Consider the following 51304-nt stretch of genomic DNA (forward strand, 5'->3'; position numbering starts at 1 on the left):
CCCCACGCGGTGGGTTCACCCATCGTGTTGTGGGTTCCTGACCCGTCTGAACGGTGGGGAACCCACAACAGCGTGGGTGAACCCACCGTCGCGCGGACGTCCCGGCCCGCCTACGACCACGCCCCACCACGCCGACCACCACGCCGTACGACCAGCGCGTGCTGCAACGTTGCCGGCTCGCGGGCCGAGCTGACCTGAACCGTCGGCGTGGCGTACGCCCGGATATCCCTTCGTGTTGGGGTTACCCCACCGTGGCCGGCACGATCCACCGGGCCGTGGGGCCCAGGAGACCCCGTGCAACATGCGCACCGCCCCAGTTCGCCGGGGTCACCTCAAGCCCGCACTCCCCCGCGCTGCCCGCACTCCCCGCATTGCTGACCGCCGAACCGCTCCTAGATGATTGATGCGCGGCCCGAAGGTGTGCACGCTCGACAGTTAGTGTGGCGCGGGCGGGTGTGTTCGGCGCCTGAATCACGCTCAGCTGTGACCCTTGTCACGGGAGACGTCCTGTCGACCTGACACACGCCACACGCCACCCACGCCACACGCCCGAGCGTCCTCGGCCCATCACTACGACCACCGGATCCAGACCAGGCCGTGCACCAATCATCTAGGAGAGTTTTCCGCACGACAGTGGAGGGTCTTCCCGCCATATGCGGAAAAACCCTCCACAGATCCACGGCTGCAACACCGCCACCCGACCCGCGCATCGGTCAGCGGCCCGGTCGTCCGCCAGGGGTGACGCGGCAGTGCTCGGCGCGGGCCTACTGTCGCGCGGTGGCGAGCAGGGGGAGGGAGTGCAGATGACCGGCAACCGTACTGTCGCGTCGCCTCCGCAATCGGGCTGGGAGACGGGGGCTGTCGTCTTCGCCGGTGTGGTTCTGGTGATGATCGGCGCCTTCCATGTGATTACCGGCCTGGCCGCGATCATCGACGACGGCTACTTCGGGCAGGTCGAGGATTACGCCTACGACCTCGATCTCACGGCCTGGGGATGGATCTACCTGGTTTTCGGGGTGGCGGCGGTCATCACCGGGATCGGCTTGTTCAACCGGGCCGGCTGGGCCGAGTGGATCGCGCTGTTCCTGGTTGTGCTGAGTGCGCTGAACAACTTCTTCTTCATTCCGTTCCAGCCGTTCTGGGCGATCGTGCTGATCGCGCTCGACGTCTGGGTGATCTGGGCGCTGACCCGCTCCCGTACGGCGTAGCCGGCGGCAGTTCGGCGGTGCCGGCAGACCGGGGTGAACGATGACCGATCAGAGCGCCGCCAAGTGGTTGCTGCGGATCGAGGAGCGCGGCAATCCCGGCACCGACATCGACCAGGTGGGTGACGTGGACGGGTCCTGGGTCGAGGGAAACCTGGTCCGGCCGTTGATCCACGGTGCGACGTATTTCCGCCGGCTGTACGAGGAGTTGTGCGCACTGCGCGCCGGCGACCGGGTGTACTTCACCGACTGGCGAGGCGACGCCGACGAGCAACTGCTGCCGGACGGCCCGGCCATCGGTGCCGCGCTGATCGAGCTGGTACGGCGAGGCGTCGAGGTCCGGGCCCTGCTGTGGCGGTCGCACTCGGATCATCTGCGGTTCAGCGCGCGGGAGAACCGCAAGCTGGGGACCCGGCTCAACGCGGCCGGCGCCGAGGTACTGCTCGATCAACGCGTCCGGATGCTCGGTTCGCATCATCAGAAACTGTTCGTCATCCGGCACCATGGGCCCGAACGCGACCTCGCCTTCGTCGGCGGCATCGACCTTTGCCACCAGCGCCGCGACGATCACCAGCACCGGGGTGATCCGCAGCGGGCACCGATGGACCGGCGGTACGGCGATCGCACGCCTTGGCACGATGCGGTACTGGAGATTCACGGACCGGTCGTCGGCGATCTGCTCCGGACGTTCTGCGAACGCTGGGACGACGGGCATCCGCTCGATCGCCGGACGCCGTACCGGATGGTCGTGCAACGGCTCGCGCGGATGCCGCGGCATCCGGAGCCGCTGCCGGAATCCTTCCCGGATCCTCCACCGGCCGGACCGCACACCGTGCAGGTCCTGAGAACGTACGGCCACAAGCGACCCGGTTACCCGTTCGCGCCACTGGGTGAGCGCAGTGTCGCCAGGGCGTACGAGAAGGCGTTCCGCAACGCCCGGCGGCTGATCTACGTCGAGGACCAGTATCTGTGGTCCGAGCTGATCGCACAGGGGATCCACGACGCTCTCGCGCGGGCGCCCGACCTCCGGGTGATCGTCGTCGTGCCGCGGTACCCGGACAACGACGGCAGGTTGAGCGGACCACCGGCCCGTCTCGGCCAGTTGCACGCCGTCCGGCTGCTGCAGCGGTTCGCGCCCGGGCGGGTCGGTGTTTTCGACCTGGAGAACGGCGAAGGTACGCCGATCTACGTGCACGCGAAGATCTGCATCGTCGACGACGTGTGGTTCACGTGCGGTTCGGACAACTTCAACCGCCGGTCCTGGACCTGCGACAGCGAACTCACCTGCGCCGTCCTCGACACCGAAACGACCGGCGACGGCGAAACGCGACGGCTGGCGCGTGACCTCCGGCTGGAGGTGTGGTCGGAGCACCTCGGCCGATCGCGCGACCGTCTCGCCGGCCTCAGCCCCGCGGCGGGCTTCGACCTGTGGAAGCGGACCGCTGCGACCCTGGACGCCTGGCACGCCGGCGGTCGCCGCGGCACGCGCCCACCCGGACAGGTCCGCGCGCACCGGACCGAACCGGTGAGCAGGCTGCAGGCACTGTGGGCCGAACCGCTGTACCGCTTGATCTACGACCCGGACGGACGCCCGCATCACCTGCGCGGCTCGACGACGTTCTGATTCACAAGGACCAGGCCGTCAGTTCTCTGGTTGGGCGGGCAGCAGCCCGAGCTCCCAGGCCCGGCGGACGGCTTCGTTGCGGCGAGACGCGCCCAGCTTGCGCAGGATGCTGCGCACGTGGCTGCGCACTGTGTTCACCGACACGAACATGGTGTCCGCGATCTCCTCGGTGGTCAGCAGGTCGGCGAGGTACCCGAGGACCTCTTGTTCCTTGCCGGTCAGAGCGCTGGTGATGACCAGTTGGTCCCGGGACCTTCCGTGCCGCTCGGCAGCGCGACCCGGTTCGCGATCGGACGGCGTCCGCAGCCAGGCGTGGTGGCGGGCCGCCTCACCGGTCGGCTCGAGCAGTTGCCGCAGGACGGCCGGCGCCTCCGCGAAAGGCCGGCGCAGCTGCTCGGGAGCGGCCAGCCGGAGGGCGCGCTCCAGGTAGAGGTCGCCGCGCGCCTTGTTCCCCGCACGGACCGCCTCGGCTGCCTGGACCAACCAGCTGTTCACCTGGGTGTCGAGGGGATCATCGACAGCAGGTGGCTGACCGACCACGGGCTCGCCGGTGCGCAGGTTCGACTCCTCGTGGACCAATGCTTGGTCGAACCAACCACCGTGGCCACGGAGTTCGTCGCGCGCGGCCCGCAGTTCGTCGATCGCCGGCTGGACGTCGCCGCGCGCTCGCAGCTGCCTGGCCAGGACCAGTGCGCACGCCGCTCGCACGATCAGGCTGTCCGGCCTCGAATCGGCAGCATCCTCGACGCGGTGCAGCAGCTCTTCGGCCGCGGCCGGCTCGCCGCGATCCGTGTGCATCCAGGCCGCCGCGACGAGTGTCGACCGCGGCAGACCGGGTGGTGTCCCGGGTGCGGTCAGCGCCGTCGCCCGGGCGACGAGTTCACCGGTCCGTCGCAGCCGGCCGCGAATCGCCTCGGCCAGCGCCGCCAGGCCGAGGAACTCGGTCAGTACCTCGTCGGCACCGGTGTCCTCGGCCAGCGCGATCCCGTCCTCGAAGGCCGACGCCGCGGCCGGAAAGTCACCGCGCCGGAGCAGGATCCGGCCCTTGCAGCCGATGATCAGCAACCGCGCTTCCGGGTGGAAGGCCGGTGAGCCCGGGACGACCGTTCCGAGTCGGCCTTCCGTGGCCAGGACGCCGTCCAGGTCCGCAGCCGTCGCGGGCCTGAGCGTGGCGCAGACTGCCCGCAGCATGCCGATCACCAGCGCAGCGTCCTGCGCATCGGATCGGGCCACCGCAGCATCGGATCGGCGGAGTTCCGACGTACCCCTGGCGACGTCGAACTCGGCCAGCGCCAGGACGGCCCTGGCAATCGCCGGCTCGGGACCTTCGAACTCGTCGGGGAACCCCGCGAGCAACGCTGACGCCTGCCGTCGACGTCGCCCGATCAGCACCGCGACGGTGTCCGGATTCGCCACCAGGTACCGGGCCGCTTGCCGCCAGTCGCCGGCGGTGACCGCATGATGCATCGCCTCCAGCGGCTGACCGTTGCGAGCGAACCAGGCCGCCGCCGCGCTGTGCAGCGAGGGGACGAGCGCCGGCTCCTCATACAGCACCTCGGCCCGCAGGAACTCGCGGAACAGTGCGAGGTAGCTGTAGCCGTCGGTTGTCCCTGCCACCGGCTGAATGAACGAGTTGCCGCGCGCGAGGAACTGCAACGACCGAAGATCGCACCGGTGTGCCGTCAACACTTCGGCCAGCCCCGGCGTGACGACGTCGACCAGGCTGGTCCGGAGCAGGAACTTGCGCAGCTCGGGTGGTTGCGAGTCCAGTACCTCCGCCATCAGGTACGCCGCGACGTTGCCGGTGTCACCGCGGAACTCGCGGATCGCGCGACCCGGGTCGGACTTGCCGGCCAGGTTCATGGCCGCGAACACCAGACCGACCGGCCAGCCGCCGGTCCGGGCGTGCAGGTCGGCGAGCTGGTCCCCGGTCAGGTTCAGCCCGAATGCGCGGGTCAGCGCCGCGACCTCATCGGTGGTGAACGCCAGGTCTTCGGCCTGGATCTCGGCGATGGCGTCGGCCAGGCGGTATTGGTGCAACGGCAGCGGCGGGTCGTACCGCGTCAGCAGGATCACCCGGAACCGTCCGGCGTAGCCGCGCAGCAAGCGGTCGAGATCCCTCCCGAACTCCGCCGTGATCATCCGGTCACCGCAGTCCACGACCAGCACGAGGGTCTGCCGGTCGTCAGCGCGCAACACCTGGTGGACGGACTTCAGCAGGTCCGCGGGTTCACCATCGGTCGCCGGCGCGATCCGCCGTACCAGCGCCGGGCCCCGATAGGACTCGGCCCACGAGTCCACCAGCACCGACTTGCCGAAGCCCGCCGGTGCGCTGATCAGCGTCAACGGCCGCTGGATGCCGAGGTCCACCCGATCGACCAACCGCTGCCTCGACACCTCCCCCTGCTTCTGCACAGCGGTTCTGACCGCCCTGCTCGGACGATCGTCGAACGATGCGCCGGGCGACGTCCGACGACTGCCGCCCACCCTCACCGACCGCTCGCTCGCCATCAGCCCTCCCAAGACGCGAATGCCCAGCGCACGTGAGGGGACGTACCTACCCGACGAAACCACCAAGACGCCCGCAAAACCAGCCCCTGTGGCAGTTCACCCCACAGGGGTGACGCAGCCGGATCGGAGGTTTGCCAGCGTCGAGGCACACGGTGGCGGACACGGTGGCGGACAGGGTGGCGAACGGAGTGGTTGCGATGGTCGAGGCGGTGTACGAGGTCCGCGTGGCCGACGTGGTCCCCGAAGAAGATCTGCGCGACATGCGCGCGGTGACGATCGCCGTCGACCAGGTGAACACCGTCGTCTACAGCATTCCGAGCCAGGCGGCGCTGTACGGCCTGCTCGCGAGGCTGCGCGCATTGGGCATCGAGGTCATCGAGGTACGGCGCGTCCTGGACCCGGCGTCAGCACCGACGGAGTGGACCGATGTCGAGCAACGGAGCGGAGACGATGACACCACGTGAACACCGCGGCCCGTCGTACCAGGTCGTCCTCCAGGGCGATCTACGGCCGGCCACCCTCGCCTTCTGCGCCGGCCCCGCAGCCGAACACCGGACGGCCGGAGCCTTCCGGTTGCGGCTGCGCGACGGCCAGGACATCGCCGATCTGGTCGAGCGCCTGCAGGTCGCCGGCCTGACGATCCTGAGCATCCGGCAGCTGACACCGGCCGAAGCCGCGCTGGTCGAACCGCACCCGCAAGAGTTCGTGCCACCTGAGCTCATCCCACGGGGGTGATGCCACCGGCACCGGCCGGCGGGACGGTGATCGGACAGGACGCCGGGGGCGCACGCGCCCCGGGAGGGATGGACAGACATGGCGGATGTAGACGTTCACGGCCCCATCGACTACGTGCTCCTCGAGTTCACCGGCAACAAACTGACCGGACGAGCGGCCGAGGAGCTGGTGAATCTGATCGATCGCGGAATCATCCACGTGTACGACGTGATGCTGGTCGGCAAGGACGCCACCGGTACCCCGTACGGGATCGACCTGGCCGAGGCCACGGAGCAGGCCGGCGGGTTCGCGGAGCTGAGCGGTGCCCGGACGGGGCTGCTGGCCGACGACGACGTGGCAGCGGCGGCCGCGGCGATGGAACCGGGCACTCTGGCGGCGCTGGTCGTCTACGAGAACACGTGGGCGATCCCGTTCGTCGCGGCGGCGATGGAATCCGGCGGTCAGTTGATCGCCGGCGGCCGGATCCCGGCCCAGGACGTCATGGCAGCACTCGACGCCCTGGAAGCGGTGGAATCGCTGGAACCCATGAGTTGAGGAGCTTGAGATGCCAGGACTGCTGCGAGGAATTGTGCGGACGGCCGCCGTCGCAGGCACCGCGACCGCGGTCCACGGCCGCGTGCAGCGCCGTCAGGACGCGAAGTACGCCCGCCGCGACGCCGACACGGCGGCCGCGCGGGACACGGAATACGCCCAGCAAACAGCACCGCAAACAGCACCGCAGTACGCGCAACAAGCCCCACCGCAGGCGCCGCCGGCTCCGGCCCAGCCGGCCACCGAGGATCGGCTGGCGCAGCTGAAGAGTCTCGGCGAGCTGAAGCAGTCGGGGGTGCTGACCGACGCCGAGTTCGAGGCACAGAAGGCGAAGATCCTGGCCGGCTGACGCTCGGTCGGCGCACGCTCATGAGCGACAACTCCAGCGGTGTCCCGGCCGGGACGAAAGCCAATGCGCGGCTGAGCATCCTGCTCGCGATGGCGATGTTCGTCCTGGTCGTGGACACGTCGCTGATGAACGTCTCGATCGCCTCGGTGGTCGACGACCTGGACACCACGGTCAGCGGCGTGCAGTCGGCGATCGCCCTGGAGGCGCTGGTGTCGGCGGCGTTCATTCTGATCGGGAGCAAGGTCGGTGACCTGATCGGCCGCAAGCGGGCGTACGTGCTCGGGCTGTGCGGGTACGCGATCGGCGCCTCGGCGATGGCGGTGGCGCAGAGCCTGACCGCGATCATCGTGTTCTGGGCGCTGGTCGGCGGGCTCGGAGCGTCGCTGTTGCTGCCCGCCATGCAGGCATTGATTCACGGCAACTTCGAGGGGCCCGCGCAGACCAAGGCGTACGCGCTGGTCGGCGCCGCCGCCGGGCTGGCGGCCGCGGTCGGACCGCTGCTCGGCGGCTTCATCACCACGTACCTGTCGTGGCGGGTGGCGTTCCTGTTCGAGGTCGCGGTGATCGTGGTGGTGCTGATCGGTCAGGGGCTGGTCAAGGACGCGCCGTACACCGGCTCGCGGCAGGTCGACGTCGTCGGAGCCGCCCTGTCCGTGGTGGGCATGGGCGGCATCGTCGCGAGCATCCTGGTCTGGCAGGAAGGCGGCGAGTACGTCGGCCTGATCCTGGTCGTCGGCCTGATCGGGCTCGGCGGGCTGGTGTACTGGCTCCGGCGCCGCAAGCATCGCGGTGAGCCCACGCTGATCGACCCGGCGCTCTTCGCGTCGGACGGCTTCCGGCTGGGGATCTCCCAGCAGATGCTGCAGCAGATCGCGCTGGGCGGCACGATGATCGTGCTGCCGATCTACCTGCAGATGGTGCTCGAGTACAACGCGATGCAGGCCGGTCTGTCGCTGGCACCGTTGTCGCTGAGCATGTTCGGGATGGCGATCCTCGCCGAGAAGAAGGCCGGCGCACGGCGGCCGAGCGGCATCGTCCGCTGGGGGTTCGCGATCCTCACCACCGGCCTCGTGGTGCTGATCCCGATCGTGCCGCGCGCCGACTCCGGCTGGCTGCTCGCCGCACCGTTGGTGGTCGTCGGTACCGGTCTCGGCCTGCTCGTGTCCCAGCTGAACAACTACACGCTCGCGCCGATCTCGGAGGAGCGGGTCAGCGAGGCTGCCGGCGTCAACTCGGCGGCCGGATCGTTCGGGCTGTCGTTCGGGCTGGCGTTCGCCGGAGCGATCATGCTCGCGACGCTGTCCTTGAGCTTCACCAACCTGGCCGACTCCAGCACCGTGCTGTCACCGGCACAGCAGCAGCAAGTCGCCGACACCCTCGAACACGATGCCCAGGTGATGTCCAACACCGACCTCGAACTGCTGCTGGCCAAGCAGACGCCCGAGGTCCGCGCGGAGATTCTCGACATCAACACCACGGCGCGGCCGCTGGCCCTGCAGGTTGCCCTGGGCATTCCGATCCTGGCCGGGCTCGCCGGGCTGCTGAACTCCTTCCGGATGGCCCGGGTCCCGGATCCGCCGGCCAAGGATGTCGGTCTGACGGCCTGACGCCGGAGGTGTTCACTTGCGGCTGTCGAGGTTCTGGTTGGCCACCCCGAGCACAACCCGCGCGACCAGGCCGACCAGGATGACGTCGGCCACCATCTGGATCGTCGTGACGGTCCGCGCCGCGCCCGACACCGGGGCGATGTCACCGAATCCGACGGTCGCGAACACGGTCACCGTGAAATACGCTGCGTCGAGCCGGTTCAGCGGCTCGGAGAACGTCGACGGCTCGGTGTCGGCCATCAGGTAATAGGTGGTGGCGAACACCACGAGGAACAGCGGGAGCGACGTCGCCATCGCGCCGACCGCCCGGATCCGGGGGTACGACGCGCGGGAGATGGCGGCGATCTGCCATCCGAGCACCAGACCGACGACGAACAGCCCGAGGACCAGGCCGGCCACCGGTTCGGAACCGTCGAGACGCATCGGCAGCACGAAGTACCCGGCGACGATGACCGCGGACACCAGCAACGAGCGCAGCAGCGCCACCGTCACCAGCCGGCGACGGGTCCGCCGCGGGAGTTGCCGGTAGTCGACCGCCGCGTCCTTCACGCCTCAAGTCAAGCCGTCGGGCGGCGTGGAGGGTTCATCCGGCCGGGGTGATGCTGCTGCGCCGACCGCGGTGTTCGGTGGACCTACGGGATCAGCGCCGGATCACGCGCCCCGACGCCACCAAGGGGGTAACGCAGCATGAGTGTATCGACGCCGATGGTGCCGGCGCGGGCCGTCGTCAGCAGGACAGGTTCGACCCGATCCGCCGAGGGACCCGCCGTCCGGCGTCTGCCCCCGTCCGATCACGCCCGGATCGGACTCGCCGCGCGGAACGCGTTGCCGCCGCGCGAACAGGGTCAGCTGGTTCTGCCGGCGGAGCGCCGCGATCCCGTCGTGCTGCTCGAGGAACAGGCCAGGTCGCGGCTCCCGGAGCTCGTACCGGTCCGGCACGGTCGAATGACGATGTCACCGTACGCCTTCTTCTGCGGTAACGCCGTCGGCATGGCGACCGATCTCGCGGTGGCTCCGGTGTCCGGTCTCGGCGTCCAACTGTGCGGCGACGCCCACCTGTCGAACTTCGGCGTCTTCGCCGCACCGGAGCGCCGGCTGCTGTTCGACATCAACGACTTCGACGAGACGGTTTCCGGTCCGTGGGAGTGGGACATCAAACGCCTCGCCGCCAGCCTGGCGATCGCCGGCCGCTGCAACGGGTTCTCCCGCAAGGAGCGCCGCAAGTGCGTGCTGGGTACGGCGTACCGGTACCGCGATGCCATCGCCGAATTCGGGACGCTGCGCGCGCTCGACATCTGGTACGCCCGGGCGGACGTCGACGAGGTCTACCAGATGTTGCCAAAAGCAACCTCCAGCCGGCGCAAGAACGTCGACCAGAGCCTGCTGAAGGCCCGTGGCAGCGGAAACCTGAAACCACTGGCCAAACTCACCGAGCTGACCGACGACGGCGTCCGGATCAAGGCCGACCCGCCGTTGCTCGTGCCGGTCGCCGAACTGCTGCCCGAGGCCGAGCGCGAAGAGCTCGGCACCGGGATCAAGGAGCTGCTGACCCTGTACCGACGGTCACTGCCGATCGACCGGAGGGTGCTGTTCGACCAGTTCGAATTCGCCGACCTGGCCCGCAAGGCCGTCGGCGTGAGCGGTGTCGGGACGCGCTGCTGGATCGTGCTGCTCCGCGGGCGGGACGACGGTGATCCGCTGTTCCTCCAGGTCAAGGAGGCCGCACCGTCCGTGCTGAAGGGCAAGGTGCCGACCGCGCTCCGGCAACGACCCGCGCACCGCAACGACGGCGAACGGGTGGTGGTCGGGCAGCGGCTGATGCAGGCGGCCGACGACATCTTCCTCGGCTGGCGGCGGACCGACGGCATCGACGGCCAGGCCCGCGACTACTACGTCCGGCAGTTGCGCGACATGAAGGGCGCGGCCGTGGTCCAGAAGCTGGATCCGGCCGGAATGACGATGTTCGGCCAGCTGTGCGGCTGGACGCTGGCGCGAGCCCATGCGCGGTCGGGTGACCGGATCGCGCTGGCGACGTACCTGAACAGCGACGACGCCTTCCCGGAGGCGATGGCCGAGTACGCCGAGGCGTACGCCGACCAGAACGAACGGGATTACCACGTCTTCCTGAACGCAGTCGAGACGGGGCGCCTCGCGGCCGACACCTGATCCCGTATCTCAGCCCGCCGTGGACTTGTGCGGGACGTCTACCCGGTGGCCGCAGTGGCGGAGGATGTTCTTCAGGGCGAGGTGGAGTGCGTCCGCGCCGACCACGCGCTCGGCCGGGAACGGTACGTCGACCGGTACGGCGACGAACGCGCGGTCCTGCCAACCGCCTAACCCGCCGTGGCATCCGACCAGGCCCTCGAACGCTGCCACCTCCTCGGTGCCGGACTCGACCAGACTGTTGACGTAGATGTCCGGCGCCTCGGGTCGCAGCGCCGCTCGGAGGACGAACGCGGGCGCGTACGGCCCGAACGGAGCCAGCGGGTCGACGCCCTCGACCTGTCCGTCGGCGAGCCGGTGCCGGCCCTTGGCGCCCAGCGCGATCGGACCCTCGACCTCGTCCAGGACGACGACGAAACCGACGCCCGGGTGCGCGGCCAGTCCCGCCACCAAGGCCGGGTACCGCCGATCGAGCTGCCGCGCCGTGAGTCGCTCCTTGACGCCGCGGACGTAGACGAGCCCAAGATTGCCGGACCCGAAAACGTGAAACTCCTCGTCCCCTTCGGCCTTCCCCGATCTGCGCCGCTGGGTTGTCTCGTGGGTCGTCGCCTCAGCTGTGCCCGTCCCGCCCGTGATGAGCTCGGGGTGGTCGGCGTGGTCGGCGTGGTCGGCGTGGCCGGGGTGGGCCTCGACGAGGTCCGCTTCGTCGTGGCCGCGGCGCTCGATCGCCTGGGCGGCGTTGCGCATGGTCCGCCCCTGAACACCGCCGCCGGACGCCAGTTGGTCCACCAGGATCCGCGTGCGGCCCCATCCTTCGACCGGCGTGGACGACACGGCGACATCCGCCGCGGCCAGGCGCGATACGACGACCGCGAGCTCCTCGCCGTACCGATCCGCGAACGGTGTCCCCTGCGCCTGTCCGTGGTCCGACAGCAGCACGAAGCGGTACCGGCGCGGCGCGACCGACGCGATCAGCTCGAGCTGGTGGAGCACGCGATCGACCGACTCCAGTGCCTCGAGGCTCTCCGGACGCAGTACGCCGGCGTGGTGCGCGACCTCGTCGTAGTCCACGTAGTCGACGTAGATCGACCTCGTCCCGCGCAGCATGTGGTGGGCGACGAGTGCAGTGTTGACGTCCCGCAGTACCCCATTGGTAACGGCCCGCAAAGCCGCCGTCGACCAGGAGCGGTGACACCGCGGCTGCACGTCCCGCCGAACACCACGCCGAGCCTGGAAGCGATCACGCAGCAGCTCCGAGACCGAGCGGGACAGACCACGGGTCAATCCCGCCGGACTGGCCACGAACTGAGCGACAGCCCGCCTGGTGATCTCTCCGCCGTCGGCCCGCGCGCTCATCGTCAGCGCCGCTTCCGGTGCGTCGCCGGTGAACAGGTTGCTGATGCTCACACCTCCGTCGACGAGCAGCCCGTGACCGGTGGTCAGGTCGGCTTCGATCACGGCGGCGTCCGACGGCCGGTTCGCCACCAGAATGCGGTCGCCGGCGCGGTCGTACCAACGGAACGCGGGGATCCCGTCGATCACCCCGTGCAGGATGCCCATCTGGCTCGCGGGCGTCGTCGCCGGCAACTTCGGCGTCCACTCGTGCAGGCGGTGGCTGCCGGAACGCAGCCAGCGCGACAACGTCGGTACCGTCCCGGCCGTCACCGCCATCTGCAGGACCGGGAACGGTACGCCGTCCAACTGAACGAACACCACGCCGTCCACGTCCGCGTCATCCACCTCAGCCGTACGGCGCCGTCCCGCGGCCACAAGTCGCTCCACGAACCCCTCGTCGGTACCGGCGGTGCTCAGCCAGCCGACGACGGTACCGACCACGCCGACGATCCACGCGACAACGAGCGCGGACCAGAAGTTGTCGACCCGCACATCCGGCAGCACCCACGCGGTGACGAGAACGATCGACGCCTGGCCGACCACCGCCAGCAAAAGGACACCCACCCAGCCGAACCGCGCAGCCCCCGCCACCAGCAACGGTTGAAGGGTGAGGCCAACGATCCCGAGCACGACCGCGAACCCGAGCGGCCCGAACGGGAGGTTCGCATGGAAGCCGGACAGGAGCGCGTCAGCCAGCAGTATCGCCAGCGTGGTCGCCACCAGCCAAAGCGCCGCCGACGCCAGCCACGAATACCACCGCCGATGCCGCACCCCCCGGCCAAGCCGCCCCGCCAACTCCGCCCGCCGCCCGCCGGCCACCGGTGTTCTCTCGGACATACCCCCACCCCACTACCCACCCAGCCGGCCGTCGTCATCCCTACCGCATGACCACCCCACCTCCCGAGCAAACCCGCCGTACGCCGGGGACGTCGTACGCCAGGGACGTCGTACGGCGCGGTCTGTGGCGGGGACGTCGTACGGCGTGGTCTGTGGCGGCGTCGTGCGGCGTGGTCTGTGGCGGCGTCGTGCGGCGTGGTCTGTGGCGGCGTCGTGCGGCGTGGTCTGTGCCGGCGCCGTGCGGAAAGGGGGCACTTTGTGCATGAGATCCGTACGAAATCGGCCTCCGCGTACGGATCTGGTGCACAAAGTGGGGTGTTTCACCCGACGCAGTGGTTGCGACCACCGTTCGCATGCGCCGGTCCGTACGACAGCACCAAGCGCCTTGCTGTACGACGGCGCCGGCATCACGACGTACCAAAGAGCCTCCGCGGTCCACCGCGTGCTCGCCGGCCTCGCCGCGGTCGCGCTGCGCGCCCTCCGGCAACGGTGGCCTCGAACAAACGACCGCGCCTATGAACAGGAAACGGTGGCTGTGAACAGGCAATAGCATGTTCAAGCCCACCACGGCGTGGATCCGTCGACGCCGACGACCTGCTTGTGTACTGCGCGCCCCGCCGTACAGCACGAGCGCCTCCCGCACTCCGTCGTACGGCGTGGTACCTGGCGGTGTCGTACGGATTTAGGCGACTTTGTGCATGAGATCCGTACGAAATCGGCCTCCGCGTACGGATCTGGTGCACAAAGTGGGCGTTTCACCTGATGCAGCGGTCGTCGTCCGGACGCGCCCGCGCCGTCGTACGACAGCACCGAGCACCTTGCCGTACGACGGCGCGGGACGTCTCACCTGCATCACAGCGCCGGCGCCCGCGTTGTGGTGCGGGCGCCGGCGGTGCGATGTCGTGCAGGAGGCTGACAGGCGTTGGGCTGTCGCAGCTGTTACTGGGCGACCATCTCGCGCAGTTCGGCCTCTTGTTCGGCCGAGAGGTTGGACTCGATGAGTTCGGGGCGCAGGCCGCGTTCGGCGAAGGCTTCCCGGACCTTGTCCTGTACGGCCTGACCCGACATCAGGAACAGCGCCGAGGTCCCCGGCGTCACCTTGTCGCGCGCGGTCTTGATGAAGTCGTCGTCGATACCGACATCGCTCATCGAGCCCGCCAACGCTCCGGCCGCGGCGCCGATCGCGGCGCCGAACAGCGGGACGAAGAAGATCAGCCCGAAGAGCATGCCCCAGAACATGCCTCCCAGTGCCCCGGCCCCGGCCAGGTTGTGCAACTGCCGGGTCTTGGGCTTCTTCTTGCCCGGTTCCCAGGACACCGTCGCCGCGTCGTGCAGCTGGATCAGCTGTTGTTTGGACAGCATCTCCAGGGTCTGGACTGCTTCGTCGGCGCCTTGCGGGCTGTCGAACTTCCACACCGTCAGTGTCGCCATCGTGTACTCCTCGGGTCGGTCTCGCCGTCACCTGCAGACTCGACCGGCATCCGCTGCGTCGCCTCATCCCCACTGGGTGAACGGCTCACCGCTCACCCCGGCGGGACCGGAAAATCATCCGCACCGGACGGTGTGTACCAGTGCGCGGATCGCCAAGGTCTGAGGACCGACAGGAGACCGACGCATGACCATGCCACCATCGCGCCCCGCCGCCGGCCCGACACCACGGGTCAACGCCGGCCGGCTGTGGGCGGGCGGAGCGGCCACGGCGGCGGTCGCGGCCCTGGTCGCGATCGTCGGCATTCTGATCGCCCGTGGCGTCTTCGACCTCGAGGTACTCGCGCCGCAGGGCCAGGGCGTCTGGGGCGATGCGGACACCTGGACGTACGCCGCAGTATCGGCGGCCGCCGCACTGCTGGCCACCGGCCTGCTCCACCTTCTGATCTTGGCCACGCCCAGCCCGCTCCGGTTCTTCACCTGGCTGATCACGCTGGTCACCTTGGCCGCGATGGTTGCTCCGTTCGCCGCCGAACGCTCCTTGGAGAGCGTCGCCACCGCCGCGATCAACCTAGCGCTTGGTATCACCATCGGCTCGTTGCTGACCGGCACCGCCCGCAGCGCCATCGGCTTCGCACCGCCGGCCGGCCCGTACCCCTCGACGTCGTAGCAGCGCCTGGCGTTCCGGCGTCAGAGGGTGGTCCCGCGCGTGTCGGTGACGCACAATCGTTCGATGCGTCTTCCCGTGATTCCCGCACCCACGTCGACAACCATCAGCGGCGGCGACTGCACGATCGACAGCACGACCACCGTCGTCGTACAGGCGCCCGAACTCGCCCGCGCGGCGGCGTTGTTCGCCGACGACGTCCGCCTCGACACCGGTCTCGCGCTAAGAGCGCCGGCTCACCCGGCACCACCGGGCGCGTCCATCACCGTGCAGCTCGGCGACGAAGGCCTCGGCGACGTACCGCCAACAGCCGGCCTGCGCGCCGACGGCGAACCGGTCGACGAGCGCCACGGCGTCGAGATCACCACTGACGGTGTTCGGGTGTGGGGCCCGACGCCCGAGGCGGTGTACCGCGGTCTCACCTCATTGCGCCAACTCATCTCCGCGAACCTGCAGGGCGGTACGGCGATACTCCCGGCCGCCCGCGTCCTCGACGGGCCGCGGTTCGCGTGGCGCGGGCTGTCGCTCGACGTCGTACGGACGTTCCACCCGCCGGCGGAGGTACGGCGAGTGATCGACATGCTCACGCTGTACAAGTTGAACGTGCTGCACCTGCACCTCACCGACGACCAGGGCTGGCGCGTCGAGGTGCCGTCGCGGCCGGCGTTGACGGAGATCGGTGCGGCCGGTGCGATCGACGACCGTCCGGGCGGGTACTACAGCCAGGACGAACTGGCCGAACTCGTCGCCTACGCGGCCGACCGGTACGTGACCGTCGTACCCGAGATCGACATGCCCGGACATACATCGGCCGTCCTGAAGGCGTACCCCGAACTGGCGCCCGCCGAGCTGCGCACCATCGACTTCGGCAACGGCAACTCGATCCCGCTGAACGCGCTGCAGCCCGATCGTCCCGAGACGTGGGCGTTCGTCGAGGACGTGCTGGATGCGGTCGTCCCGCAGTTCCCGCAGAGCGCGTACGTCCACATCGGCGGCGACGAGGCATGGGGCATGCCGGACGAGGACCACGCCGTCTTTGTCGACAAAGCGGCGGCGCTGGTCCGGGCGCGTGGCAAGCGCGTCGTCGGCTGGCAGGAGATCGCCCGCGCGAACCTCGGCCCGGACGACGTGGCGCAGTACTGGATCAGCATCGACATCGACGCTGCCGATGCCGGCGACGGTCCGGAGCTGCCCAAGGACCTGTTGCCGGTTCTCGTCGAGCACTTCCGGAAGGCGAAGACCGACGCGCCTCAGGCCATAGCCGCCGGGGCGCGGTTGATCGCGTCGCCGACCACGTGGCTGTACTTCGACCGCCCGCACGGAGATGCGTCGTCGGACCCGGCGCAGGAGGAGTTGCGGAAACGGCTCGGCCTGGAGTTCTACGGCCCGGCCACGCTGCGCGAAGGCCTCGACTGGGACCCGGTCGAGAACACCCCCGGCGTCACGTCGGTCGACCAGTTGGCGGGCGTGGAGGCAGCCATCTGGTGCGAGACGATCACCAACGCCGAGGACCTGGAGTTCCTGCTCCTCCCGCGGATCCCAGGCGCCGCCGAGAAGTCGTGGTCCCAGGGGACACCCGACTGGCCCGAGTACGCCGCCCGCCTGGGAAAGCAGTCCGCCTCCTGGCGCGCCCGATCCTGGACCTGGCTCAAGTCCACCGAGGTCGACTGGAAGTAGCGCAAGCCGTGCCGTTGCGGAAACATTTCCGCACCAGGTGCTGGAGATGTTCCGCAACGGCCCCGGAGCGAAGGGTCAGCAGGTCGCGGTGGGTGTGGCCCAGTCGGCGCGGTCGTTGTAGCCGCCGTCGCCGGCGTCGCCGACGACCAGGTCAAGGACGCGCACACCGGTCAGGTGGACGTCGAACTGTTGCGGCGTGAACCGGTCGACCGTCCCGCTGTCGTACAGCACCTTGCCGTCGCCGACGATCTGGAACGTCGCCGTACCGCCATCCGGTCCGACGTTGCTCACCACGTCGTCGATCCCGGCGACACCGGTCAGCCGCGAGCACGACTTACCGAGGTAGTACCGCACGAGCGAAGGCGAGGCCACGCCGATCCCGGTCGCGTACGTCGTACCGGTGAGCTTGATCGGGTTGCCGCCACCGACACTCTCGTCGATCGTCGGCGACATCCAGCCACTGGTCGCAGTGATCCACTGGTGATGCGACAGCGGCACCGTCCCGCTCGGCGGCGCAGGCGCCACGACGACCGGTGACAGCACCGTCACCTGCTGCTGCGCGCCGTGCCCGATCGCCTCGTACGTCGTGGTAGCAGTCAGACTCGCACTACCTGGCGCAGCGCCGGCCGGCAGCGTGACGGTGAAGCTCAACGTTGTTCGCGCGCCGCCTTGCAGCACAGCAGGTGCCTTCGACAACGGTTTGACGGTCCACCCGGTGCCTCCGGCAACCGTCACCCTCGGCGAGAACACCGGCAGCACGCCATCGTTGCGCACAGCAACAGCAACCGTCAGAGTGTCGCCGCCGGCAACGACCGGCGCGGGGCCCTCAGGCTGAGCATCCGACCCGACAGCGGTCACCTGTGGAATCCCGGCGGTCACGTGCGGAACCCCAGGCACTCCACGAGCCGCCGACACCCGGAACAACGCCGTACCGTGCGCGGGCACCGCCGCGCTGATCACGCCACCGCTCTCGGTCACCTTGTCGGTCCACGCGTTCTTCAGCGTGAAGCGCCCACGGCCCAGACCAACCGCAGCCGACGTCGTCGTGACGGTCTGCGCGCTGTCACCACGGTTCAGCAGAACGACAGCGCGGCTGCCGTCGGCGAGCCGCTTCACCCAGGTCTCCGTCGTACCCGCGGCTCCGACTCGGATCGCCTGCACAGCGGCCTTGTCCTGGTTGATCGCGAGCACGTCAGGGTCGGTGAGCATCCCGATCGTGGTGTCGCTGAGCTTGCGGACATCGCTGCCGATCACCAGCGGCGCGGCAGCCACCGCCCACAGCGTCAGCTGCGAACGGAACTCCTCGTCGGTCATGCCGAGCTCCGGTGCCAGGTAGTCCGGGTCGCTGAACGCACCGGGCCGCACGACCTCCGGGTGCCGTGCGTTGGCGTCGTAGTTGCGCAGCACGTCCTTGAACTTGATGTCGCCCTGGAAGCCGACATCGGTGTACGTCCGCCACGACTGCGCGATGTCCGGCGCGTACGTCCACGAGTTGATCGACTGCTGGGACTCCGGGTAGTCGCCCCAGTCCGGCGACGTCACCGGGTTGCACAGGTTGAAGATCATCGGCCGCTTGCTGGCGTTGTTCCGCAAGGCCTGGGCGAACTCGGTGAAAACGGTTTTCGGATCGAGATCGGCCGCGATCCCGCACAGGTAGTCGACCTTCACCGCGTCGAAGCCCCAGGCCGCGAACTGGTCGGCGTCTCGTTGGTAGTACCCACCGCTGCCGAGCCCGCACTTCCCCGGAATGTACGGTCCCGCGTCGGTGTAGATGCCCGCCTTCAGGCCCTTGCTGTGGATGTAGTCGACGAGCGGCTTCAGCCCGTTGGGGAACTTCGCCGGGTTCGGCACCAGGTCGCCGGCCGCGCTGCGCGACTGATCCGCCTGCCAGCCACCGTCCAGCCAGACGATGTCGTACCCGGCTTTCGCGAGTCCGCGGCTCACCAGCGAGTCGGCCACCGACTTGATGGTGTCCTCGGTGAAGTCGCCGCCGAGCCCGTAGTAGGTGTTCCAGCCCTGGTACGGCGTAGGGCTGAGCACTGGAGCCGACGCTGTGGCCTGAGCCGCCACAGCGGTGGTTGTGGAGGCCGCGAGGGCGCCGGCTACCAGCGCCGCCGCGATCACCCCACCCAGTAGTCGCTTCATGGATTTGTCCTTTGCTGCCGTAGTGAGCGGACGGTCAGTCGACCAGGTCGACGACCAGGCAGTGCGAGTCGGCGGAGTCGTCGAACTCGACCCCGACCTGCAGCAGGTAGCTGCCCGGGTAGGTCTGATCACCCACCCGGTAGTTCTTCGCCGGATCCAGCCCGGCCAGCGGCACCTGCCGCGGGCGGTTCGGCAGGGTGCCGCGGACGTTGCCGTCCCCGGTCTTCCACAGGAACACCACGGATCGCCGGACGCCGACGTACTGCACACCGGCGCTCAGGCCGTGAACCTTGCTCTCGGCAATGAGTTCCCGGAAACTCTTGTACTGCTCGATGTTTCTCGCCGCGGTCTTCAGCTGGTCGTCGCTCCAGCGGGACAGGTCCGCGCCGATGCCGAGCACTCCGGCCATCGCAACGTGGAACCGGAAGTCGAGAGACCGCGGACGACCGTCGTGCGTCCCCTCGGCGTCAGTCACCCACGAGCTCATCAGATGCGGCGCGAACCCGGTCCGGAATCCCTCCTGGATTCGCAGCCGATCCAGCGGCGCGGTGTTGTCGCTCGGCCAGAGCGTGTCAACCCGCGCAGCCATCCCCAGATCGACTCGCGCACCACCACCGGCACATCCTTCGACGAAGACGTCCGGGTGCTCGGAGCGCAGCCGATCGAGGATCGCGTAGAGATTGGCGACCACTTGCCCGTCGAGATCGCGGCGCGCATCGCCCGCGTCGAGCCGCGGACGGTTCGCGTCCCACTTCAGATAGGAGATGTCGTACGTCGACAGCAGCCGATCGAGCATGCTCCAGACGAACTCCGCGACGTCGTCACGGCTCAGATCGAGCAGCAATTGATTGCGGATCAGGACCGGCTCGCGCGCCGCGGTGCGCAGGATCCACTCCGGGTGCTCGGCCGCGAGGCGTGCTGACGGATTGACCGACTCCGGCTCGACCCACAGCCCGAAGTCCAGCCCGAGTTCGCGCAGCTCGGCGATGAAGCCGTCCAGCCCGTTCGGGAACTTGGCCGGGTCGGCCTCCCAGTCCCCCAGCCCGCCGGCGTCGCTCGAGCGCCCGACGAACCAGCCGTCGTCGACCACGAACGTCTCGACGCCGATGCCCGCGGCCCGCCGCGCCAGCGCGAGCTGGTGCTCGGCGCGGATGTCGAACTCGGTCGCGAACCAGGAGTTGTACAGCACCTTCGGCGTACGGCGCCGCGCGAAACCCCGCTCGTACTCGTGAAAGACGCGCGCCAGCCCGTCACCACCCCCGGCGCTACACGCACCGACGGCCTTCGGCGACACCCACGTCTCCCCCGGTGCCAACCGCCGCCCGAGGCTCGACGCCGTCCGCCCGGCCTGGATCCGGAGCAACCCGGTCGTGTCGACGTCGGCGGACATCTCCCACGATCCCGACCACGCCAGCTGGACGCCGTACGCGACATCGCCGGCAGTTGAAAGGAACGGCGAGAACGAGTGGCCGGTGATCCCCTGCGCGCTGCCGATCGTGAACCGGCCGCGCGGCAGCGTCACCGCCGCCTGCTGGAACTCGCTGTTCCACTCGCCCCACAGGTACTGGACCGTGTTCCCCACCGGCACCACGAACCCAGCGGAGTCATGGCGATGCAGCACCAGTTCGTCGTCACCGTCGTTCCGCACCGACACCCAGCGCTCCACGACATCCCCGACCATCCGGTAGTGCAGCACGACCCGGATGACGTCCACGAACTCGAGCTCCAGGCCGTCGTCGCTCTCGCGCGCTTCGACGAAGACCGGCCGGAACTCGTCCACACCAGACGGGTCGGACACGACCAGGTCGACCGGCGCCGTGTAGCGCACGCCGCGCACCGCGTACTCCAACGGCTCCACATCGGCCCGCGGTACGAAATGCTCCGTGCCGACCACGTCGACCGGCGTCGGCCCACCGGCAGGTCCCCACGCCACGAGCTGCGCCCAGAAACCGTGCTCCGGTACGCCGACCACGTACGACGTCGTCGCACCGCGCAGGGTCCACGTCCTCACTTCACCGCTCCGATCGCGAGCCCACCGACGAAGTGCTTCTGGAAGCGCAGGAAGACCGCGACCGTCGGCACCGCGGCGATCACCGTCCCGGCCGCGATCACGTTCCAGGACGACACGAACAGTCCTTGCAGACCGAGCAGCGCCGGCGTGACCGGCATCTTCTCGCCGGAGCGGATCACGGTGATCGACCACAGCAGATCGTTGAAGATCCAGGTGAACGACAGCGCGCCGAGCGCCGCCAGCGCCGGCCGGGTCAGCGGCAGGATCACCGCCGAATAGATCCGCGCCGGACCGGCCCCGTCGATCGTCGCCGCCTCCTGGATCTCCCGCGGCAGATCCCGCATGAACCCGTGCAGGACGAACGTGTAGAACCCGAGCCCGAACCCGACATGCACCGCGATCAGCGCGATCAGCGTGTCGTAGTACCCGATCAGCTCGACGAAGCGCGAGATCGGGATCAGCAGGATCTGCGGCGGCAGCAGGTTGCCCATCAACATCAGCAACAGGATCGTCCGCCGGAACGGGATCGAGTAGCGCGCGAGCCCGTACGCCGCGATCGACGCCAGCCCGAGACTCAGGATCACCGCCGGGATCGTCACCAGCAGACTGTTGACCAACGCGCGGAACTCGTCCGCGTCCTCCCACGCCGACTTGTACGTCGAGAACGTGAACGAGTGCGGCAGCGACCCGAGCCCGTTCGCTGCCACGTCGTCGAACGACCGGAACGAGATCACCACGACCCACAGGATCGGCGCGATCCAGAGGAACGAGACCAGCCCCATCGCGACGTGGTAGCCCGACGTCTTCAGGCGGTTCATGTTTCCTCCCGGAAGGCGCGGATCAGGTAGCCGAGGATCACGGCGAGGGCGAGCAGGAAGATCACCACGGCCAGCGCGGACGCGTACCCGAGCTGGGTGGACTGGAACGCGGTCGAGTACATGTACGTGCTGAGCAGCTCCGACGAGTGGTAGGGACCGCCCTTCGTCATCGACCAGACGATGTCGAACGACCGCAGCGAATCGATCACGATCACCGACAGCACCACCGAGTTCACCCCCTTCAGCTGCGGGATCGTCACGTACCGGGTGCGCTGCCAGGCGGAGGCGCCGTCGACCCGCGCGGCCTCGTACAACGCCGGGTCGACGGCCTTCAGGCCGGCCAGGTACAGCACCATCACGTACCCGATCTGGCGCCACAGCGCCGGCACGATCACGGCGTACAGCGCGGTGTCCGGGTCGGCCAGCCACGGGCGGACGAAGTTGCCCAGGCCGACGGTCCGGAAGATCGTGTCGACCAGGCCGTCCGGCTGGTAGAACACCCGCCAGATCAGCGCGGTCACCACCAGGCTGAACACGACCGGGGTGAACAACGCGGCCCGGTAGATCCCGACGCCGCGCCGCTCGCGCTGCAGCAACAGCGCCATCCCGAACCCGCCGATCACGCTCAGCCCACCGAAGAGGACCAGCCAGATCGCCGTGTTCTTGAGCGCGGTCCGGAAAATCGGGTCGGACACCATGCCCGTGAAGTTTCCGAACCCGACGAACCGCGGCGCCGACAGCCCGTCCCAGCTGGTCAGTGCCAGCCAGAAGCCCTGCAGCGCGGGCCAGAACACCCACACCGCCTCGACCGCGAACGGCACCAGCACGAACGCGAGGATCAGCGGGGAAACGCGAGTACGACGTTTTCCGGAGGCCGCACCGGTACCGGCCCGGCTCCGGGTGTCGACAGCGGTGACAGTCACGCCTTGAAGACCTTCTCGGCGGCCGCCTGCCAGTCCTTGAGGATCTGGTCGATCTGGTCGGGCTGGTCCAGGAACTTGGTCAGCGCGGCGTCGGCGGTCGGCTGCAGCGCGTCGCTGGAGTCCCGGTTGAAGAACTGTGTGATCTCGGCCGCGCCTTCGATCATCGCCTTGCCCTTCTTCACCAGCGGCGTGTCGGCCGCCTTCCCGTCCGGGTTCGCCGGAATCACGGTGCCGGACGAGTTCTGCACGTAGATCTCCTGCGCCTCGGCCGTCGCCAGCCAGGCCAGGAACTTCTTCACCGAGTCGGGGTCCTTGACCTTCTTCGAGGCGAAGTACCCGTCGGTCGGTGCCTCCTCGGCCACCGGCACGGCCGGATCGATGATCGGGAACTGGAAGAAGTCGATGTCGTCGAGCGCGTCCTTCGGCGCCGAGTCCGCGAAGAAGGTGCCGATCAGGAACATCCCGGTCTTGCCCGCGAGCAGCGCCGACGTTGCCTCCTGGAACGGGAACGACTTGCCCTTCGGGTCGAAGTACGGCAGCACCTCGCGCCACTTGGTGAACACCGCCGTCACCTTCGGGTCGGTGAAGTTGCCCTGGCCGGCCAGCAGTTCGCGGTGGAACGGCGCACCGTTGATCCGGATGTTCAGGTAGTCGAACCAGGCCGACGCGACCCACGGGGTGTCGCCGAGCCCGATCCCGATCGGCGGCACGCCCTGCCCCTGGATCTTCTTGCACACGTCGAGGAACTCGGCCCAGTTCGTCGGCGGCGTGACGCCCCACTTGGCGAAGTTCGACTTGCGGTAGAACATGCCCCACCAGTAGTAGCTGGTCGGCACGAAGTTCTTCTGCCCCGAGCTGCTGGTCGACAGCGTCTGCATCGCCTTCGAGTAGTTGCCCATCGACTCCCACACGCTGGAGACGTCGAGCAGCAGGTCCTTCTTCGCGTACGAGTCCGCGACCGACCCGGCGTACCAGGTGTAGACGTCCGGCGGGTTCGCCGAGGTCAGGTACGTCGGCAGCTGGGTCCGGAAGATCTCCGCGGCGACCGTGTTCAGCTTGACCTGCGAGCCGCCGGTCTTGTTGTAGGCGGCAACGAGTTTCTCCATCGCGGCCTTGGCCTGCTCGCTGGAGAGGTTCGACTGCAGCGCGACCTCACCGGTGGGCGCGCTGCCACTGCCCGGAGCCTTCGTCGACGTCGCGCAGCCGGGAACAAGCGTCGCCGCCCCGAGCAGTCCGAGTCCCTTGAGGAAAGTCCGTCGATCCGCCGCGAAAGGCGTTGCCACCGTCATGCCCGAACTCCTGAGATCAGCCCGCCGGCGAGGCCAGTCGGGTCCGTGGTCTGTTCCGGACGATCTTGCGGCGACGCGTCGCGGGTGTCAATATTAATTCGTAAATTACGAGCAAATAGCTTGACCCGGACACCGACGTCGCGATCAACTGATGCCCGGTTCATCGTTGGAAGCGGCCTGCCACAGTGCTTGGGTAGGGGGCTTGGGTAGGAGTCGATCGAAGGAGGCGCTGGTGCGGCTGGCTGGGCGGGTGATCGTGGTGACCGGGGCCGCGTCGGGGATCGGCGCGGCCTGCGCCGAACGCGCGCTGACCGAGGGCGCGCAGGTCGTGCAGGTGGACATCCATCCCTGCAAGGAGCTGCCGGGCCGGGCGATCAGCGTGACCGGTGACGTGGCATCGCCGGACACCTGGGCCGAGGTCCGCGCCCGCGGCCGCGACGAACTCGGCCCGATCGACGGACTCGTCAGCAACGCGGTCGTCGTCGACGTGAAGCCGGCCCACGAACTGACGCCGCCGTCCTGGCAACGGCAACTCGATGTGAACCTGACCGCCGCGTTCCTCGGCTTCCAGGCGTTGTACGACGACCTCGTCGCAGGCAACGGCTCCGTCGTACTGGTGTCGTCGGTGCACGCGTTGGCCGGTCTGCCCGGGCATCCGGCGTACGCCGCGACGAAGGGCGCGTTGGTCGCGCTCGCCCGGCAACTGGCCGTCGAGTACGGCCGATCGATCCGCGTGAACAGCGTGCTGCCGGGTCCGGTCGTCACCGCGATGTGGGACCGGGTGGACGAGGCAGGTCGCGAGCGGAGCGCTCAGGCGACGGCGCTGAAGCGGCTCGGGCAGCCGGACGAGGTGGCTCAGGCGGTGGCCTTCCTGTTGTCGCACGAGGCGTCGTACGTCACCGCGACCAGCCTGGTCGTCGACGGCGGCTGGTCGGCAGTGAAGGATTCGGCGTGAGGCTCGGTATGAGGCTCGGTATGAGGCTCGGTATGAGGCTCGGTATGAGGCTCGGTATGAGGCTCGGCGTGAAGGTCTCGGGGTGGAGGAGAGCAGGGTGACGGGGATTCAGCGCGGGGTTTCGCGCGGGCTGCACGGGCAGATCGTCGAGGTGATGGCGCGCCGGATCCTGTCCGGGCAGATCCCGGAGGGCGCCACCATCAACGTGACCGAACTGCAGTCCGACCTGGGCGTCAGCCTGACCGCCGTCCGGGAAGCGCTCAAGGTGCTGACCGCGAAGGGCCTGGTGGACGCGCGGCAGAAGCGCGGCACGTTCGTCCGGCCGCGCGCGGACTGGAACTTGCTCGACGCGGACATGATCCGCTGGCACTTCAGTGACGCCGACACCCGCCCCGAGCTGCTCGAGGAGCTGCACGAGGTGCGCGGCATCGTCGAGCCGGCCGCCGCGCGACTGGCCGCGCTGCGCTCCGACGAGTCCAACCTTGCCGCGCTCGACGAGGCCCTGGCGGCGATGGAGTCGGCGACCGACGACCTCGCGGCCGTGAGCGCCGACCTGGCGTTCCACCGCGCGCTGCTCGCGGCGACCGGCAACGAGCTGCTGACGAAGATGGAAGTGATCATGGAGACCGGCCTCGCCGGCCGCGACCGGCTGGTGCACAAGGTGAAGCCGTCAGACGATCCGGTGCCCAGCCACCGGCGCGTGGTGGACGCGGTCCGCGCCCACGACCCGGAAGGCGCCGAGCTCGCCATGCGCGAACTGCTCGCCAAGGCCGCCGAAGACCTCACCGAGGTCCGCGGCTCGGCACGGGCCGGGCGGCGCCGGTGAAGATCGAGCGCATCGAGACGTTCCTGGTACCGCCGCGCTGGCTGTTCTGCCGGATCGAGACCAGCGACGGCGTCGTCGGGTGGGGCGAACCGGTCGTCGAAGGCCGCGCCGAGGTCGTCCGCGCCACGATCGACGTCCTCTCCGAGTACCTGATCGGCCAGGACCCGCTGCAGATCGAGCGGCACTGGCAGGTGCTCACGAAGGGCGGCTTCTACCGCGGCGGTCCGGTCCTGAGCAGCGCGGTCGCCGGCCTGGACCACGCGCTGTGGGACATCGCGGGCAAGGTGTACGGCGCCCCGGTCGCAGCGCTCCTCGGTGGACGGGTACGGGACCGGGTGCGCGTCTACGCGTGGGTCGGCGGCGACGAGCCGAACGCCGTCGCCGAGTCCGTCGCCGAACAGGTCGCGGCCGGGATGACCGCGGTGAAGATGAACGCCAGCGGGCTGATCCGGACCTCGCCGTCGGTTGCCGAGATCAACGACATCGTCACTCGGCTGTCGGCTGCGCGGTCCGTGCTGGGTGATTCCCGGGACGTCGCCATCGACCTGCACGGCCGGGTCGGCGTCGCCGCGGCGCGCCGGATCCTGCACGCGGTCGAGGATCTGCAGCCGATGTTCGTCGAAGAACCGGTGCTTCCTGAGCAAATGGCTCACCTGTCCGAGGTCGTCGCGGCGTCCACAGTGCCGGTGGCACTCGGCGAGCGGCTGTACCATCGGGCCGATTTCATGGCGCCGTTGAACGCCGGCGTCGCGGTAGTACAGCCCGACGTGTCCCATGCGGGCGGTATCTCCGAGCTGCGGCGGATCGCCGTACTCGCGGATTCGCACGGGGCGATGCTGGCGCCACATTGCCCACTCGGACCGATCTCGCTGGCGGCGTCGTTACAGGTGTCGTTCGCGACCCCGAACTTCCTCATCCAGGAGCAGAGCCGGGGCATCCACTACAACGTGGCGAACGACCTCACGTCGTACCTCGTGGACCCGGCGCCGTTCACCTGGGTCAACGGTCACGCGGAGTGGAATCCCTTGCCCGGCTTGGGAATCACGGTCGACGAGGATGTCGTCCGGGCCGCGGACCGGGCCGGTCATGCGTGGCGCAATCCGGTCTGGACACACGACGACGGATCGTTCGCCGAATGGTGACCTCGCACGGATCAGGGCGCTTGGTGACGGTCGACGCCGAGGACGGCGGCCGCTGGACGTCCCTCCGGCTCGCGGGTCGCGAGTGGTTGTGGACAGGTCCCGGGCTGACCTCCGGCCCGCGGGTCGGGCTGGCCGACTTCGTCGATGCCGGCGGGCTGGACGAATGCTTTCCCACTGTGCGCGGGGTGCCCGATCACGGCGGCCTGTGGAACCAGTCGTGGGACGGATCGGTGGTCTACGACGACGCGGTGCTCACGCGCACGTTCACCTCGGGCGCGGACACCGTCAGCGTCGACTACCACCTCGAGGCGGTCCCGGGCTATCGGTTCGTGTGGGCCGCCCACGCGTTGCTCGACTGCGCTCCCGGCGCGATCATCTCCGCGCCGCCCGGTACCGAGTGCCGGCTGTTCCCGGAGGCGGAGCCGTGGTTGCCCGGACCTTGGCCGGAGGACGCGCCGTGGGTGACCGCGGCCTGGCCGACTCCCCTCGGTCTCGACGTGTTCGGACCCACCGACGGTACGGCCGTCGGCGCGATCCTGGTCGACTGCCCGGCGGTCGCGGTGCACGATCGCGGCGCCGAGCTCACACTGACGTTGAGTTGCCCGGGGCAACCAGTCTCGACGGCGCTGTGGCGTAATCAGGGCGGCTTCCCCGACGACGCGCCGTACCGGAGTCTGGGCGTCGAGCCGATGCTGGGCCGCGTCTTCGACCTGGCGACCGCCGGCCCGGGCGACGCCGCCGTCGTCCCGGACAGCGGCGAGCTTGCCTGGCGACTGACCGTTGCCGCCCGGACCGTTTGATGGCTGCGCTACCCCAGCGGCAAGTCCACTACGGCGCCTGGCACCTTGGCGTTGGTGGTGCGGATGCTGTTCAGCTCGGTCGCCGTCAGGGCGCGCTTGTACAGCCTGACCTCGTCCATCGCGCCATCGAAGTGATGTACGCCGTCCAGGCGTTGGCCGGCGTGCATCGTGAACGGCCTGCTCGGGCTGACGTCACCAGCCGGAGCGGTCACACCGGCGGCCTGGGTGCCGTCGACCCAGATCGAGAGTGTGCCGCCCTTGCGTTGCAGCGCGACGTGGTGCCAGGCGTTGTCGTTGTAGGCCTTCGTGGTCTGTACGGCGGCTGTGGTTTCGCTGGTGGTGATCAGTCCGCGGATGCGGTTGTCCGCCGGTTCGGCGCGAAGCCAGAACTGCGGTGCCTGGTTGATGCCGTACGCCCAGAAGATCGCCTGCGGCGTCGTGGACGCGCCGTACTTGATCCACGCCATCGCGGTGAAGTCACCGGCGTTGGTGGCCAGCGACTCGGCGTACGGGAGCTGAATCGCGTCGTCGACACCATCGAGATCTCGTGCTTGACCGAACTTGCCTGCCACCGGTTTGGCGGCGCCGCGCAGGTAGCTGTGGTTGCCGAGGCCGGAGACGTCGTCGGCCTTCGGGCCGGTGAGCGGCGCGTCGGGGTGGCCGATGTCGTTCTCGGTGAAGCGGGCGAACCGGATCTGATCGCGCGCGTCGACCGGTCCGCCTTCGTACAGCAGGCCGATCTCGCCGGTGTCCAGGATTGCCAGGTCCGAGTAGCCGGACCAGTCGCTGGTGATCCGGGTTCCTTCGTCCACGGTCTGCCAGGTCCTGCCCTCGTCGAAACTGGACCTGATCGTCAGGTACCGCCGTCGTTCCGGGTCGGCCGGGGCCGCGAACAGGATCCGGTTGTACTTGTCGCCTCGGTCCACCGCCCGCAGTCGCTGGAGCGATCCCTGGACGACCGGTGTGGTCAGGCCGGGGATCGTCGCGAACGGCGCGGAAAACGTTTCGCCTCCGTCGTTGCTGACCGCGGCCATCCGGCTCGCGCCCGCCGAGCCCTTGTTGTTGCGCGCACCGGCGTACACCCCGCCGTCGACCTTCTCGACCACGCTGATCTCCTGCGGCGTGGCATCCGTTCTCAGGTCGGTCGCCCCCTTGTGCCAGGTCTCGCCGTGGTCGTCGCTGTACACGAGCTGGCCCGCGTTCATCCCGGCGCCGTTGTCGTAGTTCGTCCCCGCGACGAGTCGGCCGGCCTGGGCCCCGCGGGTCAGCTGGATGCCGTGGACCGGGCCGGTCGCGTACCAGCCCCACGCCGGGTCGTCGATCTGGTCGCCGATGTTCCGCGCCTTGCTCCACGTCTCGCCGTCGTCGTCACTGAACTGCACGTACGGCGTCCGCGGGCGGCTCGTCGTACCTGGATCCATCGTGGTGAGCAGAACGATGCGCCCGGTCTCGTAGTCGACGATCGGGGCTGGGTTGCCGCGCGTGGCGACCGAGTTCGGGTCATCGTCGGTGCCGGACAGGACCGTCCGCATCGACGACCAGGTCCGCCCGTCGTCCTCGGACCGTCGGACGACGAGGTCGATCTCTTGGGAGTCCGCACACCAAGTCCGGCGTGCCTCCGCGAACGCCAGCAGCGTGCCGGCCTTGGTCCTGACGATCGCCGGAATCCGGAAGCACCCGTAGCCGGCATCCCCCTTCTCGAACAGCACGGTCTGCGTGACGGCCGCCGGTTTGCGGTCAGCAGAGGGTGCGCGGGTGCCGGCCGGTACCGGCGAGGCGGTGGCAACGAGGGCGCTCGCCACGAGGGCTGCTGTGGTGAGTGCGGCGGTGGCGAGGGTTCTTACGGCACGGCTCCGGGTGCTGGTGCCGGTGCCGGTGCCGGTGCCGGTGCCGGTGCCGGTGCGGGTGCCGGTGCTGGTGTGGTTGGCGCGGCGGTTGCTGGTGCGGCTGGTGCGGAGGTTGCTGGGGTTGGGCATGGGCGGGTGCCTCCTGAAAGTAACCAACGGGGCGGTTGCTCACTGCGTCATTCAGCCACAGATCGACCGTCCGCACCAGAGCTCATAGGACGTCCTATGTTAATCGTGATCGCTTAGGTTGGAGACCATGGACCTGCTGGGAGAACTCCGGAGCCGCAAACTGCTCGCAATCGTCCGCGCAGACGGGGCCGACACCGCCCTCGCCTGTGTGCAGACCCTCGTCGAAGCCGGCGTGACCGCACTCGAGGTCTCGCTCACCACACCCGGCGGGATCGAGGCGATCGCCGCGGCGCGCGCCCAGTACGACCCGGACATCCTGATCGGCGCCGGCACCATCCGCACCCCCGAACAGGCCGACCAGGTCGCCGCCGCCCACGCCGACTTCACCGTCACCCCGGCGATCACCCGCGGCGCCCAGCGCTCGGTCGAACTCGGCCTCCCGCTGCTGTGCGGCGCCCTGACCCCCACCGAGGTCGTCGCCGCACTCGACCTCGGTGCCACCGCAGTCAAGATCTTCCCCGCCAAGGTCTACGGCCCCGGTTACTTCTCCGAACTCCGCGCGCCCCTCCCCGACGCTCCGCTGATCGCTGTCGGCGGCGTGGACGCGCAGTCCGCCCCGAAGTACCTCACCGCCGGCGCCCTCGCAGTAGGCGTCGGCTCTCCCCTCCTCGGCGACGCCGGCCGCGGCGGCTCCCTCTCGGAACTGTCCATCCGCGCCGGCCGATTCCGCACCGAACTCAACATCTGATCCCAACGTCGCACCCGCCATGCCCCACCACCAACCCCGTGCGACGCACCCCGCCCCACCCACCAAACCCCACGCAACGCACCCCACATACCCTCCACCGGGCCCCGGGCCCCGGACCCCAGCGGCAGCAGGTGCCGGGGTGCTGGCGCCCCGCCAGGAAACGGGCGCTCGAACAGGGGAAGGTGGGCTTGAACAGGGGAAGGTGGGCTTGAACAGGCAATAACCCGCGCAGACCCACCACAACCTGTTCACACCCCCAAGAACCGCCACCCCAAGAACCGCCACTCCAAGAAGCGCCACCCCCGAGAACCGCGACCCCGATGACGACCCCACTAACACCCAGCGACACGCGGCGCCCCACCGCTACCCGGCGACAACTGCACAGGCGGGCGGCCCACCCGGCGACGCCCCGCACGAGTGGTCCAACCGGCGACACTCGCACAAGCGCCCCAACCGGCGACACCCGCACAACTGAGTCGACCGGCGACACCCGCGCAAGTGAGGCGGCCGGCGACAGCCGCACAGGTGCACCACCCGCCGGCCGACGATCCGGATCCGCACCACCACCAACTGAACGCGCGGAGGTACTCGAATGACTGACTTGCTGACGCTGGGCGAGACCATGGTGTCGGTACGGACCGCGCGCCCGATGCGCCTCGGTGGTGACGCGCACCTGTCGATCGCCGGCTCGGAGAGCAATGTCGCGATCGGGGTCGCGCGGCTCGGGCACGACGTCACCTGGTTGAGTGCCGTCGGCAACGACGAACCCGGCCGCTTGATCGAGCGGACGCTGCGCGCCGAGAACGTCCGTACCCGGATCCGCTTCTCCGACGAGGCGTTCACCGGATTCATCGCATTCGACCAGCCGTCCCACGACATCACCCGCGTGAGCTACCACCGCCGCGGTTCCGCCGCCTCCACGCTCACCCCTGACGAGACCACCGAGGCAGTCACCACCCTCACCCCGAAACTGCTCCACGTCACCGGCATCACCCCAGCCCTCTCCGACACCGCCCGAGCCGCGACCTTGGCCGCCGTACGCACCGCCGCCGCGGCCGGCACCCGAGTGTCCCTGGACGTCAACTACCGCGCGCGCCTGTGGTCCCGTCCTGCAGCAGCCGCTGCCCTGCGCGAGCTCCTCCCTCAGATCCACACCGTCTTCGCCTCCGACGACGAACTCGACCTCCTCACCGACGCCGACGACCCGATCGCCGACCTCCTCCGAACAGTCACCACCGTCGTAGTAACCGCCGGAGCCAAGGGCGCCTGGTGCCACACCACCGGACCAACCAGCGGCGAACCGACCGAGGGGCAGACGATCCACGCCCCCGCGCTCCACGTAACGGTTGTCGACAGCATCGGCGCCGGCGATGCCTTCGTCTCCGGCTACCTGTCCGCGACCCTGGACAACCTCTCCCCCCAGGAGTGCCTCCACCGCGCCACCACCTCAGGCGCCTTCTGTGTCACGGCGTACGGCGACTGGGAATCCCTCCCCACCCGCCAAGACCTGACGCTCCTGACTCACACCCAAGGCACCGCCCTGCGCTGACCGCCATGCGAGCGGTTATGCCCTCGTGTTGGGGGTTCTTCGCCCTCATACCAACGGATAACCCCCAACCCAAACGGATATCCGTCCCCGTACGGCGAACTCCGCCCCAACTGTCACGCGGACGACACCACGCAGCGCACAAAGGCCATCCGCACCGCACGACCTCGCCGGCTCCCGTGGGTGAACTCGCCAGCTCGCGTGGGTGAACTCGCCAGCTCGCGTGGGTGAACTCGCCAGCTCGCGTGGGTGAACTCGCCAGCTCGCGTGGGTGAACTCGCCAACTCCCGTGGGTGAAGTCACCAACTCCCGTGGGTGAAGACAAGAACCCGTGGGCCTGAACAGGCAATAACAGGTCCGCAAACCCGACTTGCTGTTCACTCCCCCGACAACCACCCGCATGACACCGCAGCGGCCGACCGCCGCACCATTTCCCCGCTCCCCCCGCCCCTCCTGTCCCGCCCGACCGTCGCCGAGTCGTGGAAAACGGTCGTCGACGCCAGCCAATTCTCACGACTGGGTGCAGGGACCAGCCGCCGAACGCCACGACTCGGCAGTTCAGCGAACCCGCGCGCAACTCGACACTTCAGCGGACCCGACGCACAAACACAGCACTTCCGCGGACCCCATGCACAAACTCAGCACCTCAGCGGACCCTGCGTGCAATCTCGGCACTTCAGCGAACCCGACAATGAGCTCACCTGCCCGCGACGTGCCGAGTTGAAGCCTCAGGCAACCAACGCCTCAGGAAAGTAGTGACGTGTCGGTTTCGAGCTCTCGCTCGGGCTCGAGCGGCAACACGATCTTGAAGACGGTGTGGCCGGGCTCGGACTCGACCCGCAGGTCGCCGTGGTGCTTCTTGACGATGATGCGCCACGAGATGTCCAGACCGAGGCCGGTGCCTTCGCCGATCGGCTTCGTGGTGAAGAACGGCTCGAAGATCCGCCGCCGGATCTCCTCGGGGATACCCGGACCGGTGTCACCGATCTCCACGACCGCGTAGGCGCCGTCACGACGGGTGCGGAGCGTCAGCGTTCCGGAGCCGCCCATCGCGCTGACCGCGTTGTCGATGATGTTGGTCCACACCTGGTTGAGCTCCGCGGCGTACGCCGGGATCGCCGGCAGGTCCGGGTCGAAGTCCTTGACGATCTCGTACCCTTGTAGCTTCCCGGACATCATCACCAGCGTCGACTTGAGCAGTTCGCGCAGGTCGACGGTCTGGTACGGCGCGCGGTCGATCTGCGAGTACTGCTTGGCGGCACCGACCAGCGTCGAGATCCGGGTGACCGAGTCGTCGATCTCGTTCATCAGCGACTCGGTGTCGATCGTGTACATCAGCCACCGGACGGCGCCTTCGAGGTACTTCGGGCCGACCGCGGTCAGGACCTTCTCCATCCACTCGACGTCGAGGCCCGCGGACGCGAGCACCGGCGCGACGTCCCAGCTCGCCTGGACGTCATGGTCGTCGAGCCAGTCGGTGAGGGTGTCCTCGCGGTCGGACAGCTCCATCGGGGAGACGTCCTTGTCCTTGTTCTTGTCGAGGCGTTCGACGGCGTCGTCCTGCAGCGCGACGATCTGGTGCAACTTGGTCGCGTCGAGGGTGCCGTCGGCAAGCATCGCGAGCTTCGACCGCATCCCGGACACGCGCTGCCGCAGCGTCGCGGCGGCGCGGACCGCGGCGGCGGCCGGGTTGTTCAGCTCGTGGGTCAGACCCGCGGACAGCGAGCCGAGCGCGAGCAGCCGCTCCCGCTCGCCGAGCGTCTCGTTGGTCCGCCGCATGCCCATGATGAAGCCCTCGATGAGGTGCACCGCCATCGGGAACCAGGTGTTCATCATCTTCGCCATCGTCTCGGCGCCGACGACGTAGAACTCCGACGGTTGGGTCACCTGCATCGTGGCGGTGTACGACTTGTGGTCCGCGGCACCGAAGAACGCGTTGAACGCACCGGCGTACACACCGCGCTGGCTGGTCCGGTTGATCTCCACGAGCTCACCGTGGGAGACCTTGCACAGCCGCAGCTCACCGGACAGCAGCACGTAGCAGCAGGTGGCTTCGTCGCCTTCGTTGAAGACCGTGCCGTCGTTCCACGTCTCGACGTACCCGGCCTCGGACAGCCACTGGAGTTGCTCGTCGTTCAGGCTCTCGAAGAGGAACAGCGTGCGGAGCTCGTCAGGGGTGAGCCGCCGCGGCTGCACAGCTTGGTCGGTCATCAGAGCATCTCCAGGTATCGGTGCACCAGTGTGACGGCCATCGCTCCGTCGCCGACCGCGGAGGCGACGCGCTTCACCGACTCGGCCCGTACGTCGCCCGCGGCGAACACACCAGGCATGCTCGTCTCCAGGTGGTACGGCTCCCGTTCGAGCGGCCAGCCGGGCGGTTTGCCGTGCAGGTCCGGTCCGGTGAGCACGAATCCTCGGTCGTCGCGGAGCAGGTCACCCGGCAGCCAGTCCGTCCGCGGGGCCGCGCCGATGAACACGAACATCCATTCCGTGTCCACCTCCCGGCTCTCCCCGGTCACACTGTTCAGCAGGATGAGACGCTCCAGGTGCTCCGAGCCCTTACAGGAAACGACCTGCGTGCAGGTGTGCACCTCGATGTTGTCGATCTGGTCGATCTGATCGATCAGGTACGACGACATCGTCGCGGTGAGCGATGGTCCTCTCACCAGCATATGCACGCGCTTGGCATGCCTCGAGAAATAGACCGCCGCCTGACCGGCCGAGTTGGCGCCGCCGATGATGTACACCTCGGCACCGGCGCACGCCGGGCCCTCCGTGGTCGCCGAACCGTAGTAGATGCCGCGACCGCACAGATCGTCGACGCCGGGCGCTTGCAGGGTCCGGTACGAGACACCCGTCGCCAGGATCACGGAGTGCGCCGAGATCTCACTCCCGTCGGCGAACCGCAACTGACGCGCGTTACCGAGCTTCTCCAGCCCGACGACCTGTCGGGTGGTGAGCAGCTCGGCGCCGAACCGGACCGCCTGGCGCCGCGCCCGGTCCGTCAGCTGCGCCCCGGACACGCCGTCCGGGAAGCCGAGGTAGTTCTCGATCCGGCTCGACTGACCCGCCTGACCGCCGGTCGCCAACTGCTCGACCAGAACCGTCCGCAGACCCTCGCTGGCGCCGTACACCGCCGCGCCGAGCCCCGCCGGGCCGCCGCCGACCACGACCAGGTCGTAGAAGTCCTTCGCGGGCGACGTGGACAGCCCGACCTTCTGCGCCAGCTCGGCCTCGGACGGCGCGACCATCACGGTGGCGTCCGGCGTGATCACGACGGGCAGCGTCGTACCGTCGACCTCGGCCGCGTCGAGGAGGCGCTTGGCGTCGTCGTCGTCGACGTTCAGCCAGCGGTACGGTACGGCGTTGCGCGCGAGGAAGTCGCGGGCGGCGAAGGACGGCGCCGACCAGCGGTGCCCGATCACGCGGGTCTCGTCGGCGGACGGCTCCGGCGTCGACCGCCACAGGTCGAGCATCGCGTCGACCACCGGGTACAGCTTCTCCTCCGGCGGGTTCCACGGCTTCAGCAGGTAGTGGTCGAGGTCGACCACGTTGATCGCCTGGATCGCGGCATCGGTGTCGGCGTACGCCGTCAGCAGCACGCGGCGGGCCAGCGGGAACAGGTCCATCGCGGCCTCGAGGAACTCGATACCGGACATCTGCGGCATCCGGTAGTCGGCCAGCAGCAGCGCGACCGGCTCGCCGCGGAGCTTGAGCTCCTTCAGCGCGTCGAGGGCCTGTGCCGGGTTCTCCGCCCGGACGATGCGGTTCTCCTCGCCGTACCGACGGCGGAGGTCACGGGCGATCGAGCGGGAAACCCCGGGATCGTCGTCAACGGTGAGGATCACCGCGCGGGTCGTCGACGCTGTCATGCCTCCTTCATACCAGCGCGACCCCCAACCGCGGCATCGGTCATCCACAGGCTCCGGTCCGGCCCGCGGGGGCGGCGCGCGGGCCGGACCGGTTCGGGGCAGCTCCTACGGGAGGGCGTCGAGGTACGGCGCGTGGCTGTTCCGGAACTCCCAGTTGTAGTAGTGGTCCCAGTTGATCGACCACGTCATAAGTCCGCGGAACGCCGGCGAAGGACCACCGCGCAGGCTGTAGCCGCCGCAGTTCTGGCCCTTCACCAAGCAGTCGAGCGCCGTGTGCACGGCTGCCGGGGCGGTGTAGCCGTTGCCCGCGCTGACCGCCGCCGGGAGCCCGAAACCGATCTGGTCCTCGCGCAGTCCCGGGAATGTGTGGCCGGTGTTCGCCACCGGGAAGCCCGCCTTGACCATGTCGGTCATCGCGATGTGGAAGTCGGCGCCGCCCATGGTGTGGTACTGGTTGTCCAGCCCCATCACCGGACCGGAGTTGTAGTCCTGGACGTGCAGCACGGTCAGCGCGTCCCGCAGCGCATGGATCACCGGCAGGTAGGACCCGGTCCGGTTGTCGCCGCCGCCGGCACCGCCGTAGAACTGGTAGCCGACCTGGACGAAGAACGTCTCGGGCGCCATCGTCAGCACGAAGCCAGAACCGTACTTCGCCTTCAGCGTCTTCAGCGCCGAGATCAGGTTCACGATCACCGGTGTGGTCGGGTTGCGGAAGTCGGTGTCCCCCGGGTTCAGGTAGAGCGAGTGGCCCTCGAAGTCGATGTCGAGCCCGTCCAGGCCGTAGCGGTCGATGATGGCGCTCACCGAGCTGACGAACGCATCCCGGGCCGCGGTGGTGGTCAGCTGCACCTGCCCATTCGCGCCGCCGATGGAGATCAGCACCTTCTTACCGGCGGCCTGCTTGGCCTTGACGGCCGCCGCGAACTCGGCGTCGCTCTCGACGTTGGGGCACTCGCTGACCGGGCAGCGGTTGAACCTGATGTCTCCCGAGGTCACCGAGGTCGGCTCACCGAAGGCCAGGTTGATGATGTCCCACTCCTGCGGTACGTCGGCCATCCGCACGTACCCGGACCCGTTCGCGAAGCTCGCATGCAGGTACCCGATGAGCGCGTGCTTCGCCAGCCCGCCGCCAGAACAGCCCGCCGTGGTACCTGTCACCGCTGCGGACTTCGCCGACTCACCAGCACTGTTGTACGCCGCAACCGAGTACGAGTGGCTGCTGCACGCAGTGAGGCCGCTCAGCGTCGCCGTCGTACCAGTGACCGTCTGTACGACGGTCGCGCCCTCGTAAACGCGGTACCCGGTGACGGTGCCCGTGGCAGCCGGCCAACTCAAGGAAATCGAGGTGGCGGTCGTACCAGTGATGGACGGCGTACCAGGAGCACTCGGCGCACCCGGCGTACCGCCCGGGCCGTCCAGTGCGAAGTCGTCGGCCTGGTACGCCGGCTGGCCGTACCAACCGTGCACGTAGACCTGTGCTGACGTCTGACCGGCTGCAGTGGTGAACGTCAGACTCAGCTGGCTGTAGCTCGTTGCGGACGGCGTCCAGGTGGATGCGCCACCGGTGACACCCAGGTACACGTACGAGCCGCGCACCCACGCCGACAGCGTGTACGTCGTACCCGGCTGCACCGGCACCGTTTGACTGCACTGGGCGTAGTCGGAGCTCGTCACCGCACCATTCAGGGCGTGCCCTCCGGTGCGTACCGGCGTACTGACGACTGAGCCGCCGGAGCACGACCAGCCGTCCAGCGCGCCGGTCTCGAAGCCCGGGTTGGTGAGGATGTTCGCGGCCTGCGCCGGAACGACAATGCTCGCGAGCAGGACGCCGAAAACCACAGCAAGCCATCGCATAGCTATTTAGTAGAGAGCTTCCATAACTCACGGTCAATGCGTCACTGCGGCGGGTACCCGACGCTGTCGGAAACCCGGCCCGCCGGGCGCTGGGTGGCAGGTTTTCGCCAGCGGCTAGTTGAAGCCAAAACCGTGTGGTACCGGCGGCAGGTTGGCAGGCTTCTGCGCGTCCGAGCTCGGGGGCGGGCGGCCGGGGCTACAGCCCACGGCCAGGACAACATGCCGTGGAGGGCATTCACGTGAACCATCCCAACCTGCGTCGGCGCGCAGCCCTGCTGGCGGGCGCCGCGCTGATCACCACCGCCTTGGTGGCTCCACCGGGCTCTGCGACGCCAGGAGAGGCCGCACCCACCAGTAGCCGTTTCGGCTTCGCTCCCGGGCGGTACGTCGTCACTCTGGCCGACAAGCCGCTGGCGACGTACCAGGGTGGCGTTGCCGGGCTGCAGGCGACCAAGCCGGCCCGGGGCCGCAAGGTCGAGGTCAACAGCACCAACGGGAAGGCGTACCGCGCCTACCTGTCCGGCAAGCACGCAAAGGTCGCTGCCGCCGTCGGTGCGAAGGTCGACCAGGAGTACTCGACCACGCTGAACGGTTTCGCCACCACGCTGACCGCCAAGCAGGTCAACCAGCTCAGCAAGACCGCCGGCGTGGTTTCGGTCGTTCCCGACCAGCTGCACGTGGCCCTGGACGACCGCAACCCCACCGACTTCCTCAAGCTGTCCGGCAAGACCGGCGTGTGGAACCAGCTCGGCGGTACGGCGACCGCGGGCAAGGGCGTCGTGGTCGGTGTGGTCGACACGGGCATCTGGCCCGAGAGCGCGTCACTGTCCGGCCCTGCGCTCGGTACCGAGCCGCCGACCGCGGCCGACCCGTACCGCCCGTACCGGTCCGGCTCCTCGATCGTCATGGAGAAGGCGGACGGCAACACGTTCACCGGTAGCTGTGAGGCCGGCCAGGACTTCACCGCGGACCTGTGCAACGCCAAGCTGATCAGCGCGAAGTACTTCGGCGACGGCTGGCTCAGCGTGGTCCCGCCGGAGCTGCGCGCCGACTACGAGTCGCCGCGCGACGGTGAGGGTCACGGCACGCACACCGCCACGACCGCTGCCGGCCGCGCCGGCGTGGACGCGTCCGTCGGCGGCATCGACTTCGGCACGGTCACGGGTGTCGCTCCAGCCGCCAAGATTGCGGTCTACAAGGCGCTCTGGACCGGCAAGGGCACCGGGAACTCCGGTGGCCTCACGTCGGACATCGTCGCCGCTATCGACCAGGCCGTCGCGGACGGCGTCGACGTCATCAACTACTCGGTCGGCTCCATCATCGAGTCGCGGCACACCGACCCGATCCAGCTGGCGTTCCTGTCCGCCGCGTCCGCGGGTGTCTTCGTCTCCGCTGCCGCCGGTAACTCCGGTCCGGACGCGTCGACGCTCGACAACACCTCTCCGTGGGTCACCACGGTCGGCGCCACCACAGTCGCGCCGTACGAGGGCACTGTCGTGCTGGGCAACGGCCAGAAGTACGCCGGCCTCAGCACGACCGTGGTGTCGCCGACCGGGAGCAAGCCGCTGGTCAACGGGGTCGCGGTGAAGAACGCGGGTGCGAGTGACTCCGACGCCCTGCTCTGCATGGCGAACACGCTGGACCCGGCGAAGACGGCCGGAAAGATCGTTGCGTGTGACCGCGGTGTCAACGGCCGCGTGGAGAAGTCCACCGAGGTCAAGCGGGCCGGTGGCGTCGGCATGGTGCTGCTGAATCTGTTCCCGCAGGACGTGGTCGGCGACTCCCACGCCGTACCGACCGTGCACGTGAACGCGCCTGGCGCCCTGACCGTGAAGTCGTACGCCGAGCAGTCCGGCGCCACGGCCGAGCTGATTCCCGGCAACACGAGTGGCGTGAAGACGCCGTACCCGCAGATGGCCGACTTCTCCTCGCGCGGACCGTCGCTGTCCAGCAACGGCGACCTGCTCAAGCCTGATATCGCTGCGCCCGGTGTGAACGTCCTGGCTGCTGTTGCCCCGCCGACCAACAACGGCGAGGACTACGCGTTCCTGTCCGGTACGTCGATGGCTGCACCGCACGTTGCCGGTCTGGCCGCGCTGTACCTGTCGAAGTACCCGGACCTGTCGCCGATGGCGATCAAGTCGGCGCTGATGACGACCGCCGGCGATGTACTGACCTCCACCGGGGCTGTCGACAAGAACCCGTTCGACGCGGGCGCCGGCCAGGTGCAACCGGCCAAGATGCTGGACCCGGGCCTGGTGTACGACGCGGGCGACGTGGACTGGCTGGGCTACCTGGAAGGCAGTGGTGTCCAGACCGGTACCGGCGTGCCGGCCATCGACCCGAGCAACTACAACGCCCCGTCGATCGCCGTCGGGCAGCTGCTCGGCACGCAGACCGTCACGCGCCGGGTGACCGCCGTGACTCCGGGCCTGTACCGGGCCACGGTCTCGGTGCCGGGCATGAAGGCCCAGGTGATTCCGTCGGTGCTGAACTTCACCAAGGCCGGTGAGACCAAGACGTTCACGGTGAAGCTCACGCTGGACAGTGGCGACTCGGGTACGACCACGAGCGGCTGGCTGACCTGGCAGGGCGCCGGCAAGACGGTCCGCAGCCCGATTGCCGTCGTACCGACGTCCGTCCTCGCTCCGACCGCTGTGAGTGGCTCCGGTGCGTCCGGCTCCGCCTCGTTCACGGCGACCGTCGGCAAGGCCGGTACGCCGATCCGCTCGTACGGTGTCGTGTCCGCACCGCTCGTGCCCGGTGCGGTACCGGCCGGGGCTGCAGACGCGGACCTGCCGGACTACCCGGTCACCGTGACCGCCCAGACCAAGGCGGTGCAGTGGAACATCAAGACCGTGGACCCGGCCGGCAGCATCTGGCTGGTGCTCTACAAGGTCGTGAACGGCCAGATCCAGTTCCTGTCGTTCGTCGGTGACGGCTCCAACCAGGCGTCGGCCAGTCTGCCCGCGCCGACCCCGGGTGTGTGGGGCGTCCTCGCGATCACGCTGTCGAACCCGCCGGGTGCGAGCACCACGGAGTACACGATGCAGACCAACATCGTGACCGCGGCGTCCGGCAACACGCTCAAGGTGTCGCCGCCGGTGGCTCCGGGTGCGTTCAAGCCGTTCCAGGTGACCGCGTCCTGGTCGAACGTACCGACCGACCGGCGCTCCACCGGGTTCGTCGAGTTCCCGAACCGGGCCGGGACCGTGGTGACGCTGAACTGACCGGTCAGATCCAGCGCCTCCGGGCGGCCTGAACGCCTGCCTGGAACCGGGTCTGCGCGCCGAGAGCATCCATCAGCGCGCGGACCCGGCGTTGGGTCGTCCGGGGGCTGATCCGCAACCGCCGGCTGATCATGTCGTCGGTGGCACCCCCGGCCAGCAGCATCAGGATGTCGCGGTCCGGTGCCCGCAGCTGCGCCACCTCACCGCTGGCCGCGAGCTCCGGCATCGGAACCGCGAGCCCCCAGAACATTTCGAACGTCGCGATCAGCCCGTCGAGCAGTCCGGACGACCGAATCAGCAAGTGGCACTCCGCCGGTGCCTGCTTGGTCAACGCGACCAGCGCCATGTTGTCGTCCCCGAGCACCATCTTCATCGGCATCTGCGGCAGCACCCGGCTGACCTCACCCGCCGCCTGCAGCGCGGGCAGCACCGCCATCACCTCGTCGGACTCGAACACCTCGAACCCGTAGATCGCCCGGTACGCCAGTCCGTCGGCCAGGCGCTCCAGCTCGAGCTTCTGCTGCGCGGCCGGCGGCGCCGAGTACGGCCCCCGGTCGAGCGCCCGGATCTGCACCTGGCAGGTGCGCTGCATGTTCTCGTACGCCGCGAGCAACGTCGGCCAGTCCTGGATCAACTCGACCTGGTTCCCGTCCAGCACCGGCTTCCCACGAGCTTCCCGCAACTCGTCGGCCACCCTGCGCAACCGAGCCACCTGAGCGTCCAGCTCATCCAGCGGATCCACCACCGAACCGTCCGCCACCGCATCACCTCTCACCAACCAGCCAAACCCCTCCACACTAAACCGCGTCAATTAACTCCTCGTTGCTGTCTCATGGACCGCAGTCCAGGCAGGGCCACGGACGTCCGCAGCGCGAGCACCGGCCGTCAGGAGCGGGCGCAGGCAGCCAGACCGTCCTCGGCTGCGTCTCCGGCGCTGCCGCCGGGACGGCAGGTGTGGCGACAGGCGGCGCGGCAGACGACGCGACGGGCGGCGCAGCAGCGGACGCGACAGGCGCCGTGGCAGGCGGCACCGGCGCTGCAGGGACAGGTGGTGGGGCGAGCCAGAGGAGCTGGGTGGTGGTGTGTGCGGCGAGGAGGGAGTCGAGGTCGGGCCAGGTCGAGGTGTTGGGCCAGCGATCGAGCCACCTGAGGGCGACGGCGCCGTCGGACCACTCCGCGCCTTCCGCGAGGACCCGGGAACCTGGGGTGGCGGTGGCACGGACCAGACGGAAGAGGCGAGCCTGTCGCTGCAGCGTGTTCACCTGACCAGGCTGACCCAGAACACAGTGCGCACAACAGGTGTGGGCTGTGGGCTGTCAGAACAGCCCACAGCCCACATGCCCTTGTTCTGCACGGTTTTTGTCGGCGAGGGCTTGTAGCTTGACCGGCACGCACCACATGAGCTCGAAGCGCGAACGGGGTGATCCTGTGACCGAGACGACCGCTTTCGGTCCCCTGCTGCGGGAGTGCAGGCAGGCGGCCGGACTGAGCCTGCGCCAACTGGCAGCACGCGTCGGCTACGACCACAGCTACCTGGCCCAGGTGGAGCGCGGGCAGCGGCCGGGCTCTGCGGACCTGGCGCGCCGCTGCGACCAGGAGCTCGGCACCGCCGGCCGCCTGGCCGCCGCCTTCGAGCAGTCCGGCGTCGAGCGCAGACCTGACCGGCGACGCCCCGAAGCCGACCCGCTGGAGGCAGCGTGGCGCGGACTGGTCGCGCCGCTCGGCCGGAGCGAGCCGATGCTCGACGAGACCCGCAGCATCGCACCGGCCGTGCTCCTCCCAGAGCTGGTGCGTCGCCTGTCCGGAGCAGGCCGGACCGAGTCGGTCGAGCTCAGTCTCCTGATCGCGGAGACACTGACCAGACTGGGCGACCACAGCGCAGCCAGGCGCTGGTGGTGGGCAGCCCGCGCAGCCGCCGACAGCCGTGGTGGAGCAGGACAGGCCGCCCTGGTGCGAGCACGAGAGGTGATCAGCGGTCTGGCCGAGCGACGCACGCTGACGGAGCTCCTCGAGCTCGCGGACGAGTCGGTCGCGCTCGCGCTCCGAGCGTCCAGTGCGGGCGGGTGCACGCCACTCGCCGCACGCGCACTGGTCCTGGCTGAGCTCGGCCAGACCGACGATGCGCATCAGGCACTCCAACAGCTCATCGGCGCCGGCGACGAGCTGGCATCACCCCAGTCGCCGGTCCACGAGCAGCATTGGGCCGAGGGACGCGTCTGCACCGAGCTCGGGTACGGCGCCGCCGGCTGCGTCCTGCTCGACCGCGCCAGGGAGCTCTGTCCGGCCAGCTGGATCGGTGAGCGCGCACGACTTGAGCTGTCCCTGGCCGAGTGCCTCGCTGTCGCCGGAGAGGTTCCGGCCGGGCTGGCCACCGCGCTGCGCGTGCTGATCGAGCTCCCTGATCAGTGGCACGACCTCTTCGTGTACGACGCCGCCGCACGCGTGCTGCACGCCGTACGAGCAGCGCCAGGTGCGAGCGCGCTGCGGGAACTGCTCGCGCGGTCGCCGTACCGAGGTGGTCGCACTGTGGGCATCGGGTCGAGGACAAGCTGATGGCAGGGGTAGCGTGCGGCGAGTGACAGGTGATCAGCAGGCAACGGTCGTGACAGAGCCATGGGATTTCGCGGTCGAGCTGCGTCCCGACCCGGCCAGTGCCGAGCAGCGGAAGGCCGTCCTCGCCAAGCCGGCGTTCGGACAGTCGTTCACGGACCACATGGTGGTCGCCAACTGGTCGCTGGACCGCGGCTGGCACGACGCGAAGGTCACTGCCTACGCGCCGCTGTCGGTCAGCCCGGCGGCCGCGGTCCTGCACTACTCGCAGGAGATCTTCGAAGGCCTGAAGGCGTACCGGCACGCGGACGGCTCGGTGTGGGCCTTCCGTCCGGACAGGAACGCCGCCCGGTTCGCGACCAGCGCCCAGCGGCTCGCGTTGCCGCACGTGACCGAGGAGTCGTTCGTCGCCGCCCTGCGTGCGCTGGTGACTGTCGACGAGGCCTGGGTCCCGTCAGCGGACGACGGTGAGACCAGCCTGTACCTCCGGCCGTACATGATCGCCACCGAGGCGGCACTGAGTGTCCGCCCCGCCCAGGAGGTGCTGTTCGGCGTCATCGCCTCCCCCTCCGGCCCGTACTTCGACACCGGCCCCAAGCCGGTCTCCATCTGGCTGACGACCTCGACCATCCGCGCCACGCCGGGCGGCACCGGCGCGGCGAAGTGCGGCGGCAACTACGCCGCCAGCCTGGCCGGCATGGCCGAGGCCGTGGCGAACGGGTGCGAGCAGGTCGCGTTCGTCGACGCCGTCGAGCACAAGTGGCTCGAGGAAATCGGCAGCATGAACATGTTCTTCGTCTTCGCCGACGGCCGGATCGCAACGCCTGAGCTGTCCGGGACGATCCTCGAAGGAGTCACCCGCGCGTCGGTGCTGGAGCTGGCCGCCGACCTCGGCCACCCGGTCGAGGAGCGCCGGATCGCGGCCGACGAGTGGCTCGACGGCGTGCGGTCCGGTGAGATCACCGAGGTCTTTGCCTCCGGCACCGCCGCGGTCATCACCCCGATCGGTCGCGTCGCCTGGCCGGACGGCGATCTGACCATCGGCGACCACTCCGTCGATTACGGCGTCGGCCCGGTCACCAGCAAGATCCGCAGTACGCTGCTCGACCTCCAGTACGGCCGGATCCCCGACACCCGCGGCTGGCTCACGCGCCTCGCCTGATGCCGTTTGTCCCCGGCGCCGGTTAGGTTGACGTCATGGCCGCGTCCAAGGGAAAGTCTCCGGCGATCGAACTCGAGATCGAGGGACGGACGGTCCGGATCTCGAATCCGGACCGGGTGTACTTCCCGGCGCGCGGAGAGACCAAGCTGGACCTGGTGAAGTACTACCTGTCCGTCGGCGACGGGATCGTCAACGCGCTGCGCGAGCGGCCGTGCATGCTGCACCGCTTCCCCGAAGGTGTTTCCGGCGAGAAGGTGCACCAGAAGCGGCTGCCGCACGGGGCGCCACCGTGGATGGAAACCGTCCGCGTGACCTTCCCGCGGTACAACCGGACCGCCGACGAGCTGTGCGTCACCGAGATCGCGCACGTCGCCTGGGCGGTGCAGATGTCGACGGTCGAGTTCCACCCGTGGAACTCGCGCCGAGCCGATACCGAGAAGCCCGACGAGTGGCGCATCGACCTCGACCCGATGCCCGACTGCCCGTTCGACCGGGTCCGCCGGGTCGCGCACACCGTCCACGAGGTCCTCGACGAGCTCGGCGCGGTCGGCTACCCGAAGACGTCCGGCGGCTCGGGGATCCACATCTACGTCCGGGTGGAGCCGGCGTACGGCTTCTCCGACGTACGGCGGGCCGCGCTGGCGTTCGCGCGGGAGGTGGAGCGACGAGCGCCGAAAGATGTCACCACCACTTGGTGGCGCAAGGATCGTGACCCGCGGCTGGTGTTCGTCGACTACAACCAGAACGCCCGCGACCACACGATCGCCTCGGCGTACTCGGTCCGCGGCAACCCGGAAGGCACCGTCTCGACCCCGATCCGCTGGGACGAGATCGACGACGTGAACCCGAAGGACTTCACGATCGCCACCGTCCCCGCCCGCTACGCCGAGCTCGGCGACCTGCACGCCACCATCGACGACAACGTGTACTCGCTCGACACCCTCATCGAGTGGGCCGACCGCGACGAACGCGAAGGCGCGGAGGCTCCACCGGAGGACTAACCGGTGAGGCCGTGGTGCAACAGGTCGGTGAGGAGGTCGATCGCGGTGTCGTCGGGGATGGTGCGGCCTTGGGCCGGGTTCACGACGAGCCAGGTGTAGGCGAAGCCTTCCAGCAGGGCGTTCATCGCGGACACCGTGACCAGCGGGTCGGCCGGCGGGGTCGGCAGGTGACCGAAGTGCTCGACCAGGTGCGCGTCGTCGTCGGCCATGATCTGCTGCAGCCGCCGTCCCAGCTCCGGATCGACCATCGCGGCCTGCTTCACCGCGATCATCTCCGGCAGGTGCGCCTGGTAGAACTGCCAGAACGACGCCACGTGCCAGCGGATCGCTGACCGCTTGCTGAAGTCGGCGTCGTGCTCGGCGTCGTCGACGACCGTCGCGTCCGCCTCCGCGAGCATGTCGCGCAGCAACGCCTCGAGCAGCTCTTCCTTGCTCGCGAAGTGGTTGTAGAACGACCCCGTCGCGCGCCCCGCCGCCGCGGTGATGTCGGTGATCTTCGTGTTCAGGTACCCGCGCTCGGCGAAGACCTCGCGCGCGGCCTGCTTCAGCGCTGCCTCGGTCCCGGCCGCCCGCTGCCGGCGGCTCACCGTCTCCGTCACGACAACCTCCTTGACATCGAACCCTAGCCACCGCCACACTGAATCTGAATTCAGTGAATCAAGATTCAGTCAAGGAGTCCAGCATGAACGTCCTGATCGCCGGCGCCGGCCCGACCGGGCTGACCCTCGGCATCGAGCTGGCCCGGCGCGGTATCGCGGTCCGGGTGATCGACAAGGCGACCGAGTTCTTCAACGGATCGCGCGGCGACGGCCTGCAACCGCGGACGCTGGAGGTCTTCGAGGATCTCGGCGTCCTCGACGAGGTGCTGCGGCGCGGACAGCCGATGCCGGCGCTGAAGGTGTACGTCGGCGGCCGATACGTCGCCGACCGCCGCATGGCCGAGCCGGTCGAGCCGCGGCCGGACGTCCCGTACCCGAACGGCCACATGCTCGGCCAGTCCCAGACCGAGGAGATCCTGCGTACCAAGCTCGCCGAGTACGGCGTCCACGTCGAACTGGGGACCGCAATCGTCGGCTTCTCCCAGACTGCCGACGCGGTGACCGCCGACCTGTCGACGGGCGAGACTGTCCAGGTCGACCACCTGGTCGGCGCCGACGGCGGGAAGAGCTTCGTCCGCAAGCACCTCGGGGTCGCATTCGAGGGCACGACCGACGAGTCGATCCGGATGCTGCTCGGTGACGTCGCGGCCGACGGACTCGACCACGAGGTCGGCTACTGGTTCGGCGGCCAGGACAACCCGATGTCCGGGATCGCACTGACCCCGCTGGCTGGTGGCGACCAGTTCCAGTTCGCCGCGCCGCTCGACCGCGAGGACGCGGACACCTCCCTCGAGGGGCTGCAGGAGCTGGTCGATCAGTACGCCGGTCCGGGTACGGCGAAGCTCCGCGACCTCACCTGGTCGACCGTCTGGCGTCCGAACGTGCGACTGGCCGCGCAGTTCCGGGTCGGCCGGGTCTTCATCGCCGGTGACGCCGCACATGTCCATCCGCCGACCGGCGGTCAGGGACTGAACACCGGCGTCCAGGACGCGTACAACCTCGGCTGGAAGCTCGCGGACGGACGCGAGGAGGTCCTGGCGAGCTACGAGACCGAGCGCCGCACGAACGCGCAGCGGGTACTCGGAATCAGCCAGGACCTGATGCAGAAGCACGTCGACGGCGACGAGTCGGCGCTGGAGCGCGGCGAGAACACCCGCCAGCTCGACATCTCGTACCGCGACCCGTCGGACACCCGCCCGCTGGCGCCCGGCGACCGGGCTCCGGACGCTCCGCTCATCGATGCCGAGGGCAACAAGGTGCGGCTGTTCGAGCTGCTCCGCGGACCGCACGAGACGCTGCTGCGATTCGCCCCGACCACCCCGGCAACCCATCCGCACACCGTCGACATCAGCACGCCGGAAGCGTTCGAGAGCTACCACGCGCAGCCGGGCGACGAGATTCTGATCCGGCCGGACAACTACCTGGCCTAGGATCTCTGGCGTGCAGACGCTGGACCTGGCCGCCGCCTACGATCGCGCCGTCGCGTTGGCGACGCGTGAGTGGCGGCAGCTCCTCGGCATCACCGGAGCACCGGCGGCGGGCAAGTCGACGTACGCCGAGCAGCTCACCGAGAAGCTGTTTGCCGAGGGGCACCGCGTGGCGCTGGTGCCGATGGACGGCTTCCACCTCGCGCAGTCCGTACTCGAGGAGCTCGGGCTGACCGACGTCAAAGGCGCACCGCACACCTTCGACGGCTACGGGTACGTCACCCTGCTGCGCCGGTTGAAGCACTCGCCCGACGAACCCGTCTGGGCGCCGCGCTTCGACCGGCGCATCGAGGACTCGATCGCCGCGAGCATCGGCATCGCCCCCGACGTCACGTTGGTCATCACCGAGGGCAACTACCTGCTGCTCGACGAGCCGCCGTGGTCGGAGGTACGCCGCCTGCTCGACGAATGCTGGTACGTCGAGGTGCCCGAGGAACTCCGCCACGCCCGACTCGAGGCCAGGCACCGCGCCTTCGGCCGATCGGCAGCGGAGGCGCACGACCGGACGTACGGCTCGGACGAACGCAACGCCCAGCTGATCGCAGCTACGGCGAAGGCTGCGGACGCGGTCCTCCGACTCGGTCGATGAACGCGGCGACGCCGTCCAGGTAGAGCTGCAACCCGAAGTCGAAGTCGGCCTCGCTGTCCTCCTCGAAGGTTCCGACTTCGTCGAACACGCCGGCCTCGACGGTCCGCACCACCGCCGGATAGACGCGCGGATCGGCGACCCGGCGGAGCGTCGCACCGAACTTCCGGAACGCATCCGGGTTGTCCTGGTAGCCGGCCGCGAGATCGAAGGCCATCCGGACCTCACCCTGCACATAGGTGATCAGACCCATCACCACGCCGACCTTCGCCTCTTCCGGCAGCCCGGTGTCCTTCAGCACGCCGAGCGCGGAATCGAACCAGGCGAGATTGTTCGGTCCGGCCGGCGGGCCGGAGATCGGCAACTTCGAGTACCACGGATGGCGGCGGATCGCGGTCAGCACGCCGTCGGCCCAGAACGTCAGACCGGTCCGCCAGTCGATGCCCTCCGGCATCGGATCCGGACGCTCGAGCGCGGCGTCCGACATCATCACGAACAGTTCGTCCTTGCTCTTCACGTGCCGGTACAGCGCCATCGTCGAGTTGCCGAGCCGCTCCGCGACGCGCGCCATCGACACCGCGGCCAGACCTTCGGCGTCGGCGAGCGCGATCGCCGCGGCGACGATGTCGTCGAGGCTCAACGAGGGTTTCGGCCCGCGTCGCGACGGCTCCCGCAGCCGCCACATCAGCGCCACATCGGCCGGCAACTCGTCGTTGTCCACCGGGTCAGTTTAGGGCTTGCCAAACGATACTGCGTACCTGCTACGCTATTTAGCGTATGAGATACGCAGTAAGGAGGGGCGATGATCATCGAGGCGCGCGAGCTGCGGAAGTCGTACGACGCCACCGAGGTGCTGTCCGGCGTCGACCTGAGCGTCGCGGAGGGGTCGGTGCTGGCACTGCTCGGACCGAACGGCGCGGGCAAGACCACCACGGTGCGCATCCTGACCACGCTGACCCGCCCAGACTCCGGTACGGCGACGATCGCCGGGTACGACGTGCTGCGCGAGCCGGCCAAGGCGCGCGGGGTGATCAGCCTGACCGGGCAGTACGCCGCGGTCGACGAGAACCAGACCGGCCGGGAGAACCTGGTGATGGTCGGCCGCCTGATGCACCTGGGCCGGCGTACCGCGCAGCGACGTACCGGTGAACTGCTGGAGCAGTTCGGTCTGATCGACGCGATGAATCAGCGCGTGAAGACGTACTCGGGCGGCATGCGGCGCAAGCTCGACCTGGCGATGAGCCTGATCGCGCGACCGCGGGTGATCTTCCTCGACGAGCCGACCACCGGACTGGACCCGGCGAGCCGTTCGGCGATGTGGGACGCGATCGTCGACCTTGTCCGCGACGGTACGACGATCCTGCTCACCACGCAGTACCTGGAGGAGGCGGACCGGCTCGCGGATCGGGTCGTGCTCCTCGACCGCGGGCGCATCGTCGCCAACGGCACGGTGGACGCGCTCAAGGCGCAGATCGGCGGCGAGCGGATCGAGTTGCGCTTCAGCGACGAGGTTCGCGTGCAGAAGGCAGCCGGCGTACTCGACGGAGTGATCGACCACCTGGTGCTGAACGTGCCGTCGGACGGTACCGCGGCGCACCTGCACCACGTGCTCGACGTACTGCGCGACAACGGCCTCGAACCGGAGCGAGTGTCGTCGCACCGGCCGACGCTCGACGACGTGTTCCTCGCATTGACCGCCTGAGGAGGTGCTGATGTCACACCAGGGAGTTGCCGCCGCCTGCACGGACGTGGTGACGATGATCGACCGCAGCGTCCGGCTGGCCCGGCGCAACGTCGACACGTTGTTCGTGTCGCTGCTGCTACCGCTGCTCATGATGGCGCTGTTCGTCTATGTGTTCGGCGGCGCGATCAACACGGGCACGGAGTACGTGAACTACGTCGTCCCGGGGATCTTGCTGCTCACGACCGGGTACGGCGCCTCGTCGACCGCGATGGTCGTCGCGGACGACATGCACAACGGGATGATCGATCGGCTGCGCTCACTGCCCATCCACAGCTTCGCCGTGCTGACCGGCCATGTGGTCGCCAGCGTGGCACGCAACGCCGCGTCGACGGCGATCGTCATCCTGGCGTCGCTCGCCATGGGGTTCCGGCCGGACGCCGGCGTGCTGGAGTGGCTGGCCGCGCTCGGCCTGCTGCTGTTGTACGTGACCGCTCTGTCATGGCTCGCGGCCGCACTCGGCGTGATCGCGAGATCGGTGGAGTCGGCCAGCACACTCAGCTTCTTCATGTTGTTCCTCCCGTACCTGAGCAGCGCATTCGTCCCGCCGGAGTCGATGCCGTCGTGGCTGCAGCCGATCAGCGAGCACCAGCCGATCACTCCGGTGATCGAGACCGTCCGCAGTCTGCTGACCGGCACCCCGCTGGGGAACAGCGGCACGATCGCACTGGCCTGGTGTTGTGGTCTATTCCTGTTCTCGGTGGTACTCGCGACAGCGCTGTACCGACGGCGGGCGAACCGCTGACCGCAGGTTCGACGCCGTTCGGCGACGACTCGGGTACGGAAAGTTCGGACGTGACCCCTTCGAGGGGTTAAGTTCGAGGTCCCCCCCAACGTGTGGTGGTCCCACTCCCCCCGGGACCCACACGGACAAGCGCCCCGATCACTGATCGGGGCGCTCTGTTTTTTCTTCGATTTTCTTCGGCCCGCGTGTCATATCCGGCCGCTCTGGATCGACGTATCAGTGAGAGCGACCAAGGGAGAGGGTCAGAATGAACACCACCACCACCGAGATCCGGAACATGATCGTCACGATGCTGGCCGAGGGGAACCCGGTCTGGTACGTCGCCGCGATGGTCAAGATGCGCAACCACGACGTCTACGTGATCGGCCGCGAAGCCGGTTACCCCGATCAGGCCAAACTGCGCCGCGCCGTCTGGGCCGCGCGCAACCGCACACTGCAAGCCGCCTGACCCGATTTCAGGCCGCTCGAGCCGATACGACGAAGGTCATCGCCTGGGAGAACCGGCTGTTCTGGAACGCGGCCATCACCGCCCCGACCGCGATGCTGATGAGGAAGCTGATGATCAGCGA

The 51304-nt window shown here is 68.9% G+C and carries 41 protein-coding genes; 25 read left to right on the forward strand and 16 right to left on the reverse strand.

All coding sequences use genetic code 11. From position 1 onward, the window contains the following. Window positions 1-803: 803 nt before the first annotated feature. Window positions 804-1208 carry a hypothetical protein gene (locus AB0B82_RS23285; protein WP_360172125.1) on the forward strand — a complete coding sequence of 135 codons (405 nt, stop codon included), beginning with the start codon at window positions 804-806 and terminating at the stop codon, window positions 1206-1208. 40 nt (window positions 1209-1248) lie between these two features. Then, window positions 1249-2829, forward strand: coding sequence for a phospholipase D-like domain-containing protein (locus AB0B82_RS23290; protein ID WP_360172128.1), 1581 nt, complete (start codon window positions 1249-1251; stop codon window positions 2827-2829). An 18-nt stretch (window positions 2830-2847) separates the two neighbouring features. Here AB0B82_RS23290 and AB0B82_RS23295 read toward each other — a convergent pair whose 3' ends face one another. Next, the gene (locus tag AB0B82_RS23295) at window positions 2848-5226 is read right to left on the reverse strand and encodes a LuxR C-terminal-related transcriptional regulator (protein WP_360172130.1); all 2379 of its coding nucleotides are present in this window, start codon (window positions 5224-5226) and stop codon (window positions 2848-2850) included. Window positions 5227-5504: 278 nt separating this feature from the next. Between AB0B82_RS23295 and AB0B82_RS23300 the strand changes: the two genes are divergently transcribed. From AB0B82_RS23300 to AB0B82_RS23320, 5 genes are all read left to right on the forward strand, one after another. After that, window positions 5505-5804 (forward strand): hypothetical protein, encoded by a 300-nt coding sequence (locus tag AB0B82_RS23300; protein WP_360172133.1) that lies wholly within the window; start codon window positions 5505-5507, stop codon window positions 5802-5804. Next, a complete protein-coding gene (locus tag AB0B82_RS23305) occupies window positions 5767-6075 on the forward strand; it encodes a hypothetical protein (RefSeq protein ID WP_360172136.1) in 309 nt (102 codons plus the stop codon). Before AB0B82_RS23300 ends, AB0B82_RS23305 begins: the two co-directional genes overlap by 38 nt. 78 nt (window positions 6076-6153) lie before the next feature. Continuing rightward, window positions 6154-6609 carry a DUF6325 family protein gene (locus AB0B82_RS23310; protein ID WP_360172139.1) on the forward strand — a complete coding sequence of 152 codons (456 nt, stop codon included), beginning with the start codon at window positions 6154-6156 and terminating at the stop codon, window positions 6607-6609. A 10-nt stretch (window positions 6610-6619) separates the two neighbouring features. Beyond that, entirely contained in the window at window positions 6620-6955 is a 336-nt protein-coding gene (locus tag AB0B82_RS23315; RefSeq protein WP_360172142.1) for an SHOCT domain-containing protein, read from the forward strand. A 20-nt stretch (window positions 6956-6975) separates the two neighbouring features. Beyond that, window positions 6976-8562, forward strand: a complete 1587-nt coding sequence (locus tag AB0B82_RS23320; RefSeq protein ID WP_360172145.1) for an MFS transporter — start codon at window positions 6976-6978, stop codon at window positions 8560-8562. 12 nt (window positions 8563-8574) lie between these two features. Here AB0B82_RS23320 and AB0B82_RS23325 read toward each other — a convergent pair whose 3' ends face one another. Beyond that, window positions 8575-9111 carry a potassium channel family protein gene (locus AB0B82_RS23325; RefSeq protein ID WP_360172147.1) on the reverse strand — a complete coding sequence of 179 codons (537 nt, stop codon included), beginning with the start codon at window positions 9109-9111 and terminating at the stop codon, window positions 8575-8577. A gap of 138 nt (window positions 9112-9249) precedes the next feature. Between AB0B82_RS23325 and AB0B82_RS23330 the strand changes: the two genes are divergently transcribed. After that, entirely contained in the window at window positions 9250-10728 is a 1479-nt protein-coding gene (locus AB0B82_RS23330) for a DUF2252 domain-containing protein (protein ID WP_360172150.1), read from the forward strand. 9 nt (window positions 10729-10737) lie between these two features. On the opposite strand, the gene AB0B82_RS23335 is transcribed toward AB0B82_RS23330, so the two are convergent. Further along, window positions 10738-12957 carry a phage holin family protein gene (locus AB0B82_RS23335; RefSeq protein ID WP_360172153.1) on the reverse strand — a complete coding sequence of 740 codons (2220 nt, stop codon included), beginning with the start codon at window positions 12955-12957 and terminating at the stop codon, window positions 10738-10740. Between the two features lie 939 nt (window positions 12958-13896). Continuing rightward, window positions 13897-14388, reverse strand: coding sequence for a DUF1269 domain-containing protein (locus AB0B82_RS23340; RefSeq protein WP_360172156.1), 492 nt, complete (start codon window positions 14386-14388; stop codon window positions 13897-13899). A gap of 184 nt (window positions 14389-14572) precedes the next feature. Between AB0B82_RS23340 and AB0B82_RS23345 the strand changes: the two genes are divergently transcribed. After that, a complete protein-coding gene (locus tag AB0B82_RS23345) occupies window positions 14573-15055 on the forward strand; it encodes a DUF6069 family protein (RefSeq protein ID WP_360172159.1) in 483 nt (160 codons plus the stop codon). A gap of 63 nt (window positions 15056-15118) precedes the next feature. After that, complete coding sequence (locus AB0B82_RS23350) at window positions 15119-16729, forward strand: family 20 glycosylhydrolase (RefSeq protein WP_360172162.1); 1611 nt, start codon at window positions 15119-15121, stop codon at window positions 16727-16729. Between the two features lie 75 nt (window positions 16730-16804). On the opposite strand, the gene AB0B82_RS23355 is transcribed toward AB0B82_RS23350, so the two are convergent. From AB0B82_RS23355 to AB0B82_RS23375, 5 genes are read right to left on the reverse strand one after another with little or no spacing between them, the layout of a single operon-like run. Continuing rightward, the gene (locus tag AB0B82_RS23355; protein WP_360172165.1) at window positions 16805-18874 is read right to left on the reverse strand and encodes an NPCBM/NEW2 domain-containing protein; all 2070 of its coding nucleotides are present in this window, start codon (window positions 18872-18874) and stop codon (window positions 16805-16807) included. Between the two features lie 34 nt (window positions 18875-18908). Continuing rightward, window positions 18909-20885, reverse strand: coding sequence for an alpha-galactosidase (locus AB0B82_RS23360; protein ID WP_360172168.1), 1977 nt, complete (start codon window positions 20883-20885; stop codon window positions 18909-18911). Continuing rightward, the gene (locus tag AB0B82_RS23365) at window positions 20882-21703 is read right to left on the reverse strand and encodes a carbohydrate ABC transporter permease (RefSeq protein ID WP_360172171.1); all 822 of its coding nucleotides are present in this window, start codon (window positions 21701-21703) and stop codon (window positions 20882-20884) included. The genes AB0B82_RS23360 and AB0B82_RS23365 overlap by 4 nt, the downstream gene beginning before the upstream one ends. Then, window positions 21700-22626 carry a sugar ABC transporter permease gene (locus AB0B82_RS23370; RefSeq protein WP_360172174.1) on the reverse strand — a complete coding sequence of 309 codons (927 nt, stop codon included), beginning with the start codon at window positions 22624-22626 and terminating at the stop codon, window positions 21700-21702. The genes AB0B82_RS23365 and AB0B82_RS23370 overlap by 4 nt, the downstream gene beginning before the upstream one ends. Further along, on the reverse strand, window positions 22623-23915 hold the full coding sequence (locus AB0B82_RS23375) for a substrate-binding domain-containing protein (protein ID WP_360172177.1): 1293 nt from the start codon (window positions 23913-23915) through the stop codon (window positions 22623-22625). Before AB0B82_RS23375 ends, AB0B82_RS23370 begins: the two co-directional genes overlap by 4 nt. A 151-nt stretch (window positions 23916-24066) precedes the next feature. Here AB0B82_RS23375 and AB0B82_RS23380 point away from each other — a divergent pair, with 151 nt between their 5' ends. The 4 genes from AB0B82_RS23380 (at window position 24067) to AB0B82_RS23395 (ending at window position 27638) form a co-directional block, all read left to right on the forward strand. Next, window positions 24067-24870 (forward strand): SDR family oxidoreductase, encoded by an 804-nt coding sequence (locus AB0B82_RS23380; protein ID WP_360172179.1) that lies wholly within the window; start codon window positions 24067-24069, stop codon window positions 24868-24870. A gap of 97 nt (window positions 24871-24967) precedes the next feature. Continuing rightward, window positions 24968-25696, forward strand: coding sequence for an FCD domain-containing protein (locus AB0B82_RS23385; protein WP_360172182.1), 729 nt, complete (start codon window positions 24968-24970; stop codon window positions 25694-25696). After that, window positions 25693-26838, forward strand: coding sequence for a galactonate dehydratase (gene dgoD / locus AB0B82_RS23390; protein WP_360172185.1), 1146 nt, complete (start codon window positions 25693-25695; stop codon window positions 26836-26838). Before AB0B82_RS23385 ends, dgoD begins: the two co-directional genes overlap by 4 nt. 23 nt (window positions 26839-26861) lie before the next feature. Then, window positions 26862-27638, forward strand: coding sequence for a hypothetical protein (locus AB0B82_RS23395; RefSeq protein ID WP_360172188.1), 777 nt, complete (start codon window positions 26862-26864; stop codon window positions 27636-27638). Between the two features lie 8 nt (window positions 27639-27646). On the opposite strand, the gene AB0B82_RS23400 is transcribed toward AB0B82_RS23395, so the two are convergent. After that, window positions 27647-29614, reverse strand: a complete 1968-nt coding sequence (locus tag AB0B82_RS23400; protein ID WP_360172191.1) for a sialidase family protein — start codon at window positions 29612-29614, stop codon at window positions 27647-27649. Between the two features lie 127 nt (window positions 29615-29741). On the opposite strand from AB0B82_RS23400, the gene AB0B82_RS23405 reads away from it, so the two are divergent. Together AB0B82_RS23405 and AB0B82_RS23410 are read left to right on the forward strand one after the other, a co-directional pair. Then, on the forward strand, window positions 29742-30362 hold the full coding sequence (locus AB0B82_RS23405; protein ID WP_360172194.1) for a bifunctional 4-hydroxy-2-oxoglutarate aldolase/2-dehydro-3-deoxy-phosphogluconate aldolase: 621 nt from the start codon (window positions 29742-29744) through the stop codon (window positions 30360-30362). A gap of 592 nt (window positions 30363-30954) precedes the next feature. Further along, complete coding sequence (locus AB0B82_RS23410; RefSeq protein WP_360172197.1) at window positions 30955-31911, forward strand: sugar kinase; 957 nt, start codon at window positions 30955-30957, stop codon at window positions 31909-31911. Between the two features lie 741 nt (window positions 31912-32652). Here the strand turns inward: AB0B82_RS23410 and AB0B82_RS23415 are convergent. From AB0B82_RS23415 to AB0B82_RS23425, 3 genes are all read right to left on the reverse strand, one after another. After that, window positions 32653-34119, reverse strand: a complete 1467-nt coding sequence (locus AB0B82_RS23415) for an ATP-binding protein (protein WP_360172199.1) — start codon at window positions 34117-34119, stop codon at window positions 32653-32655. Next, the gene (locus AB0B82_RS23420) at window positions 34119-35780 is read right to left on the reverse strand and encodes an FAD-dependent oxidoreductase (protein ID WP_360172202.1); all 1662 of its coding nucleotides are present in this window, start codon (window positions 35778-35780) and stop codon (window positions 34119-34121) included. The genes AB0B82_RS23415 and AB0B82_RS23420 overlap by 1 nt, the downstream gene beginning before the upstream one ends. 105 nt (window positions 35781-35885) lie before the next feature. Beyond that, window positions 35886-37634 (reverse strand): glycoside hydrolase family 18 protein, encoded by a 1749-nt coding sequence (locus AB0B82_RS23425; RefSeq protein WP_360172205.1) that lies wholly within the window; start codon window positions 37632-37634, stop codon window positions 35886-35888. A 239-nt stretch (window positions 37635-37873) separates the two neighbouring features. Between AB0B82_RS23425 and AB0B82_RS23430 the strand changes: the two genes are divergently transcribed. Next, complete coding sequence (locus tag AB0B82_RS23430) at window positions 37874-40864, forward strand: S8 family serine peptidase (RefSeq protein ID WP_360172208.1); 2991 nt, start codon at window positions 37874-37876, stop codon at window positions 40862-40864. A 4-nt stretch (window positions 40865-40868) separates the two neighbouring features. Here AB0B82_RS23430 and AB0B82_RS23435 read toward each other — a convergent pair whose 3' ends face one another. Beyond that, a complete protein-coding gene (locus AB0B82_RS23435) occupies window positions 40869-41624 on the reverse strand; it encodes a hypothetical protein (protein WP_360172211.1) in 756 nt (251 codons plus the stop codon). A gap of 668 nt (window positions 41625-42292) precedes the next feature. On the opposite strand from AB0B82_RS23435, the gene AB0B82_RS23440 reads away from it, so the two are divergent. Genes AB0B82_RS23440 through ligD form a run of 3 tightly spaced genes read left to right on the forward strand, consistent with a single transcriptional unit; the run spans window position 42293 to window position 45577 of the window. Next, window positions 42293-43417, forward strand: coding sequence for a helix-turn-helix domain-containing protein (locus tag AB0B82_RS23440; RefSeq protein WP_360172214.1), 1125 nt, complete (start codon window positions 42293-42295; stop codon window positions 43415-43417). Window positions 43418-43430: 13 nt separating this feature from the next. After that, window positions 43431-44576 carry a branched-chain amino acid aminotransferase gene (locus AB0B82_RS23445; protein WP_360172217.1) on the forward strand — a complete coding sequence of 382 codons (1146 nt, stop codon included), beginning with the start codon at window positions 43431-43433 and terminating at the stop codon, window positions 44574-44576. Between the two features lie 35 nt (window positions 44577-44611). Continuing rightward, the gene (gene ligD / locus AB0B82_RS23450) at window positions 44612-45577 is read left to right on the forward strand and encodes a non-homologous end-joining DNA ligase (protein ID WP_360172220.1); all 966 of its coding nucleotides are present in this window, start codon (window positions 44612-44614) and stop codon (window positions 45575-45577) included. Here the strand turns inward: ligD and AB0B82_RS23455 are convergent. Beyond that, on the reverse strand, window positions 45574-46176 hold the full coding sequence (locus tag AB0B82_RS23455) for a TetR/AcrR family transcriptional regulator (RefSeq protein WP_360172223.1): 603 nt from the start codon (window positions 46174-46176) through the stop codon (window positions 45574-45576). The genes ligD and AB0B82_RS23455 overlap by 4 nt on opposite strands. An 83-nt stretch (window positions 46177-46259) precedes the next feature. On the opposite strand from AB0B82_RS23455, the gene AB0B82_RS23460 reads away from it, so the two are divergent. After that, window positions 46260-47606 (forward strand): FAD-dependent monooxygenase, encoded by a 1347-nt coding sequence (locus tag AB0B82_RS23460; protein WP_360172226.1) that lies wholly within the window; start codon window positions 46260-46262, stop codon window positions 47604-47606. Window positions 47607-47616: 10 nt separating this feature from the next. Further along, window positions 47617-48252, forward strand: coding sequence for a nucleoside/nucleotide kinase family protein (locus AB0B82_RS23465; protein WP_360172229.1), 636 nt, complete (start codon window positions 47617-47619; stop codon window positions 48250-48252). On the opposite strand, the gene AB0B82_RS23470 is transcribed toward AB0B82_RS23465, so the two are convergent. Beyond that, complete coding sequence (locus tag AB0B82_RS23470; RefSeq protein ID WP_360172232.1) at window positions 48209-48970, reverse strand: TetR/AcrR family transcriptional regulator; 762 nt, start codon at window positions 48968-48970, stop codon at window positions 48209-48211. The two genes, AB0B82_RS23465 and AB0B82_RS23470, sit on opposite strands and share 44 nt — an antisense overlap. 81 nt (window positions 48971-49051) lie before the next feature. Here AB0B82_RS23470 and AB0B82_RS23475 point away from each other — a divergent pair, with 81 nt between their 5' ends. The 3 genes from AB0B82_RS23475 (at window position 49052) to AB0B82_RS23485 (ending at window position 51183) form a co-directional block, all read left to right on the forward strand. Beyond that, window positions 49052-49951 carry an ATP-binding cassette domain-containing protein gene (locus tag AB0B82_RS23475; protein ID WP_360172235.1) on the forward strand — a complete coding sequence of 300 codons (900 nt, stop codon included), beginning with the start codon at window positions 49052-49054 and terminating at the stop codon, window positions 49949-49951. 10 nt (window positions 49952-49961) lie between these two features. Then, window positions 49962-50735 (forward strand): ABC transporter permease, encoded by a 774-nt coding sequence (locus AB0B82_RS23480; RefSeq protein ID WP_360172238.1) that lies wholly within the window; start codon window positions 49962-49964, stop codon window positions 50733-50735. 247 nt (window positions 50736-50982) lie between these two features. Beyond that, window positions 50983-51183: a hypothetical protein gene (locus tag AB0B82_RS23485; protein WP_360172240.1), complete on the forward strand. Its 201-nt coding sequence runs from the start codon at window positions 50983-50985 to the stop codon at window positions 51181-51183. Window positions 51184-51304: the final 121 nt, after the last annotated feature.

The organism is Kribbella sp. NPDC048915 (assembly GCF_040649595.1).
Classification (GTDB): domain Bacteria; phylum Actinomycetota; class Actinomycetes; order Propionibacteriales; family Kribbellaceae; genus Kribbella.

Coding starts and splice junctions, on each gene's coding strand:
- AB0B82_RS23285 (WP_360172125.1), top strand. CDS start 804: ATGACCGGCAACCGTACTGTCGCGTCGCCTCCGCAATCGGGCTGGGAG.
- AB0B82_RS23290 (WP_360172128.1), top strand. CDS start 1,249: ATGACCGATCAGAGCGCCGCCAAGTGGTTGCTGCGGATCGAGGAGCGC.
- AB0B82_RS23305 (WP_360172136.1), top strand. CDS start 5,767: ATGTCGAGCAACGGAGCGGAGACGATGACACCACGTGAACACCGCGGC.
- AB0B82_RS23310 (WP_360172139.1), top strand. CDS start 6,154: ATGGCGGATGTAGACGTTCACGGCCCCATCGACTACGTGCTCCTCGAG.
- AB0B82_RS23315 (WP_360172142.1), top strand. CDS start 6,620: ATGCCAGGACTGCTGCGAGGAATTGTGCGGACGGCCGCCGTCGCAGGC.
- AB0B82_RS23320 (WP_360172145.1), top strand. CDS start 6,976: ATGAGCGACAACTCCAGCGGTGTCCCGGCCGGGACGAAAGCCAATGCG.
- AB0B82_RS23330 (WP_360172150.1), top strand. CDS start 9,250: ATGAGTGTATCGACGCCGATGGTGCCGGCGCGGGCCGTCGTCAGCAGG.
- AB0B82_RS23335 (WP_360172153.1), bottom strand. CDS start 12,957: ATGTCCGAGAGAACACCGGTGGCCGGCGGGCGGCGGGCGGAGTTGGCG.
- AB0B82_RS23340 (WP_360172156.1), bottom strand. CDS start 14,388: ATGGCGACACTGACGGTGTGGAAGTTCGACAGCCCGCAAGGCGCCGAC.
- AB0B82_RS23345 (WP_360172159.1), top strand. CDS start 14,573: ATGACCATGCCACCATCGCGCCCCGCCGCCGGCCCGACACCACGGGTC.
- AB0B82_RS23350 (WP_360172162.1), top strand. CDS start 15,119: ATGCGTCTTCCCGTGATTCCCGCACCCACGTCGACAACCATCAGCGGC.
- AB0B82_RS23355 (WP_360172165.1), bottom strand. CDS start 18,874: ATGAAGCGACTACTGGGTGGGGTGATCGCGGCGGCGCTGGTAGCCGGC.
- AB0B82_RS23365 (WP_360172171.1), bottom strand. CDS start 21,703: ATGAACCGCCTGAAGACGTCGGGCTACCACGTCGCGATGGGGCTGGTC.
- AB0B82_RS23375 (WP_360172177.1), bottom strand. CDS start 23,915: ATGACGGTGGCAACGCCTTTCGCGGCGGATCGACGGACTTTCCTCAAG.
- AB0B82_RS23380 (WP_360172179.1), top strand. CDS start 24,067: ATGCCCGGTTCATCGTTGGAAGCGGCCTGCCACAGTGCTTGGGTAGGG.
- AB0B82_RS23400 (WP_360172191.1), bottom strand. CDS start 29,614: ATGCCCAACCCCAGCAACCTCCGCACCAGCCGCACCAGCAACCGCCGC.
- AB0B82_RS23405 (WP_360172194.1), top strand. CDS start 29,742: ATGGACCTGCTGGGAGAACTCCGGAGCCGCAAACTGCTCGCAATCGTC.
- AB0B82_RS23410 (WP_360172197.1), top strand. CDS start 30,955: ATGACTGACTTGCTGACGCTGGGCGAGACCATGGTGTCGGTACGGACC.
- AB0B82_RS23415 (WP_360172199.1), bottom strand. CDS start 34,119: ATGACCGACCAAGCTGTGCAGCCGCGGCGGCTCACCCCTGACGAGCTC.
- AB0B82_RS23420 (WP_360172202.1), bottom strand. CDS start 35,780: ATGACAGCGTCGACGACCCGCGCGGTGATCCTCACCGTTGACGACGAT.
- AB0B82_RS23425 (WP_360172205.1), bottom strand. CDS start 37,634: ATGCGATGGCTTGCTGTGGTTTTCGGCGTCCTGCTCGCGAGCATTGTC.
- ligD (WP_360172220.1), top strand. CDS start 44,612: ATGGCCGCGTCCAAGGGAAAGTCTCCGGCGATCGAACTCGAGATCGAG.
- AB0B82_RS23460 (WP_360172226.1), top strand. CDS start 46,260: ATGAACGTCCTGATCGCCGGCGCCGGCCCGACCGGGCTGACCCTCGGC.
- AB0B82_RS23475 (WP_360172235.1), top strand. CDS start 49,052: ATGATCATCGAGGCGCGCGAGCTGCGGAAGTCGTACGACGCCACCGAG.
- AB0B82_RS23480 (WP_360172238.1), top strand. CDS start 49,962: ATGTCACACCAGGGAGTTGCCGCCGCCTGCACGGACGTGGTGACGATG.
- AB0B82_RS23485 (WP_360172240.1), top strand. CDS start 50,983: ATGAACACCACCACCACCGAGATCCGGAACATGATCGTCACGATGCTG.